This window comes from Embleya sp. NPDC127516, from assembly GCF_044765325.1.
Taxonomy (GTDB): Bacteria; Actinomycetota; Actinomycetes; order Streptomycetales; family Streptomycetaceae; genus Embleya.
Genome location: NZ_JBIWJT010000016.1, coordinates 181,702 through 238,352 on the forward strand (window position 1 = coordinate 181,702; position 56,651 = coordinate 238,352).

At 70.5% G+C, this 56,651-nt stretch carries 55 protein-coding genes (1 of these 55 running past the window's edge); 33 read left to right on the forward strand and 22 right to left on the reverse strand.

All coding sequences use genetic code 11. From position 1 onward, the window contains the following. Positions 1-148: 148 nt before the first annotated feature. Entirely contained in the window at positions 149-1,117 is a 969-nt protein-coding gene (gene galE / locus ACIRL2_RS29625; RefSeq protein WP_402236025.1) for a UDP-glucose 4-epimerase GalE, read from the reverse strand. A 205-nt stretch (positions 1,118-1,322) separates the two neighbouring features. Between galE and ACIRL2_RS29630 the strand changes: the two genes are divergently transcribed. Continuing rightward, entirely contained in the window at positions 1,323-2,606 is a 1,284-nt protein-coding gene (locus ACIRL2_RS29630; protein WP_402236028.1) for an acyltransferase family protein, read from the forward strand. Positions 2,607-2,639: 33 nt separating this feature from the next. On the opposite strand, the gene ACIRL2_RS29635 is transcribed toward ACIRL2_RS29630, so the two are convergent. The 3 genes from ACIRL2_RS29635 to rfbA all read right to left on the reverse strand — a co-directional run bounded on the left by ACIRL2_RS29635 (position 2,640) and on the right by rfbA (position 6,010). Then, the gene (locus ACIRL2_RS29635) at positions 2,640-4,229 is read right to left on the reverse strand and encodes a hypothetical protein (protein ID WP_395864457.1); all 1,590 of its coding nucleotides are present in this window, start codon (positions 4,227-4,229) and stop codon (positions 2,640-2,642) included. Between the two features lie 265 nt (positions 4,230-4,494). Beyond that, a complete protein-coding gene (locus ACIRL2_RS29640) occupies positions 4,495-5,100 on the reverse strand; it encodes a dTDP-4-dehydrorhamnose 3,5-epimerase family protein (RefSeq protein WP_395864455.1) in 606 nt (201 codons plus the stop codon). 13 nt (positions 5,101-5,113) lie between these two features. Further along, positions 5,114-6,010 carry a glucose-1-phosphate thymidylyltransferase RfbA gene (gene rfbA, locus ACIRL2_RS29645; RefSeq protein ID WP_395864453.1) on the reverse strand — a complete coding sequence of 299 codons (897 nt, stop codon included), beginning with the start codon at positions 6,008-6,010 and terminating at the stop codon, positions 5,114-5,116. Positions 6,011-6,128: 118 nt separating this feature from the next. Between rfbA and rfbB the strand changes: the two genes are divergently transcribed. The 3 genes from rfbB to ACIRL2_RS29660 all read left to right on the forward strand — a co-directional run bounded on the left by rfbB (position 6,129) and on the right by ACIRL2_RS29660 (position 9,076). Beyond that, positions 6,129-7,106, forward strand: a complete 978-nt coding sequence (rfbB, locus tag ACIRL2_RS29650; protein ID WP_395864451.1) for a dTDP-glucose 4,6-dehydratase — start codon at positions 6,129-6,131, stop codon at positions 7,104-7,106. A gap of 65 nt (positions 7,107-7,171) precedes the next feature. After that, positions 7,172-8,074 (forward strand): glycosyltransferase family 2 protein, encoded by a 903-nt coding sequence (locus ACIRL2_RS29655; RefSeq protein WP_395864449.1) that lies wholly within the window; start codon positions 7,172-7,174, stop codon positions 8,072-8,074. Positions 8,075-8,113: 39 nt separating this feature from the next. Beyond that, positions 8,114-9,076 carry an NAD-dependent epimerase/dehydratase family protein gene (locus ACIRL2_RS29660; protein WP_395864447.1) on the forward strand — a complete coding sequence of 321 codons (963 nt, stop codon included), beginning with the start codon at positions 8,114-8,116 and terminating at the stop codon, positions 9,074-9,076. A gap of 118 nt (positions 9,077-9,194) precedes the next feature. Here the strand turns inward: ACIRL2_RS29660 and ACIRL2_RS29665 are convergent, their stop codons facing one another. Together ACIRL2_RS29665 and ACIRL2_RS29670 are read right to left on the reverse strand one after the other, a co-directional pair. Next, positions 9,195-10,100: a glycosyltransferase family 2 protein gene (locus tag ACIRL2_RS29665; RefSeq protein ID WP_402236033.1), complete on the reverse strand. Its 906-nt coding sequence runs from the start codon at positions 10,098-10,100 to the stop codon at positions 9,195-9,197. 33 nt (positions 10,101-10,133) lie between these two features. After that, positions 10,134-11,465, reverse strand: coding sequence for a lipopolysaccharide biosynthesis protein (locus ACIRL2_RS29670; RefSeq protein ID WP_395864443.1), 1,332 nt, complete (start codon positions 11,463-11,465; stop codon positions 10,134-10,136). Between the two features lie 328 nt (positions 11,466-11,793). Between ACIRL2_RS29670 and ACIRL2_RS29675 the strand changes: the two genes are divergently transcribed. The 5 genes from ACIRL2_RS29675 to ACIRL2_RS29695 all read left to right on the forward strand — a co-directional run bounded on the left by ACIRL2_RS29675 (position 11,794) and on the right by ACIRL2_RS29695 (position 18,168). Next, positions 11,794-12,480, forward strand: a complete 687-nt coding sequence (locus tag ACIRL2_RS29675; protein WP_395864442.1) for a glycosyltransferase family 2 protein — start codon at positions 11,794-11,796, stop codon at positions 12,478-12,480. Between the two features lie 4 nt (positions 12,481-12,484). After that, complete coding sequence (locus ACIRL2_RS29680) at positions 12,485-12,916, forward strand: DUF2304 domain-containing protein (RefSeq protein ID WP_395864440.1); 432 nt, start codon at positions 12,485-12,487, stop codon at positions 12,914-12,916. 226 nt (positions 12,917-13,142) lie between these two features. Continuing rightward, positions 13,143-14,366, forward strand: coding sequence for a hypothetical protein (locus ACIRL2_RS29685; protein WP_395864438.1), 1,224 nt, complete (start codon positions 13,143-13,145; stop codon positions 14,364-14,366). A 168-nt stretch (positions 14,367-14,534) separates the two neighbouring features. After that, positions 14,535-16,565 (forward strand): hypothetical protein, encoded by a 2,031-nt coding sequence (locus tag ACIRL2_RS29690; RefSeq protein ID WP_395864436.1) that lies wholly within the window; start codon positions 14,535-14,537, stop codon positions 16,563-16,565. A gap of 1 nt (position 16,566) precedes the next feature. After that, positions 16,567-18,168, forward strand: coding sequence for a glycosyltransferase family 2 protein (locus tag ACIRL2_RS29695; RefSeq protein WP_402236038.1), 1,602 nt, complete (start codon positions 16,567-16,569; stop codon positions 18,166-18,168). 46 nt (positions 18,169-18,214) lie between these two features. Here ACIRL2_RS29695 and ACIRL2_RS29700 read toward each other — a convergent pair whose 3' ends face one another. Then, complete coding sequence (locus ACIRL2_RS29700) at positions 18,215-19,381, reverse strand: glycosyltransferase (protein ID WP_402236041.1); 1,167 nt, start codon at positions 19,379-19,381, stop codon at positions 18,215-18,217. An 11-nt stretch (positions 19,382-19,392) separates the two neighbouring features. Beyond that, entirely contained in the window at positions 19,393-22,236 is a 2,844-nt protein-coding gene (locus ACIRL2_RS29705) for a CDP-glycerol glycerophosphotransferase family protein (RefSeq protein ID WP_402236044.1), read from the reverse strand. A 473-nt stretch (positions 22,237-22,709) separates the two neighbouring features. On the opposite strand from ACIRL2_RS29705, the gene ACIRL2_RS29710 reads away from it, so the two are divergent. From ACIRL2_RS29710 to ACIRL2_RS29755, 10 genes are all read left to right on the forward strand, one after another. Further along, the gene (locus ACIRL2_RS29710; RefSeq protein WP_395864429.1) at positions 22,710-24,485 is read left to right on the forward strand and encodes a DUF5941 domain-containing protein; all 1,776 of its coding nucleotides are present in this window, start codon (positions 22,710-22,712) and stop codon (positions 24,483-24,485) included. Continuing rightward, entirely contained in the window at positions 24,482-25,261 is a 780-nt protein-coding gene (locus tag ACIRL2_RS29715; protein WP_395864427.1) for an NTP transferase domain-containing protein, read from the forward strand. Before ACIRL2_RS29710 ends, ACIRL2_RS29715 begins: the two co-directional genes overlap by 4 nt. Continuing rightward, positions 25,249-26,319 carry an iron-containing alcohol dehydrogenase family protein gene (locus tag ACIRL2_RS29720; protein ID WP_395864425.1) on the forward strand — a complete coding sequence of 357 codons (1,071 nt, stop codon included), beginning with the start codon at positions 25,249-25,251 and terminating at the stop codon, positions 26,317-26,319. The genes ACIRL2_RS29715 and ACIRL2_RS29720 overlap by 13 nt, the downstream gene beginning before the upstream one ends. Next, the gene (locus tag ACIRL2_RS29725; RefSeq protein WP_395864423.1) at positions 26,297-27,079 is read left to right on the forward strand and encodes a CDP-alcohol phosphatidyltransferase family protein; all 783 of its coding nucleotides are present in this window, start codon (positions 26,297-26,299) and stop codon (positions 27,077-27,079) included. Before ACIRL2_RS29720 ends, ACIRL2_RS29725 begins: the two co-directional genes overlap by 23 nt. A gap of 77 nt (positions 27,080-27,156) precedes the next feature. Further along, on the forward strand, positions 27,157-27,993 hold the full coding sequence (locus tag ACIRL2_RS29730) for a glycosyltransferase family 2 protein (RefSeq protein ID WP_395864723.1): 837 nt from the start codon (positions 27,157-27,159) through the stop codon (positions 27,991-27,993). A 57-nt stretch (positions 27,994-28,050) separates the two neighbouring features. Then, the gene (locus ACIRL2_RS29735; protein ID WP_395864422.1) at positions 28,051-28,971 is read left to right on the forward strand and encodes an ABC transporter permease; all 921 of its coding nucleotides are present in this window, start codon (positions 28,051-28,053) and stop codon (positions 28,969-28,971) included. Positions 28,972-28,984: 13 nt separating this feature from the next. Beyond that, the gene (locus tag ACIRL2_RS29740) at positions 28,985-29,821 is read left to right on the forward strand and encodes an ABC transporter ATP-binding protein (RefSeq protein ID WP_395864721.1); all 837 of its coding nucleotides are present in this window, start codon (positions 28,985-28,987) and stop codon (positions 29,819-29,821) included. 90 nt (positions 29,822-29,911) lie between these two features. Then, positions 29,912-30,547, forward strand: coding sequence for a phosphatase PAP2 family protein (locus tag ACIRL2_RS29745; RefSeq protein WP_395864420.1), 636 nt, complete (start codon positions 29,912-29,914; stop codon positions 30,545-30,547). A 31-nt stretch (positions 30,548-30,578) separates the two neighbouring features. Further along, on the forward strand, positions 30,579-31,310 hold the full coding sequence (locus tag ACIRL2_RS29750; RefSeq protein ID WP_402236049.1) for a GntR family transcriptional regulator: 732 nt from the start codon (positions 30,579-30,581) through the stop codon (positions 31,308-31,310). Positions 31,311-31,398: 88 nt separating this feature from the next. Further along, positions 31,399-32,274, forward strand: a complete 876-nt coding sequence (locus tag ACIRL2_RS29755; RefSeq protein ID WP_395864416.1) for a hypothetical protein — start codon at positions 31,399-31,401, stop codon at positions 32,272-32,274. 320 nt (positions 32,275-32,594) lie between these two features. Here the strand turns inward: ACIRL2_RS29755 and ACIRL2_RS29760 are convergent, their stop codons facing one another. Next, positions 32,595-32,975: a metal-sensitive transcriptional regulator gene (locus ACIRL2_RS29760; RefSeq protein ID WP_395864414.1), complete on the reverse strand. Its 381-nt coding sequence runs from the start codon at positions 32,973-32,975 to the stop codon at positions 32,595-32,597. Positions 32,976-33,370: 395 nt separating this feature from the next. On the opposite strand from ACIRL2_RS29760, the gene ACIRL2_RS29765 reads away from it, so the two are divergent. Together ACIRL2_RS29765 and ACIRL2_RS29770 are read left to right on the forward strand one after the other, a co-directional pair. Then, positions 33,371-33,991, forward strand: a complete 621-nt coding sequence (locus ACIRL2_RS29765; protein ID WP_020552276.1) for a DUF47 domain-containing protein — start codon at positions 33,371-33,373, stop codon at positions 33,989-33,991. 4 nt (positions 33,992-33,995) lie between these two features. Continuing rightward, complete coding sequence (locus ACIRL2_RS29770; protein WP_402236053.1) at positions 33,996-34,991, forward strand: anion permease; 996 nt, start codon at positions 33,996-33,998, stop codon at positions 34,989-34,991. A 143-nt stretch (positions 34,992-35,134) separates the two neighbouring features. Here ACIRL2_RS29770 and pstB read toward each other — a convergent pair whose 3' ends face one another. The 10 genes from pstB to ACIRL2_RS29820 all read right to left on the reverse strand — a co-directional run bounded on the left by pstB (position 35,135) and on the right by ACIRL2_RS29820 (position 46,466). Next, a complete protein-coding gene (gene pstB / locus ACIRL2_RS29775; protein ID WP_395864719.1) occupies positions 35,135-35,911 on the reverse strand; it encodes a phosphate ABC transporter ATP-binding protein PstB in 777 nt (258 codons plus the stop codon). A gap of 62 nt (positions 35,912-35,973) precedes the next feature. After that, positions 35,974-37,080, reverse strand: a complete 1,107-nt coding sequence (pstA, locus tag ACIRL2_RS29780) for a phosphate ABC transporter permease PstA (RefSeq protein ID WP_402236055.1) — start codon at positions 37,078-37,080, stop codon at positions 35,974-35,976. Next, positions 37,077-38,072 (reverse strand): phosphate ABC transporter permease subunit PstC, encoded by a 996-nt coding sequence (pstC, locus tag ACIRL2_RS29785; protein WP_395864409.1) that lies wholly within the window; start codon positions 38,070-38,072, stop codon positions 37,077-37,079. The genes pstA and pstC overlap by 4 nt, the downstream gene beginning before the upstream one ends. 37 nt (positions 38,073-38,109) lie before the next feature. Then, positions 38,110-39,255 carry a phosphate ABC transporter substrate-binding protein PstS gene (pstS, locus tag ACIRL2_RS29790; protein WP_395864407.1) on the reverse strand — a complete coding sequence of 382 codons (1,146 nt, stop codon included), beginning with the start codon at positions 39,253-39,255 and terminating at the stop codon, positions 38,110-38,112. Positions 39,256-39,543: 288 nt separating this feature from the next. Next, positions 39,544-40,356 carry an NUDIX hydrolase gene (locus ACIRL2_RS29795; protein ID WP_395864405.1) on the reverse strand — a complete coding sequence of 271 codons (813 nt, stop codon included), beginning with the start codon at positions 40,354-40,356 and terminating at the stop codon, positions 39,544-39,546. Then, positions 40,349-41,332, reverse strand: coding sequence for a CHAD domain-containing protein (locus tag ACIRL2_RS29800; RefSeq protein WP_395864403.1), 984 nt, complete (start codon positions 41,330-41,332; stop codon positions 40,349-40,351). The genes ACIRL2_RS29795 and ACIRL2_RS29800 overlap by 8 nt, the downstream gene beginning before the upstream one ends. Continuing rightward, positions 41,319-43,496, reverse strand: coding sequence for an RNA degradosome polyphosphate kinase (locus ACIRL2_RS29805; RefSeq protein WP_402236059.1), 2,178 nt, complete (start codon positions 43,494-43,496; stop codon positions 41,319-41,321). Before ACIRL2_RS29805 ends, ACIRL2_RS29800 begins: the two co-directional genes overlap by 14 nt. 84 nt (positions 43,497-43,580) lie before the next feature. Further along, on the reverse strand, positions 43,581-44,522 hold the full coding sequence (gene mshD / locus ACIRL2_RS29810; protein ID WP_395864399.1) for a mycothiol synthase: 942 nt from the start codon (positions 44,520-44,522) through the stop codon (positions 43,581-43,583). Between the two features lie 44 nt (positions 44,523-44,566). Next, on the reverse strand, positions 44,567-45,586 hold the full coding sequence (locus tag ACIRL2_RS29815) for a LacI family DNA-binding transcriptional regulator (RefSeq protein ID WP_395864397.1): 1,020 nt from the start codon (positions 45,584-45,586) through the stop codon (positions 44,567-44,569). Between the two features lie 166 nt (positions 45,587-45,752). Beyond that, positions 45,753-46,466 carry a winged helix-turn-helix domain-containing protein gene (locus ACIRL2_RS29820; protein WP_395864396.1) on the reverse strand — a complete coding sequence of 238 codons (714 nt, stop codon included), beginning with the start codon at positions 46,464-46,466 and terminating at the stop codon, positions 45,753-45,755. A 244-nt stretch (positions 46,467-46,710) separates the two neighbouring features. Between ACIRL2_RS29820 and ACIRL2_RS29825 the strand changes: the two genes are divergently transcribed. From ACIRL2_RS29825 to ACIRL2_RS29865, 9 genes are all read left to right on the forward strand, one after another. Then, complete coding sequence (locus tag ACIRL2_RS29825; protein WP_395864394.1) at positions 46,711-47,469, forward strand: alpha/beta hydrolase; 759 nt, start codon at positions 46,711-46,713, stop codon at positions 47,467-47,469. A 119-nt stretch (positions 47,470-47,588) separates the two neighbouring features. Next, positions 47,589-47,849 (forward strand): MoaD/ThiS family protein, encoded by a 261-nt coding sequence (locus tag ACIRL2_RS29830; RefSeq protein ID WP_395864393.1) that lies wholly within the window; start codon positions 47,589-47,591, stop codon positions 47,847-47,849. Next, the gene (locus tag ACIRL2_RS29835) at positions 47,846-49,474 is read left to right on the forward strand and encodes a hypothetical protein (RefSeq protein ID WP_402236065.1); all 1,629 of its coding nucleotides are present in this window, start codon (positions 47,846-47,848) and stop codon (positions 49,472-49,474) included. The genes ACIRL2_RS29830 and ACIRL2_RS29835 overlap by 4 nt, the downstream gene beginning before the upstream one ends. Before the next feature lie 116 nt (positions 49,475-49,590). Further along, positions 49,591-50,241 (forward strand): sigma-70 family RNA polymerase sigma factor, encoded by a 651-nt coding sequence (locus ACIRL2_RS29840; RefSeq protein ID WP_395864389.1) that lies wholly within the window; start codon positions 49,591-49,593, stop codon positions 50,239-50,241. Continuing rightward, positions 50,238-51,083: an anti-sigma factor family protein gene (locus ACIRL2_RS29845; protein ID WP_402236068.1), complete on the forward strand. Its 846-nt coding sequence runs from the start codon at positions 50,238-50,240 to the stop codon at positions 51,081-51,083. Before ACIRL2_RS29840 ends, ACIRL2_RS29845 begins: the two co-directional genes overlap by 4 nt. A gap of 104 nt (positions 51,084-51,187) precedes the next feature. Next, positions 51,188-51,271, forward strand: coding sequence for a putative leader peptide (locus ACIRL2_RS29850; protein WP_360319360.1), 84 nt, complete (start codon positions 51,188-51,190; stop codon positions 51,269-51,271). 228 nt (positions 51,272-51,499) lie between these two features. Continuing rightward, entirely contained in the window at positions 51,500-52,339 is an 840-nt protein-coding gene (locus tag ACIRL2_RS29855) for a sulfurtransferase (RefSeq protein ID WP_395864386.1), read from the forward strand. 42 nt (positions 52,340-52,381) lie between these two features. Continuing rightward, entirely contained in the window at positions 52,382-52,675 is a 294-nt protein-coding gene (locus ACIRL2_RS29860; protein WP_020552259.1) for a DUF1416 domain-containing protein, read from the forward strand. 230 nt (positions 52,676-52,905) lie between these two features. Further along, on the forward strand, positions 52,906-53,229 hold the full coding sequence (locus ACIRL2_RS29865) for a DMT family transporter (protein ID WP_395864384.1): 324 nt from the start codon (positions 52,906-52,908) through the stop codon (positions 53,227-53,229). Positions 53,230-53,253: 24 nt separating this feature from the next. On the opposite strand, the gene ACIRL2_RS29870 is transcribed toward ACIRL2_RS29865, so the two are convergent. Continuing rightward, positions 53,254-53,616, reverse strand: coding sequence for a DsrE family protein (locus tag ACIRL2_RS29870; protein ID WP_360319300.1), 363 nt, complete (start codon positions 53,614-53,616; stop codon positions 53,254-53,256). 241 nt (positions 53,617-53,857) lie between these two features. Here ACIRL2_RS29870 and ACIRL2_RS29875 point away from each other — a divergent pair, with 241 nt between their 5' ends. The 3 genes from ACIRL2_RS29875 to ACIRL2_RS29885 all read left to right on the forward strand — a co-directional run bounded on the left by ACIRL2_RS29875 (position 53,858) and on the right by ACIRL2_RS29885 (position 55,871). Then, complete coding sequence (locus ACIRL2_RS29875) at positions 53,858-54,373, forward strand: FABP family protein (RefSeq protein ID WP_402236073.1); 516 nt, start codon at positions 53,858-53,860, stop codon at positions 54,371-54,373. Between the two features lie 75 nt (positions 54,374-54,448). Further along, positions 54,449-54,874, forward strand: coding sequence for a Fur family transcriptional regulator (locus ACIRL2_RS29880; RefSeq protein WP_395864380.1), 426 nt, complete (start codon positions 54,449-54,451; stop codon positions 54,872-54,874). 46 nt (positions 54,875-54,920) lie between these two features. Further along, the gene (locus tag ACIRL2_RS29885; RefSeq protein WP_395864378.1) at positions 54,921-55,871 is read left to right on the forward strand and encodes a YgfZ/GcvT domain-containing protein; all 951 of its coding nucleotides are present in this window, start codon (positions 54,921-54,923) and stop codon (positions 55,869-55,871) included. 28 nt (positions 55,872-55,899) lie between these two features. Here ACIRL2_RS29885 and ACIRL2_RS29890 read toward each other — a convergent pair whose 3' ends face one another. Both ACIRL2_RS29890 and dtd read right to left on the reverse strand, forming a co-directional pair. Next, positions 55,900-56,088 carry a hypothetical protein gene (locus tag ACIRL2_RS29890; RefSeq protein ID WP_395864376.1) on the reverse strand — a complete coding sequence of 63 codons (189 nt, stop codon included), beginning with the start codon at positions 56,086-56,088 and terminating at the stop codon, positions 55,900-55,902. 145 nt (positions 56,089-56,233) lie between these two features. Continuing rightward, on the reverse strand, positions 56,234-56,651 hold the 3' portion of the coding sequence (dtd, locus tag ACIRL2_RS29895) for a D-aminoacyl-tRNA deacylase (RefSeq protein ID WP_395864374.1). The gene runs 8 nt beyond the window's last position; 418 of the gene's 426 nt are visible here — the last part of the coding sequence; its start codon lies off the right edge, out of view; the stop codon is at positions 56,234-56,236.

Consider the following 56,651-nt stretch of genomic DNA (forward strand, 5'->3'; position numbering starts at 1 on the left):
CCGTGATCGACGTGATTCGGCCCACAGACGAAGCACGTCATGTCCGATTTGCCCCAGGAGACTTCACCCTGCGTCGTCACGGGATCGCGACGCGACACCGCCCGCGGCGCCGGCTGATGCGCGGCGCCGCGGGCGGTGTGTGCGGGACTCAGCCGCGCTGCGCGCGCCAGCCGGCCCACGCGCTCTCCACCATGTCCGCCGTGTCGTGCCGGGCCTTCCAGCCCAGTTCGGTGGTGATGCGATCGGCGCTCGCGACCACCCGGGCCGGGTCGCCCGCGCGCCGGGGTCGCAGCTCCGGCGCGATGTCGCGCAAACCGGTGACCTCGCGGATGAGTTCCACCATCTCGCGCACCGACGTGCCCTCACCGCGACCGACGTTGAGCACCAGACGCGCGTCCGGGTCGGTGCCGAGCCGACGGGTGGCCGCCACGTGTGCCTCGGCCAGGTCCACCACATGGATGAAGTCGCGCACGCAGGTGCCGTCCGGGGTGTCGTAGTCGTCCCCGAAGATCACCGGCGCCTGATCGGCCGTCAGCTTCTCCAGCACCATCGGCACGAGGTTGAACACGCCCTCGTCCGCGAGTTCCGGCGCGCCCGCGCCCGCGACGTTGAAGTAGCGCAGCGCGGCGTACGAGATGCCGTGCGCGCGCGCCGTGGCCTTGATCATCCACTCGCCGACGAGCTTGCTCTCGCCGTACGGGTTGATCGGCAGGCACGGGGTCTCCTCGTCGACGAGGTCGACGTCGGGCATGCCGTAGACGGCGGCGCTGGAGGAGAACACGACGCGCGTGACGTCGGCCGCGACCATGGCCGCGAGCAGGACGCGCAGACCCTCGACGTTCTCCTCGTAGTAGTAGAGGGGGCGCGCGACCGATTCGGGCACCTGCTTCTTCGCCGCGATGTGCACCACGCCGTCCACGGCGTGCGCCCGGAACGTCTCGTCCAGCAGCGCCCGGTCCAGCACCGAGCCGACCACCAGCGGCACATTTTCGGGAACCCGTTCGCGCGCGCCCGTGGAGAAGTCGTCGAGGACGACCACATCCTCGCCGGCCGCGAGCAACGCCCGCACGACATGCGTCCCGATGTACCCGGCACCGCCGGTGACAAGCCACTTCATGAGGCGACCCTACCCGGCATCCCGGGTTCGCGGAGGGTGCGCGAATCGCGCGTGGCGACCCCCGCGGCGCCCGCCCTCCAGGGTGCCTGACCCGGGGTCGGGTCGACCGTTACCATGCACAGGATCTCGTGGGCAGGGCGCATATTCGCCCAGGGGGGATCCTGCGTCGCTTCCGGGCGGCCACATCGGGAAGGGCGTAAAGCGCGTGCGACGCGACTTCGGAGTGGGTCGGCAAGGAACGCTGGCCGAACGATTCTCCGGCCGGGACAACAGCATCGGATTGATCCGGCTCCTGCTGGCGACAGCGGTCGTGGTGGCGCACGCGCACATCCTGGGCGGCTTCGGCAAGCACGAGCCGGGCAACGGCTTCACCGGCATGCAGGTCGGCCTCGGCCGGATGTCCGTGTACGGCTTCTTCGTGCTGTCCGGCTTCCTGATCACCCGCAGCGGCATGCGCACCACGACCGGGCGCTACCTGTGGCACCGGATGTTGCGCATCCTGCCCGGTCTGTGGGTCTGCGTGCTGTTCACCGCGCTGGTGGCCGCGCCGATCATGTTCCGTCACCAGCAGGGTTCGCTGGACGGTTTCTGGCGCCATGGCGAAGGCCCGTTCGACTACATCCGCGCGAACTGGTGGACCGGTCTGCGGCAGTTGGACATCTCCAACATCCTGGCCACCGGGAAGAAGGAGGGGCACGCCTTCGACCCCGGCTTCGACGGCGCGCTGTGGTCGCTGAGCTACGAGATGACCTGCTACGTGGTCGTCGCGGCGATGGCCTGGTCCGGCGTGCTGCGCGGATCCCGCCGGTTCGTGCTGCTGGTGACCACCCTGCTGTACGGCTGGATCGTGATGGACCTGGTGAACGCCCCCGGCTGGCGCGGTCCGCAGAACACCAACGGCACCGACATCCACGTGCCGATCCTGAGCGAGTTCATCGGCCCGCTGCACAGCCAGTACCTGATCTACCTGAGCTTCCTGTTCTGCGTCGGCATGCTCTTCCAGCTCTACCAGGAGCGCATCCCGGTCAACGACGTGCTCGGCGTGGTCTCGATCGTCGCGTTGTTCGCGAGCATGCGCTTCGGCGGCTTCTTCGTGATCGGCTTCCCGGCCTTCGCGTACGCGCTGATGTGGCTCGCGGTGCGCCTGCCCAAGCCCTTCCGGGTGGTCGGCCGCAAGCGCGACCTGTCGTACGGCATCTATATCTACGGCTTCGTCGTCGAGCAGTTCCTGGTCGTGCTCGGGTACAACCGACACGGCTTCATGGCCTACCTCGGCCTGTCGCTGGTCGGCACCTTCGTTCTGGCCGCCGCCTCGTGGTACCTGGTGGAGAAGCCCGCGATGCGGTTGAAGGACTGGACCCCGGGCCTGTTCCGGTCCCGGTTGCCGGAGCCCAAGCCCGCCCAAGCCGACACGGCCACCCCGGACACGACGAAGGCGGCGCCGGGTTCCTCGACCTCGACGCCGCCCTCCGTATCGGTGAACCGCTAGGACCGCCCGGCCCTTGGGTCCCGCGGTCCCCGCTCAGCCGTTGTTCGCCCCCGGGGTGTTGCGGACCGGGAGCTTCCACGGCGGGGTGCCCAACCGCTGGCACTTTTGCTTGTTCGCGTAGCGCGGGCACTCGCCGCCGGCCTTCTGCAACTGGTGCGAGCGGTAGGTCAGCGAACCGATGCTCGAGTCGTCCACCGGCATGATGTCGTCGGCGACCGACGAGGCCGCGGTGCCGAACAGCAGGACCATCGCGGCCAGCGCGCCGATCGTGCTCGCCATCCCGGGAGTCGTGCGCCAGCGCGCGCCGACGTGCTTGGGCTCGGCGTCCGTGGCCGGGTCCGCGCGGTGCACGACGAACCGGTTCCACAGCGACTTCAGCCGTTGCGCGGACAGGTGGATCGCCACGCCCACCAGGAGCAGCATCACGTAGGCGAGCTCGATCGAGGTGCGCGGGTAGAGCTGCACCGCCTGGTCCTGGAACATGTGCGACGCGAACCAGAATCGCATCAGCCACGAGCTGGCCAGGCAGGCCACGAGTGCCAGCACCAGCGAGCGCCGCATGCCGAGCGCGAGCGCGACCGCGAGACCCAGCAGCAGGATCAACATGAACACGCCGACGCCGCCGAGCTCGCCGGGCGGCGGCCACATGCCCACCTCGCCGGGCGAGTCGCCGCGCCACATCAGGAAGTACGCGGGGTCGACCTTGGTGTCGAAGTAGAAGTAGTCGTCCTTCTCGCCGCCGCCCTTGAGCAGCAGGTCCTTGATGTACAGGCCGCCGATGATCAGGAACGGGATGATCGTCGCGACCACGAAGACCATCGCCGCCTTGAAGCCGCGTTTCCACGGCAACACCAGCAGACAGGTCACCAGCACACCGGCCGCGGACCAGACGAACCAGCCCGAGTAGGCGATCACCATCACGCCCAGCATCACGCCGAAGGCCACACCGGTGGTCACCCGATCGCGTGTCGTCATCTGCGGTGATCGGCGCAGGACCTGGATGAACTTCGCGATGATCGGCACGAACACGACCAGCACGATCGTGGTGTAGGGCTTGACCGGCTCGTACAGCGGGATCGAGCTGGTCACGCCGATGGCCAGGGCCCACAGCGGCTGGAACCACAGGCGCCAGGCGAGGTAGGCGGCCGGTCCGATCAGCGCCATGATCAGGATCTGCAGGTCCTGGAGGGCGTACGAGGTGTTCCCGTGCCGGAACACCTTCGCCCACAGCGCGAGCAGTTCCGGGAACAGCGGCGGGTACACGCCCGAGGGAATCGACTCGCCCCGGTTGATCGCCCCCGCCCAGTTCGCGAGGGTGCCCACGTCACCGCCGACGCCGTTGATCGGCCACGGCGTGCCGCGCAGGCCGATCGTGGTGCCGCCCGCGACGAAGCCGGTGGCGAGTCCGGCCACGACGGCGCACGAGAGGCGCACGAACAGCGCCTGCAGGTCCGGACCGAACCGCCGGTAGGCGATCACCAGCGCCGCGATGACCAGCAGCGCGATCAGCGTCATCCGCAGTTGCAGCATGGCCAGACCGCTGACCTGGCCGATCCGGTTGATCGGGTTGACCCGGATGTTGCGAGCCCACACGGCGAACACCACCGCGGTGAGTACCGCCACAGCGCCTTCCGCACAGACCAACAGCGGGCGCCGCCACCAGGGCGCCGGCGACGAGGCCGCCGTCGTCGGCAGGGTCTTCGGTGGTGAGGACGTGGGAAGGTCGGGCGACGGGGCGCACTCCACCTGGTATCTCCTTCAATGGGGCCGGGCAAGGGCCTGCCGGTCGACCCGCGGGCGATCACGCGCGGATGGACCGGCAGGACAGGAATCGAGACGTTCACAACCCCGTCGCGGGTTGCGCGTACGGGGCGTCGACCGCGCCGGATCAGGCGCCGACGGAACCGAGCGAGTCGGTGAAGTCCTTGCAGATCGAGTACTGCGGGAGCAGCCCCGAGGAGGTCGCGTCGTCGAACGAAGGGGCCTCGGCGTCCCGGGCGGAGAGCACAGGCGCGTCGGTCTGCCAGTCGATCGCCAACCGGGGATCGAGCGGATGCACGGTGTGTTCCCGCTCGGGGGCGTAGGTGGCCGAGCACAGGTAGACCAGCGTCGCGTCCTCGGACTGCGCGCAGAATCCGTGCCCGATGCCCTCGGAGACGTAGAGCGCCTTGCGCTCGACATCGTCCAGCAACACGCTCTCCCAGCGACCGAACGTCGGGGACCCGACCCGCAGATCGACCACGACGTCGAGCAGGGCGCCGCGCACGCAGGTCAGGTATTTCGCCTGCCCGGGCGGGACGTCGGCGAAGTGCACGCCGCGGACCACGCCGCGAGCCGACACCGACATGTTGGCCTGAGCGAGATCCAGCGGGTGACCCACGACCTTCGCCAGGTGGTCGAACCGGTACCACTCCGTGAACATGCCACGCGGGTCGCCGTGCAGGCGCGGCGTGATCTCCCAGACCCCGTCGATGCTGAGCGGGCGGATATCCATGCGAGCTTCCTCGTCAACGCTTGTCGGGATTGGGGGACAGGCCCTCACCGTAGTCGAGCAGATCGAGCAGGTATTTGCCGTAGCCGCTCTTGAGCAGGGGGGTCGCGATCGCCCGTACCGCGTCCTCGTCGATGAAGCCCGCCCGCCAGGCGGCCTCCTCGATACAGCCGATCTTGAGCCCCTGGCGCTGCTCGATGACCCGGACGAACTCGGACGCCTGGACCATCGAGTCGAAGGTCCCGGTGTCCAGCCACGCCGTGCCGCGATCGAGCAGCGTCACGCTCAGTTCGTCCGCGCGCAGGTAGGCGTCGATGATCTCGGTGATCTCCAACTCGCCGCGTGCGCTGGGCTTGAGGTCGCGAGCGAACTCCACGACCCGGTTGTCGAAGAAATACAGCCCCGGGACCGCGTAACGGGACTTGGGCCGAGTGGGCTTCTCCTCGATGGACAGCGCCCGACCCTCGGCGTCGAACTCCACCACGCCGTAGGCACTCGGGTTCGCGACCGGGCAGGCGAAGACGCGTGCGCCCGTCAGATTCGTGTGGCCGCGCAACTGCCGTCCCAGACCGACACCGTGGAAGATGTTGTCGCCCAGGACGAGGGAGGCCGGTTCGTCGCCGATGAAGTCCGCGCCGAGTACGAAAGCCTGCGCGATTCCCTCGGGCCGCTCCTGCACGGCGTATTCGAGCCGCAGGCCCAGTCGCGACCCGTCCCCGAGCAGACGTCGGAACTGCGGCTGGTCGTGCGGGGTGGTGACGACCAGGATCTCGCGGATGCCGGACATGATCAAAGTGGACAGCGGATAGTAGATCATCGGCTTGTCGAAGACTGGCATGAGTTGCTTCGAGACAGCCTGGGTCAAAGGCCACAGACGGGAGCCGGTGCCACCCGCGAGAAGAATGCCGCGCATGGCGCACACCCTACGTGGTGCGGGTGAACACCAGGTTCGGTCGGATCACGAGTGGGTCCCGAACGACTCGCGGGGTCACCGGAAAGGCTTGGGGGGCTGCGTGTAGAATCCCCTCTCTATGCAGATCTTGGTTACAGGTGGGGCCGGCTTCATCGGCTCGGAGTTCGTTCGGGGTTTGTTGTCCCGTTCGAGCGTGTCCGACACGGTCACCGTTTTGGACAAGCTTTCCTACTCGGGCAACATCGCCAATCTGGCCGACGTCGCGGGACACCCGGGATACACCTTCGTCCAGGGCGACATTCGCGATGCGGACGTGGTCGATCAGATCGTGCCCGGTCACGACGTCGTGGTGCACTTCGCGGCCGAATCCCACGTCGACAGGTCGATCTCCGGTGCGATGGAGTTCGTGACCACCAACGTCGTGGGCACCCAGGTCCTCCTCGACGCCGCGCGCAAGCACCGGGTGAATCGCTTCGTCCACGTGTCCACCGACGAGGTGTACGGCTCGATCGCCGAGGGCTCGTGGACCGAGGGCTGGCCGCTGGCCCCCAACTCGCCGTACTCGGCGAGCAAGGCGGGCTCCGACCTGCTGGCCCTCGCGGCCTTCCGCACGCACGGCATGGACGTCGTGCTCACCCGCTGCTCCAACAACTACGGGCCGTACCAGTTCCCGGAGAAGATGATCCCGCTGTTCCTGACCAACCTGTTCGACGGACACTCGGTGCCGTTGTACGGGGACGGCGCGAACGTGCGGGACTGGCTGCACGTGTCGGACCACTGCGCGGGCATCGAGAAGGTCATGCGCCTCGGGCGTGCCGGCGAGACGTACCACATCGGCGGTGGCGTCGAGTTGACCAACAAGGAACTGACCGGCCTGCTTCTGGAAGCGTGCGGGGCGGACTGGGGGATGGTTCGCCGGGTCGAGGACCGCAAGGGGCACGACCTGCGCTACTCGTTGTCCATCCAAAAGATCCAGGACGAACTCGGTTACGCTCCGGCCATACCCTTCGACCGAGGTCTCGCGGACACCGTAGCCTGGTATAGGGCCAATCGACCCTGGTGGGAACCGTTGAAGGCCCGGGCATCCGGGGCCTGATCCGGCTCGATGGTGGACGCACCACCGCTCGCTCCGTCGCCCGATCACTTAGGTGTATGAATCCCATGACCACGTTCGACATCATGTTGCCGTACTACGGCCCCGTTTCGCTGATGCAGGCCGCCGTGCGGAGCGTCATGACGCAGTCCGATCGGGACTGGCGGCTCACCGTGGTCGACGACGGCCGCGAGGAGGGCGTCGCGGAGTGGTTCGAGGCGCTGGGCGACAAGCGCGTGCGGTACCAGCGCAACGAACGCAACCTCGGCGTCTCCGGCAACTACCGCAAGTGCATCGGTCTGGTCGAGTTCGACCGGGTGGTCCTGATGGGGACCGACGACATCATGCTGCCGAACTACCTCGAGTGCATGCGCGCGTCGCTCGCGGTGGCTCCGGACGTCGCGATGATCCAGCCGGGTGTCGAGGTCATCGACGGCCTCGGCCAGCCGCTGCGGACCCTGGTGGACGGGACCAAGCGGCGGATCTACGCACCCAAGGTGGACGGCCATCGGCTGATGGGCGGCCAGGAGTTGGCCACCGGGCTGGTGCGGGGCAACTGGTTGTACTTCCCGTCGATGTGCTGGCGTGCCGACGCGCTCAAGGCGGTGTCGTTCCGCGAGGATCTGCGGGTCACCCAGGACCTCGCGCTGGTCATGGAACTGCTGCTTCGCGGCGAGGAGTTGCTCGTCTCGAGCACGACCTGCTTCCAGTACCGCAGGCACGCGGCCAGCATCTCCTCGACCACGGCCGGCACCGGTGCCCGGTTCGCCGAGGAGCGCCGCTACTTCCTGGAACTGGCCAAAGTCGCCCAGGAGCACGGTTGGTCCCGCACGGCCAAGGCGGCCCGCTTCCACGTCGCGTCGCGGCTGCACGCGTTGACGCTGCTGCCGGGCGCCGTGCGTACGGGGCGCAAGGAGAGCGTGTCGAACATCGTCGCGCACGCGTTCGGTTCGGTGCGCCAGGCGCGATAACCCGCGTCTCGGCGGCCTCGACGGAAAGAGAATCGCACCATGGCTGAACCGACCGGCGCCGCCCCGCAGGCCGTGCCTGCGCGGGTCGCCGTCCTCGGCGGTAGCGGATTCATCGGTCGCCCCCTGTGCGCCGCCCTGACCGAACGCGGCCACGAGGTCGTCGCGATCGGTCGGCGCGAGCCGGCGACACCGCTCGCCGCGACCTTCGTGGCGTTGGACGTCCAGGAGGCCCGACCGCAGGTCGTCGCCGAGGTGTTGGGCGAGCATCGGATCACCCACGTGATCAACGCGGCGGGCGGCATGTGGGGGCTGAACGACGAGGAACTCGTCGGCGCGAACCTGACCCTGGTGGAGAACCTGATCGAGGCGATCGCGCTGCTGACCCCGGCCCCGCGGCTGGTGCAGTTCGGCACGGTGCACGAATACGGTCTGGTCCCGGTCGGCACGGTGCTCCGCGAGGACTCCCCGGCGCGGCCCGCGATGGCCTACGGCGAGCTGAAGTTGCGCTGCACCGAGCGGATCGGCGCGGCGGTCGAATCGCGCGGCCTGGACGCGATCGTGCTGCGGGTGGGCAACGTGGTGGGCGCCGGCCAACCCGGGCACAGCCTGCTCGGCGGTGTGGCCGCGAAGTTGTCGGCGGGCGCCGGGCTCGACGAGCCGGTGCGGCTGACCTTCGCCTCGCTGGGCGCGCGCCGGGACTTCGTCGACCTCGACGATGTCGTGGCCGCCACGGTCGCCGCCGCGGAGTCGAGCGCGCGCGGAGTGGTCAACGTCGGCGGTGGCGCCGGCGTGCCCGCCCGCGAGTTGGTCCGCCTGCTGATCGAGGCCAGTGGCGTGCCGGCCGAACTGGTCGAGGAATCGCCCGACCCCGGCCCGGACGAGCAGTGGCAGTGCATGTCCCTGGAGCACGCGAGCGAACTGCTGGGATGGCGGCCGCGACACTCGCTCGGCCACGCGATGGAACGCCTGTGGGCCCACCACGCCGGCGAGCGGGTGTCCTGACCCGCCGCCGCGACGCGGACCCCGCCGCCCGGCACGGACCGCGCCGGCGTCCGCACAGCACGAGCGCCGACAGCACGAGCCCCCGACGACGCGACCGCGTCGTCGGGGGCTCGTGCCGTCAGTGCGCGCGGGGGTTGCCGAACGCGTGCCGGGTCAGGTTGCGCACCCCGCCCTTGTCCCCGCGGCGAACCGCCTTGGGCACCAGGGTGAGCGCGTGCAGCCGCGAGCCGATGTGGTTGCGCGCGGCGGCTGCCGCGCGGTGCCAGCCCAGCGCCTCGAAGCGCTCGATCATGCCGGTGAAGTAGGTCCGCTCGGTGACGAACCGGCGGCCACTGGTGGCCGCGGCGGAGGAGTGACTGACCGCGTGCCGCCGGTAGCGGAAGCAGACCGTGTCGTCGACCACCATGGTCGCGTGCAGGCACAGCGCGTCGATCACCATGGCGAGGTCGTGCACCTCGTCCAGGTCGTCCGGGAAGCCGACCTTCTTGGCGATGTCGCTGCGCCAGGCCAGCGAGGGGAAGTACAGCCAGTTGCCCCGGATCAGTCCGACCGCGAGGTCCTCACCGCCGTAGAGCCGGCGGCCCTGCGCCTTGGGCGCGAACAGATGCCGCTTGACCTGGTCGACGAACGGCATCGCCGGGTTGCCGGCGGTGTCGATGACCTGCACGCCGGGCTGCACGATCTTCGCGTCCGGGAACTCCCGCAGGCAGTCCCGCACGGTGGCCAGGTAGTGCGGGAGCATCACGTCGTCCCCGCCCATGAAGACCAACAGCGGGTTCTCGACCAGCGAGAGGACCTTCTGGTAGTTCTTCGTCACACCCAACCGGTGGTCGTTGCGCCGATAGTCGATACGACTGTCCTCGAGGCTCGCGAACCACTCGGGTACACCGGGTTCGGAGCCGTCGTCGGTGACGATCAGGCGCCAGTTCTGGTCGGTCTGGGCGATGACGCTTCGGACGGCTTGCTGCATCATGCCCACGTCGCCGTAGTAGGGCATCGCGACGTCGATCGTTTCCAACACCATCTCCGGATCCGAGTTGAGTGAACGAGGTGCTTGTCAGGCCTGCACGACTGTGTCGGACGGCGTACCCCGCAACGCGTCGTCCCGTCGGGCATCGCTCACATGGTGCCCCACATCGCGCTTTCCCAGACTCCACAGCAGGAACGCCATCATCAGCGTGGTGACCAGAGAGCCGGTCAGGTAGGCCGCCTCGACCCGGAGCTGGATCGAACCCGGCGAGGCGGTCACCGCCACGAGCGCGGCGACGCCGACCACCCAGGACCACATCTGCTGCCGGTGGGCGCCCTGGGCCATCAGGGCCTGTCCCAGCACGAGTGCGAGCATGTAGCACAGGGTGCCCATGGAGAACCACGCGAAGTCCGCGGTGCCCAGGACCCTGGGCGCGCCGAACAGCGTCGGTACCAGCCACGGGCCTGCGACCGTGGCCACGAGCCCGCCACCCAGCCCCAGGACCGCGACGATTCCGCAACTGCGCAGCACCAGTTGGCGGAACGCGGCCCGATTCCCGGCCGCGTGCGCGCCGGCCAGCCCCGGGAGCAGCGAGGTCTGCAGCGAGCTGAAGACGAAGAGCGGCACTCGGGCCAGCACGATCGCCGACAGCAACGCGCTGACCAGCTCGACCTCGCCGGGTTCGAGCAGCTTGACGTTGATGACCGCGATGTTCACCACGATCTGGGACAACATCATCGAGACGATCAACAGGGCCAGGCCCTGGTACATCGCCTTCCACGGCACGGTGGTCCCCGGCAGCGCGTGCCGCAGCACCGGTCGCAGGGTGACCAGGACCGACAGGAGCGGGGCCGCGGTCAGGATCAGGCTGAACATCAGCGCCGACTGCACGTCGGCGACCCCGAGGGCGACGGCGAAGGCGATCCGCAGGCCGCCGTCGATCGCGAGCTGCGCGCCGTACTCGCGGAACAGGCCGAGTCCGGCGAGGATTCCGCGGGTGACCGCGGTCGCGGCGAGCCCGAGGAACGCGCCCGCCAGCGCGACGAGCATGCTGCGCTGTCCGGCGAACAGGCGATCGGAGATCGGCACGGCCCCGGCGGCGACCACCACGAGCACGGCCAGCAGGATTGCGCCGGCGAGGATCATTCCCCGCCGCAGCACGGGCGCGGCCCCTTCGCCCCCTATTTTCCGGGCGGCGACGATTCGGGTGATCTCCTGCTCGACAGGGGTATAAAATCCATATCCCACCGAGAATGCGATCGTCCACAAAACCGATACATTTGCCATGCCGTCGGAGGACAGCGTGTGGCCGGCGAGTGCGAGATGCACATATGAGGCGGCGCCCAGGACGACGACGCCGATGCCGACTCGGAGCGTGCCCGGGGGCAGGGCCCGGACGGCGCGTACTACGAGATTCACGGTGACCCGGCCGATGCGAAGTTGGGATGGATGGGGCGGCATGGGGGATCGGACCCACCCGCGTCGCCGCTCGACGGACCGCTCGGGCCCTCAGGACATGACCGTACAGGCGATCAAGGGCGACCTACCAGGCAGCCGATCGGTTAGGATCCTCTGAGGTGATGGGCCCATAGCTTCGCGAGTCTACTGGACATACGAGGCGACAGGTTCGACCGATGATCGACCGGAGGCCGCGCGGGCCGGGCCGAGTGCGCGTCGGTTCGTCCCTTCGGATTGTTGCTCGGAATAATCAGACGCGGTAGCGAAAACTCATCTCTTGGAGTGTCTGGTGCGGGACTACAGCGACGTATGGTTGGTGATTCCTGTCTTCAATGAAGATCAGGTCATCGCCCAAGTCGTCACGGATGCATCTCTAGTATTCCCGAACATTGTTTGCGTGGACGACGGCAGTTCGGACAACTCCGCCCGGGAGATCTTCGGAACCGTCGCCCATCTGGTGAAGCACCCGGTCAATCTCGGCCAGGGCGCCTCTTTGCAGACCGGAATGACCTACGCGCTCGCCCAACCCGGTGCCCGGTATTTCGTTACCTTCGACGCGGACGGGCAACACCGTGTCGAGGATGCCCAGGCCATGATCGAACGCCTGCGGGTGGGTGATGTCGACGTCGTGCTCGGATCCAGATTCCTGGAATCCACCACGGAGATCCCCAAGATAAAGCGAATCGTTCTGCGCACCGTCGCGGCGTTGAGTCTCACGTCGCGCAAACTCCGCTTGACGGACGCGCACAACGGACTGCGCGTCTTCAATCGAGAGGCTGCGGCGCGATTGCGCATCAGCATGAACGGAATGGCGCACGCGTCGGAGATCGTCGGTTTCCTGGCGCGCTCGGGTCTGCGGATCACGGAGATGCCCGTCTCCGTGATCTACACCGAGTACTCGAAAGCCAAGGGGCAATCGCTCATCAATGGCGTGAACATCCTCTTTGACATGTCGGTTCGGCAGCGGGGTAAATGATCGTATGTTGATCCAGGGAATTCTCCTCCTCGGTGCCGCGGGCCTGCTGGCCCTGTTCGTCATCCAGTGGGACCAGGTGCGTACCCGGGCCTGGAAGCGCATCGCGTTCCTGTTGTTCGTCGGTGTGAACGCCTACGCGGTGATTCGTCCCTCCGACACCACGTGGCTCGCACACAAGGTGGGCGTCGGTCGTGGAACCGACTTGATCCTCTACGGCCTCGTAGTGGGTGTCGCCTTCATGGCGATGAACACCTTCATGCGGTTCCGGTCCCTGGAGAAGAAGATCACCGACCTGGCGCGCAGCGTGGCCATCCGCGAGGCGCAGTTGCTCAACGCGAACCGGCCGCCGGCGCCGGCTCGGGTCGAGCTCACGGAGGGTGCCGAGCCGCCGGAGGTCGCCGAGGTTCCGGCCTCCGAGCACATCTCGACCAGCTGATTCGATTCTCGGGCGGACGACCGGGCCGCGCCGCACGCACACGGAAGTGGACCCGAGTCCGAAGATGGTCGTATCGCGCAGGAATGTGTTTGTCGGTGGTTGCGCTCTCGCGCTCGGTGGCGCGGGTGCGATCGGGGCGGTCGAGTTGCTCGACCGGGGCGGGACCGCGAAGCCGCGGCCCGTCCGCCCGGCGCCCGCGGGCTCCGGCGCATCGAGGGTGCTCAACGTGGTCGCGCACCACGACGACGATCTGCTGTTCCTCAGTCCGGAGTTGCTGGACAACCTGGCGGCGGGCGCCGCGCTGCGCACGGTGTACTTCAACGCCTCGGACTACGCGGACTATCCGAAGTACATGAAGGATCGCGAGGCGGGTCTGCGCGACGCCTACGCGCAGACCGTGGGCGCCAAGCCCGGCGAGTGGAAGGCGCAGCCCTACGACATGGGCGGCGTGCGCGCGACGTTGTGGACGCTGGGGGATCGGGTGTCCATACTCGAGACCCGGATTCCGGACGGCTTCATGCGCACTCCGCTCGGCGCGAAACGCATGTGGGGTCTGTACGCCGACAACACCCGGATCGCCACCCGCCCCGGGGACGCCTTCCCGGCCCAGGAGTTCGACCGCGACGGCCTGGCCGCCTTTCTGCGCGGGGTGCGGGACGAGTTCAAGCCGGATCGGGTCAACACGCTGGATCCGACCTCCGACCTCCAGGGCGACCCGGATCCGGTGGGCGGATTCCACCAGGATCACGTGGCCGTGGCCCGCATGGTGATGTACGCCCTGGAGCAGGACGTTCCGGCGTCGCCCGTCGTATATCACCGCGACTACACGATCCAGCAGGAACCGCCGAATCTGAGCCCCGAACAGGCGGCGAAGAAAAAGCAGGCATTCGCCATCTACACCGAATACGACGCGGACGCCAAGCGCAGCAAGGTATACGGTCCGTGGCTGCACAAGTCCTATCTCGCGAACGCCGCGTGGCGCCGTGATCTCGTGCTCCCGATGCCGGTTCCCGATCGGGCCGCCCCGATCGCCGGGCATCCCTATCTGGGGCCGCGATATCGCATCCGCAATCGCGGCAACGGGCTGGAGTTGACCGTACGCCCGGAACCCGACGCCCCGTTGACCGCCGCGGCGGCCAAGGGCCACGAGGGCACCGTGTTCCGGCTGGCCGGTATCCGGTACGGCTGGGGGCTGCTCCCGGTCGCCGGCGACCGGATCGTGGCGATCCCCGGCGCCGCCACGACCGCCGATTGTGTGCCCCGGTTGGCCGCGCGGGCCCTGGACCCGGCGCAGGCGCTGCGCGTGCGCGGCGATGTCGCCGGCGGATTCGGCCTGCTGTTCGCGCATTCCGGTATGGCGCTCACCGGAGCCCGCGCACCGGGCGGAGATGTATTTCAGGCACCGCCCGGCGGCGGGGACGCCCAAAAATGGGACTTCATCAAGGTCTGAATTCGGCTCGTTTATGCCATGCGATATCCTTGCCCGGCCCAGGACGTGTGTTTCACCCGGACCGAACGAGGATTCGTGACCGTCTCAGACAGCGCGCGGACGACCGCTCCACCGATGGGTTCGGTCGCCTCGCCGGGCCCGCCTCGACCCCGTGGATCCGGAAGGCTGGTGCGAGGAGTGCTGATCCTGCTCGCCGCCCTGGCGCTGTCCTGGCTGGTGCCGATCGCGGCCTACGCGGCCCACGTCGCGGTCGTGTTGCCGGTGCTCTTCGTCGGCCTCGTGGCGTCGCTGCTGCGCTCGGGGCGGACCGTGACGGACCGGCTGGTCATCGCGTTCGCCCTGGTCACAGGCGCGACCTGCCTGGCCGGGCTGGTGTTCTCGGTGTGGCCGTGGGGCCTGCACCCGGTGCCGGTGGCCGGAGTCGGCTTCAGTGCCGTGTCGATCGTGGCGGTGGTCGCCGGCCGCCGTCCGGCGCTGCCGCGGATCCTGGCCCCGGGCGATGTGGTGACCGCGGCGCTGACCGCGGTGGTCACCTTCGGGACCCTTTATCCCTACCTCGGTCGCGGCCTGGTCGGCCGGTTGTCCCTGGTCGCGGTGGCCGAGGACCTCGGCCGGCATTTCGCGCTCTACGACACGATCAGGACCGCCGGTGGTTACACGTTCCTGAATCGCTCGGAAACGCGAACCGGACTGACGAATGAACTTTTCGGTTATCCGCAGGGCAGCCACTTCGGGATGAGTCTGTTCGACAACTTCCTGCGTTCGAGCACCACCGCGGGTTCCGGCACGACCGCGTTGAACCATTTCGTCTACTTCTACGCGGCCACATTCGTCTTCCTCGTCTTCGCGGTTTTGTGGTCGATGCGCTGGATCGCCGGACCCGCGTTGTCGACGTGGCGCTATGTCGTGGTCGGCGGCGCCGCCGCCGCGTACCTGTACTTCGGCGACGGCATGTCGATGTTCCTGCGCGGGTTCCCGAGCGAGTTCGTCGGGCTCGGCCTGCTCGCGCTGATGGTCGCGGTCACCACCCGACCGCTTCCCCGGCTGCGCGAGCAGATGTGCGTGCTGGCCGCGCTGACCACCGGATTGTCCTTTACCTACTACCTGTTCCTGCCGCTGGCCGGCGTGCTGCTCCTGGTCTGGGTGGTGGGCAACCGCAAGCGACTGTGGGTGCAGCCGCTGTGGACCGTCGGCGCGGTCGTGGTCACCGCGGTCGGCGCGCTGTACCTGCCGATCCTCAACAGCGAGTCGGTGAAGTCGGATTCGTTGAACGCGGGCGGCGGGATCAGCCCCACCATCCGGCACCTGATCGTGGTCCTGGTCTTCGTGACCGCGCTGGGTCTGGCCTCCCGGTCCGCGTGGCGCCACCCGGTCCGGCGGATGGCGATCCTGTGGCTGGGCGGCGCGACCGGGATCGTCGCGCTGATGTACCTCTACCAGAGCCGCATCCTGGGCGAGACCTCCTACTACTACGAGAAGTTGCTGCACCAGTTGATCGTGGTCGGCCTGGTCTGCCTGGGTGGTACCTGGTTCGTGGCGCCGAGATGGCGGCCCGGCCACTTCGCCGCCCGCTCGCGGGTCGCCGAGCCGTTCACCCGTCCGCTGACCGCGAGCGCGCTGGCGCTGTGCGTGGTGGTTTCCATCGGCTACAACGCGAACCCCGACCGCGAGGTCTGGCGCAAGCCGCCGAAGGATCTCAGCTGGGGTGTGGGCTACTTCGAGAAGAAGATGGACCAGCCCAGGCTTGCCCAGTTGATCCTGGCCGTGATGAAGGCCCAGCCCAAGCCCCAGGGCCACGCGACGATAGTGCAGATGAAGAACGACTGGCAGGCCAACTACTACGGGACGCTGTGGGTCGACGTGCTCTCGCGCAACCTCGGCACCGCGTGGCAGACCAAGCCCACCTACGGCAACCAGGAGACCCCGGAGCAACTCACCCAGCGCATCGCGGTCAAGTTCCCCAAGCTGCCGATGCGAGTGGTCACCGACGACCCGGTGACCCTGGCGACCCTGCAGACGTTGCGGCGGGACCGCCCCGACCTGCGGCTGGAAGTACTGTTCAGCAACCCCACCCGGTGCACCTACGACTTCAAGGCCCAGCCGATGCTCAAGCCCGGCGAGCGTCTCGCGTCGGTGCCGCGGATCCCGTTCCCCGCCAACGGCTGCAAGAGCCCGCAAGACGCGCCCGACAGGAAGTGACATGAGCGAGCCCCTCGACCTCCGGGTCTGCGTCGTCGTCATCGTGTACAACGACGCGGACCGACTCGCCGAAGCGGTGCGCTCGGCCCTGACGCAGGGCGAGGTGGTGGGTGAGCTGGTGATCGTGGACGACGCCTCGACCGACGCCACGCCCGAGGTGTGCGCGCGGCTCGCGGCCGAGGATCCGCGGGTGCGGATCGTGCGCCGGGCGGACAACAGCGGTGGATGCGGCTCCCCGCGCAACGACGGGGTGCGCGCCGCGCGCGCCGCCCGGATCGTGTTCCTGGACAGCGACGACGTGCTGCCGCCCGGCGCGGTGGCGGTGCTCTCGGCCGCCGCGGACGCGCACGACGCCGAGGTCGTGGCCGGGCTGTGCGTACGCCGGGAACTGCCCAGGGTGCGCGATGTGCCCTGGCAGCCGCAGTTGTTCACGACCGCGGCCGTGCACGCCGACCCGGAGCTGCGACCCGAGACGGTGTGGGACACCCTCTCGGTCAACAAGCTCTACGACCGGGCGTTCCTGCTCGAGCACGACATCCGCTTTCCCGACGGCGCCGCGCACTACGAGGACTTCGTGTTCACGGCGCGCGTGTACGCGGCCGGGCCCCGCCTGGCGGTGGTGCCGGACCACGTGTACACGTGGCACGTGCGCCGCGACGGCGGCGACCCCTCGATCTCGCTGCGCCGGGACCGGGTGGCCAACTGGCTCGACCGGCTCGACGCGCACCGACAGGTCGTGGACATCTTCACCGAGGCCGGCCGCACCGCGCTGCGGGCGGCGGCGCTGACCAAGTTCCTCGAGCACGACCTGCGGCTGTACCTGCGGGACCTGGGCGCGCGCACCGCCGAGTACCGGGAGGAGTGGTGGCGCGCCTGCCGGGCACACCTCGCCTCCTTCGAACCCGAGGCGTTCGCGCGGGCGTTCCCCACCGCTCGGTGGGCCGCGGCCGTGATCGCCGCACACGAGACGCCCGCGGGCGTCGCGCGGCTCGCCGAACTGGCGGCCGAGCCGCCGCGCCTGATCGGTCCGTACCCGGAGCACGCGGGCACGCCGGTGTGGGACGAGACCGGACCGAAGGTGGTCCTGGACGGGCTCGCGGAGATCGCGCCCGCCGACCTGCCCGCGGTCGTGGAGGCGAACGTGCGCGGCACGGTCGGCAACACGCTGGACGTCACGGTGCACGACCTGTACGGCCGGCTCGCGGCGGCCGGCCCGGTCCGGCTCGACCTGGAACTGCGCGATCGACACGGCATCGAGGTCCGGGCCGTGGGCGTGCGCGAGGGGCTGCTGCGCGGTCTCGCGGACGCGTCCGGCTGGTCCACGACCGTCACCGTCGAGGGAACCGTGCTGGCCGGCGCGGAGCCCTTCACGGTGTGGGACGTGTGGGCCCGGGTGCACCTGGCCGAGGGCCCGCCGCTGGTCACCAAGGTTCGGGCCGGGACGGGACTGGGCCGCCGGTTGCGCCCGGACCTGCGGCACGGAGTCGCGTTCGTGCAGTTCTACCGGACCGCGAGCCGCTCGCTGGCGATTCGCCACGCGGGCGGTGGGGTCGGTGTGCGCGAGGTGTTGGGCGCCCGGCTCCGCCGCCGCCGGGCGTCATGACCCGACCGACCCGATCCGCCCGGCGGGGTCGACCCGCCGGGCGGGCTCACCGGTAGACGTAGTCGAAGATCTGCTCCCAGCGTTCCAGCACCGCCTCCGGCGCGAACCGGGTGACGTCCTCGAGCCCCCGCTTGCCGAGCCGGTCGCGCAGGTCGCGGTCGCGGATCAGGCGCTCCAGCGCGGCGGTGAACTCGTGGGTGTTGCCCCGCGGCACCAGGAGACCGTTGCGCTCGTGGGTGAGGATCTCGCGCACGCCCGGCGCGCAGTCGAACGCGACGCTGGGCACGCCCATCGCCATCGCCTCCATCAGCGAGATCGGGAAGCCCTCGGCGCGCGAGGGGGCGACGAACACCGAGCCCTCGCGCAGCGCGCCCTCGACATCGGCGGTCTGCCCGGCGAACTCGACGGTGCCGGTCAGGCCGAGCGCCGCCGCCTGGGCGCGCAGCCGGCCCTCCTCGGGACCCGACCCGTACAGCCGCAGCCGCCACTCGGGATTGCGCCGGGCCACCTCGACCCACGCCTCCAGGAGCAGGTCGTAGCCCTTCTCGAAGGAGAGCCGACCCAGCCCCACCACCAGCGGATCGGCCCGCTCGGAGAACGTCTGCGGCCTGATCGGCAGCGGGTTCGGCAGCACGTCGACGTTGTTGAGCCCGTCCCGGCTCCACGCGTCCGCGTCCTCGACGGTGAGCAGCAGCAACCGGTCCACGTCGGCGAACCAGCGGCGCACCCGGCGCGCGCGCGAGGAGTTGGCGGACGCCTCGAACGACTCGTGGCTCATCCCGATCACCCGCAGCCCGGAGGTGTCCGCGAGAGCGACCCACTCCATCGCCCAGACCTGCGGCGCGATCACGATCGCGCCCGGCCGGGCCGCGCGGAACAACGCGGTCAGCCGGTCGGCGGCCTGCCGCATCGACGCCTTGCGCAACATCTCGCGGCGTTGCGCGCCGACGTTGAGCCGATCCCGCACGGTGCGCGGACCCCAGGCCGACGGCGGGTGCACGCGGTGCAGCACGCTGGTGCGATACGGCAGATCACGGCCGTAGTCGTGCACGGTCTCCGGGTGCACCACGCCGATCAGGTGCACGGTGTGCCCGCTCGCCTGGAGCATCCCCGCCGTGTGGTGCGCCCAGCGCTGGAGCCCGCCGAGTTCCTCGATGTTGTTGCAGACGATGAAGATGTCGCGCGGTGTGCGCGTCACGATTGCCTCGCTCACTGCTGCCTCGCTCACTGCGCGCCCCCGGTCGGGAAGAAGCGGGCGACGATCTCCTTGGCGGCGGTGCCCCGGTCGTATTCGCCGTAGGACTTCACGAACGCCCGGCGCCGGTCCGCGTAGCGTTCGCGCATGCCCTCCACCTCGCGTATCGCCGCGAACAGCGCGTCCTGGTCGCCGGCGAGCGGCCCGGGCGCCTGCTCGGCGAGTTCGAAGTAGGCACCGCGCGACTGCCGGGTGTAGGCGTCGTAGTCGTAGGTGTAGAACACCATCGGCCGATCCAGCAGCGCGTAGTCGAACATCAGCGACGAGTAGTCGGTGATCAGCACGTCGGCCAGCCGCAACAGCGGCGTGACGTCGTGCGTGGTGGACGCGTCGCGCACGTCCGCCGCCAGCGACGGCGGCAGTTCCACCTCGTCCAGGTAGTGCGTACGCACCAGCAGCACGAACTCCTCGCCCAGCTCCGCGACCCAGCGCTCGAGATCGAACGGCATCTCGAAGTCCTCGTCCTCGCCGCGCGGCCGGAACGTCGGCGCGTACAGCACGATCCGGCGCGGATCGTCGACCAGGCCCAACTCGGCCCGCAGCGCCTCGACATCGGCGGTCCCGGCGTCCTTGTCGGCCAGCGCGTCGTTGCGCGGGTAGCCCACGCGCAGCGGCTCGGCGCGCAGCCGGTAGGCGGCCATCAGCGTGTCGACGTCGTGCTCGGAGCGGACCACGAAGTAGTCGAAGCGGTCCACGCCCTTTTGCAACCGGGCCTGGGCCGCGGCGTCGGACTGCTTGACCGAGGGCATGTCGAAGCCCATGCGCTTGAGCGCGGAGCCGTGCCAGGTCTGGATGTACGTGGTGCCGGGATTCTTCACCGCGTCACCCAGCACGCCCTGGTTGTCGATCCAGAACTCGGCCTGGGCGAGCGCCTTGTAGTGCGCCCACGAGCCGCGCTTGACCAGCGTGGCGTCCTTGGGGAAGCCCGCCCGGCTCTCCGCGTAGACCCACACCGCCTCGAACCTGGCACCGGAGCGCCGCAGTTCCTCGTGGATGTAGCGCGGGTTGTCGCTGTACTGCAGGCCGAGGTGGCTCTCGAAGACGACCAGACCCTTGCGCACCGGCAGCTTGGCCAGCGCGGTCCGGGCCAGTCGGAACGCCTCCCGCTTGCGCGCCCCGGTCCGGGTGATCTGCTTGCGGGCGGTGGCGACCAGCTTGTGACCGAACGGGCTGTCTGCGGTACGCAGCACCAACTCGCGGCCCTTGCGCGCGATCGCGCCCTCGTGCGTGATGGTGAAGGACAGGTGCCCCTTGTCCGTGATGAACGGGACCACGTGGTCGCCGACGGCCTTGCTCAGCCGGGGCCGGATCGGGATCCGCCGCGCGTCCTCGGGCAGCGAGGTGGCGAAGATACGACTCGTGGTCACCACGCCGTCGACCGTCAGGTCCATCCGCACGTCCCACACCGGGTCCAGCACCCCGACCGGGTGCAGTGTGCGGGTGAGGTCGACGGTGGTCTCCCACACCAGTCCCTCGGGCGTGTGCCGGATCGAGTCCACCGGGACGTGCACCGTGGTCATCGCGAGCTTCTTGCGCCGGGAGCGGAACTCCAGACGGGCGGAGAGCTTCGCGGTCGGCGCGATCCGGTCCAGCGGATTGACGATCAGCCCGGCGAGGCGGAGCGAGCCGCCGGAGGAGGAGTAGTGCGTCAGGTCGTTGCCCAGCCAGACCAGGTTCAGCGGCTTGGACCAGGTCACCAGGTCGGTGACGTCCAGGACCGCGCGACCGAGCTCGTCGTCCAGGTGCTCCGCGCACCAGTAGACCCGGCCGTCTTGCCGGTGCAGCGGCGCGCACACCTTGGTGCGGTTGAGCACCATGTCGATCGCGGTGAGCAGGTTCGGCCAGTCGTCGCGCAGCACCAGATACGCGGCCAGCGCCGGGATGTGCTTGGCCTGGCGGAACGCGCGCGGGTCCAGCGTGGCCAGGTACTCCTGGGCCATCGGGATGAACTCGCGACGGAATTCCTCGGTCTGGAACGGCAGGCCCCACAGGTAGAGCACCAGGTCGTGCTGGAGGAACTTGATGTCCTTCCGCAGCTTCAGCGCCCGGTGTTCCTCGCCGTGCAACTCCTCGTCGATCCGGCGGTGGATGGTCAGCCGGTCGGCGAAGTTACGCAGCTCGCCGCGGCGGTTGGAGATCGAACGCACCTTCGCGTCCTCGACCACCCGCCACTGGTAGACGGTGTTGGGGATCAGCGTGATCCGGTTCGCCGCCAGGTAGGCACGGGCCGAGAACAGCAGGTCCTCGTAGTGCAGGCCCTCGGGGAAGCGCAGTTCGTGCTCGTCCAGGAAGGCACGCCGGTAGCACTTGTTGGTGGACAGCGTGTCGTAGAGCAACTCCGGGCGCTCGTCCAGCGACTCGAGCACCGCGCGTTCCGCGTACAGCTCCGGGTACCACGGGGTCTGCTTGCCCTTGCGGCTCTCGTGCACGCGCACGCACAGCCCGGAGATCAGGTCCGACCCGGTCTCCTCGGCGGCCACCAGCATGTTCTTGCACGCGTGCCGGTCCAGCGTGTCGTCGCTGTCCAGGAACATCACGAAGGTGCCCCGGGCCTGGTCGATGCCCTCGTTGCGGGGTCGGCTGCATCCGCCGCTGTTGTGCGGCAGCCGGATCGCTCGCACCTTGTCCGGGTGCTCGGCCGCGAACCGCTCCGCCACCGCGAAACTGTCGTCCGAACTGGCGTCGTCGACGATCAGGATCTCGAGGTTGTCCAGCGTCTGACGCAGCACCGAGTCCACCGCGCGCGGCAGTCGGGCCGCGTCGTTGTAGACGATCACGATCACGCTCACGTCGGGTGCGCGAGACACACTCATGCGGCCACCTCCGCGGGCGGGGTTCGGGAACGGTGCTTCGAGCTTAGTCAGGCTGCGGAGGGCCGGGCCAATCCCGGTCGCGGGACGCCACACGCCGGGCGGCGGCACATCCGCCGGGCATCGACGGGACGGACACGGGACGGACACCGCACGGACAATGGAGACGCGAACGCGGTGCGCGCGGTTCGGCCCGGCGGCCTCGCGAGGGCGGCCGGAAATCGGTTCTCGCTCGCGGGTGGCGGACGACGGCGGATGATCCGTTAACCTGTCTCGTTGTTTCGGGGAACTCCCCACACCCTCCGCTCGATCGGCGTTGCTGCGGCGATTGCTCAAAGGAGTGATGGCGCCTGTCCACTGCCCTGGTCGTCACAGAGCCCACCTCCACCGGTTCGACGGCTCGGACGGATCGGCCGGATCCCGCCCCGCTGCTCGCCGAGCTGTCCGCGATCGACCGCCGGGTCCCCGAGATCGAGGTGGTCGCGGCGGACGCCCTCGCGAGCGCCCTGGCCGGCGGCGACTGTCGGGTGACCCTCGTCGACGCGCGCTTCGTCGGCCACCGGCATGCGCTGCGCCTGGTGATCGCCGACACCCGTTTCCCGGTCGCGCACGTGCCCGGCGTGCTCGCGCTCGAGGGCGAGGCGCGCGCCGAGGCGGCCCGGATCCTGGCCGCGCTCGACCGGCAGCCGGCGAACGTGTGCGTCCCCGACCTGCTGGCCGAACGATTGACCGAGGCCGGCATCGCGCCGCGCGAGGTCCCGCTGGGCGACCTGGTCGCCGAGGTCGCCCACGACGAGGCCGCGCGCACCCGGGCGCTGGCCGCGGTGGCGGCCGTGGACGACGAGCGGATCCGGCTGAACTCGGCGGTCAAGGCCCGGGACGGCTTCTTCACCACGTTCGCGGTGAGCACGTGGTCGCGCTACCTCGCGCGCTGGTGCGCCCGCCGGGGGCTGACCCCCAACCAGGTCACCGTCGCGTCGCTGTTCGTCGCACTGATGGCGGCGGCCGGGGCCGCGACCGGCACCCGCGCGGGATACATCGCCGCGGCGCTGGGCCTGTACTTCTCCTTCGTGCTGGACTGCACCGACGGCCAGCTCGCGCGCTACGCGGTGAGCTACTCGCGGATCGGCTCGTGGCTGGACGCCACCTTCGACCGGGCCAAGGAGTACGCGGTCTACGCGGGCCTCGCGCTCGGCGCGGCCCGGCACGACGACGACGTGTGGACCCTCGCGCTGGTCGCGATGGTGGTGATGACCACCCGGCACATCGTCGACTTCGCCTTCAACGAGACCCGACGCGGCATCGGCGGCGGAGACGACGACAGCGCCGACGGCGGTGCGGGCGCCAAGCTCTCCGGCAAGCTGAACTCGGTCGGCTGGACCGTGTGGGCCCGGCGGATGATCATCCTGCCGATCGGCGAGCGCTGGGCGCTGATCGCCGTGCTCACCGCCACCACCACGCCGCGGATCACCTTCGTCGTGCTGATCGTCGGCTGCGTGCTCGCCGCCTGCTACACCTCGCTGGGCCGGATCCTGCGCTCGCTGCCGCGCCGCGCCGCGTTCGTCCCGCAGGTGGGCGAACACCTCGCCGCACTCGCCGACAGCGGTCCGCTCGCCGAACTGGTGGGCCGGCTGCGGTTGCGCGTCCCGGCCCCCGCCGCCGCCCTGCTCGGCACCGCCGCACTGGTCGCGGTGCTGCTCGCGGGCGGCGCGGGCGAGTGGTGGGGCCTGGCCGGTGCCGGCGCCTACGCGCTGTGTGCCGGGATCGCGATCGGCCGGCCACTGGTGCGCCGGCTCGACTGGGTGGTGCCGCCGATCTTCCGGGCCGCCGAGTACGCCGCGATCACCATCCTCGCGGCCCGGGTGGTGCCCACCGCGGTGGCCGCCGCGTTCGGCTTGGTCGCGGCCACGGCCTACCATCACTACGACACGGTGTACCGCCTGCGCGGTGGCTACGGCGCCCCGCCCCGGGCGCTGGTGTGGCTGGTGCTCGGTCACGAGGGGCGGGTGCTCCTGGTGACCTTGCTGGCCGCACTGGGCTCGGGCACCCTGCGCACCGGCCTGATCGCGACGGCCGTCGTGCTCGCGGCGATCGTGCTCACCGAGAGTGTCGTGTTCTGGGTGCGCGGCGCGCGCCCCGACATCGACGACGTGACCCCGGTGGGACCGGCTCCCTCGGCCTCGACGCCGCCGTACCGCCCCCTGGAGGCCGCCGCCGCGGCGGCCTCCGATCGAACTGGAGACCTCTCATGATCGGCCTCGTTCTCGCCGCCGGCGCCGGCCGCCGGCTGCGCCCGCACACCGACACGCTGCCCAAGGCCCTGGTGCCGGTGGGCGCGCCCGGTGCGCCGGACAGCGAACGGTCGATCCTGGAGGTCACCCTCTCCCACTACGCCGCGGTCGGCCTGACCGAGGCCGCGATCGTGGTCGGCTACTGCGGCGACGCGATCCGCGACCGGCAGGGCCTGCTGGAGCGCCGCTACGGTCTGAAGCTGCACATGGTCGACAACGACAAGGCCGAGGAGTGGAACAACGCCTACTCCCTGTGGTGCGCGCGCGACCATCTCGCGGACGGCGTGCTGCTGGCCAACGGCGACACGCTGCACCCGGTCTCGGTCCAGGAGACGATGCTGGCCGCGCGCGATACCTCCGGGGCCGACGCCAAGGGCATCATCCTGGCCCTGGACACCGCCAAGCCGCTCGCCGACGAGGAAATGAAGGTCACCCTCGGCGAGGACGGCCGGATGCGCCGGATCACCAAGCTGATGGACCCGGCCGAGGCGGCCGGCGAGTACATCGGCGTCACGCTGATCGAGGGCCACGCGGCGCCCGCGTTGATCGACGCGCTGCGCGCGACCTTCGAGCGCGACCCACAGCTCTACTACGAGGACGGCTACCAGGAACTGGTGAACCGGGGCGGTCGGGTCGACGTGCAGCCGATCAGCGCGTCGGACACCCGGGTGCCGTGGACCGAGATCGACACCACCGAGGACCTCATGGTCGCGCGGGAGATCGCGTGCCGGTACTGACCCGTCTGGTCCCCACCCCGCTCACCGTCGACATCCGCGCGGGTGCGGTCGACGACCTCGCGGGCATCCTGGCCGACCGCCGGGTCTCCACGTCGGGTCGGATAGCGGTCGTGGTCAGCGAGGGCTCCGGGGCCCGGCTGCGCGAGCGGTTCGCGCCGCACCTGCCCGGCGCCGAGTGGTACACCGTCGCCGGCGGCACACTGACCGCCGCCGTAGACCTCGCCGACCGCATGCGCGGCGGCGCCTACGACGCCGTGGTCGGTCTGGGCGGCGGCCGGGTCCTGGACGCGACCAAGTACGCCGCCGCGCGGGTGGGCCTGCCCATGGTCGCGGTCGCCACCAATCTCGCCCACGACGGCATCGCGTCGCCGGTGAGCATCCTGGACAACGACGCGGGGCGCGGCTCCTACGGCGTGCCCACACCGATCGCCCTGGTGGTGGACCTGGACCTGGTCCGCGCGGCGCCGCAGCGCTTCGTCCGCTCCGGCATCGGCGAATCCCTGTCCAATCTGTGCGCGGTGGCCGACTGGGAGCTGTCCCAGCGCGAGACCGGCGAGCCGGTGGACGGCCTCGCGGTCGCGCTGGCCCGCACCTCCGGCGACTCGATCCTGCACCGCCCCGGCGGCATCGAGGACGACGACTTCCTCGTGGCCCTGGCCGAGGGCCTCGTACTCTCCGGCATCGCGATGTCCGTCGCCGGCACCACCCGCCCCTGCAGCGGAGCCTGTCACGAGATCTCGCACGCCATCGACCTGCTCTACGGCGAGCGCGACGGCCACGACGGGCTGCATGGCGAACAGGTCGGCCTGGGCGCCGCGTTCGCCACCCACCTGCGTGGCGACACCGCACTGACGAAGCTCTTGACGAGCGCCCTTGATCGGCACAGGCTGCCGGTCGTGCCGGAGCATCTCGGCCTGACCATCGACGAATTCGTGGCGGCGGTGAGTCACGCGCCCCAGACCCGTCCGGGACGCTTCACCATCCTCGAACATCTCGACCTCGACAATGACGCCATCCGGGATTCGGTGACCGAATATGTCCACACCTACGGCGGCTGAGCTTCGCTCGGTCGTACACCCCGAGGGCCTGCTCGATCGGCGCAGTGGCGAACACTGGGCCGGACGCATCTACATGCGGCAGATCTCCCTCCAGGTCACCCGACGCATCGTCGGGACCCGGGTGACGCCCAACGGCCTCACCTACATGATGATCCTCGCGGGCATCGCCGCCGGCGCCGCGCTGATCCTGCCCGGGATCGCGGGGCCGCTCGCGGCGCTGCTCCTGGTGCAGCTCTACCTGCTGCTCGACTGCGTCGACGGCGAGGTGGCGCGCTGGCGGCGGCAGACCTCGGTCACCGGCGTCTACCTCGACCGGGTCGGCCACTACCTCTCCGAGGCCGCGCTGCTCTCCGGCGCGGGCCTGCATGCCGCGGGTGTCCTGGACGGCGGCGGCTTCAACGGCTACGCGACGCTGGGCGTGGTCGCCGCGCTGGGCGCGATCCTGATCAAGTCGGAGACCGACCTGGTCGACGGCGCGCGGGCGAAGAGCGGCCTGCCGCCGGTCCAGGACGCCGCCGCCGTGCCGCGTTCCTCGGGCGCCGCGTCGGCGCGCAAGATCGTCGCCTCGCTCAAGTTCCACCGCCTGGTCGGCGCCGTCGAGGCGTCGATCTTCCTGCTCCTGGCGGGTGTACTCGACCTGGTGGCCGACGACGGCGGCCTGCTGTACAGCAGGATCGCGGTGAGCGCGCTCGCCGCCATCGCGCTCCTGCAGACCGTGCTGCACCTGGTCAGCGTGCTGATGTCGAGCAGGCTCCGGTGACCGCCGAGGCTGCCGAGGGGCAGCGCGCGGGCGAGGCGAAGGCACAGGCGATCGCGCTCGGCGCGGTGGTGCTGACCATGGGCGACCGCCCGGACGAGCTGAACCGGCTGCTGCGTTCGGTGGCCGATCAGCACGGCGAGCCGATGACGGTGGTCGTGGTGGCCAACGGCGGCCCGCTGCCGGAGCTGCCCGAGGGCGTGGTGGGCATCACCCTGCCGGAGAACGTGGGCATCCCGGCCGGCCGCAACGTGGGTACCGCCGGCCTGCCCGACGACGTCGACGTGGTGCTCTTCCTCGACGACGACGGCCGACTCGCCGGCACCGACGCCGGCCGACTGCTGCGCGAGGCGTTCGCGGCGAACCCGCGCCTGGGCATCGTCAGCTTCCGGATCGTGGATCCGGAGAGCGGCGAGACCCAGCGCCGGCACGTGCCCCGGATCCGGGTCGGCGACCCGCTGCGCTCGGGCCCGGTGACCACCTTCCTCGGCGGCGCCAGCGCGGTGCGCGCGGCGGTGCTGCGCGAGGTCGGCGGGCTGCCCGACGACTTCTTCTACGCGCACGAGGAGACCGACCTGGCCTGGCGCGCGCTCGACGCCGGCTGGGAGATCGACTACCGCGCGGACATCGTGCTGGAACACCCCAAGACCAGCCCGGCCCGGCACGCGGCGTTCTTCCGGATGAACGCGCGCAACCGCGTCTACCTGGCCCGGCGCAACCTGCCGTGGCCGATCGTGCCCGCCTATCTGGGCACGTGGGTCGTCCTGACCGCCGCCCGCCGGCCGTCCAAGGAGAACGCCCAAGCCTGGCTGGCCGGCTTCCGCGAGGGGTGGAAGACCCCGAGTGGCCCGCGCAAGCCGATGTCCTGGCGCACGGTCTGGCGGATGACCAGGCTCGGCCGTCCGCCGGTCATCTGACAGGCTGGAATCCCCGTACCGTTTCGATTTCGACCCGACGCAGACGAAAGTGTCAACGTGGCCAACAGCGCGCAGGCCGACACCCTGAGCCCACAGGGGACGTCGGCGCCCCCCGGTTCCACCGAACCCCTGGCGGACCTCGCCGCCCGCTACAAGCTGACGGTCAGCGGGGCCCGTCCCGGACTGCTCTCCTACACCAGGCAGCTCTGGGCCCGACGCCACTTCATCGTGGCCTTCGCCAACGCCAAGACCCGGGCGACGTACAGCACCGCCAAGCTCGGCCAGGTCTGGCAGGTACTCACACCGCTGATGAACGCGGCCGTGTACTACCTGATCTTCGGCTACCTGGTGCAGACCAAGGACGGCATCGACAACTACGTCGCCTTCCTGGTCACCGGCGTCTTCGTGTTCACCTTCACGCAGAGCGCCGTGCTCGCGGGCAGTCGGGCGATCAGCGATCAGCTCAACCTGATCCGCGCGCTGCACTTCCCACGGGCGTGCCTGCCGATCTCCTTCACGATCGTGCAGCTCCAGCAACTGATGTTCTCGATGGTCGTGCTGTGCGCGATCGTGCTGGGCACCGGTGAGCCGCTCACCCTGAAGTGGCTGCTCGTGCTGCCCGCGCTGGTGCTGCAGTTCGTCTTCAACGTCGGCCTGAGCCTGGTCCTGGCCCGGATCGGCGCGGTGCTGGTGGACATCAAGCAGCTTCTGCCGTTCCTGCTGCGCACCTGGCTGTACCTCAGCGGCGTCTTCTACAGCCTGGACTCCTACACCGACAAGGCGCCCGCCTGGGTGGCCCGCGTGCTGGAGGCGAACCCGGGAGCGGTCTACATCGAGGTGATCCGCGACTCGCTCATCGAAAGCCACCAGACGCTCCCGCTGCACGTGTGGGGCTACGCGGTGGGCTGGGCGCTGGTGATGGGCATCGGTGGTTACGTGTACTTCTGGAAGGCGGAAGAGAGGTACGGCCGTGGCTGAGCAGCCCGCGATCATGAGTTGGGCCGAGGCCGGCGCGAATTCCGAGGTCGAGGTGCCCGAGCAGAACGCCCCGCAGCCCGCGCAGCCGCAGGAGGAGATCCCGCCGACCGTCGTGGTCGACGACGTGCACCTGATCTACCGCGTGCACGGCGCCTCCTCGGGCAAGGGCAGTGCCACGTCCGCGCTGTCCCGGCTCGCGCTGCGCAAGAAGGCGGCGGGCATCACCGAGGTACACGCCGTACGAGGCGTCAGCTTCGTCGCCTACAAGGGCCAGGCGATCGGCCTGATCGGGCGCAACGGTTCGGGCAAGAGCACGCTGCTGAGGTGCATCGCCGGCCTGCTGCCGCCCACCACTGGCAAGATCTACAGCGACGGCCAGCCGTCCCTGCTGGGCGTCAACGCCGCGATGATGAACGACCTCACCGGCGAGCGGAACATCATCCTGGGCTGCCTGGCGATGGGCATGACCCAGCGCGAGGCCGAGGCCAACTACGACCAGATCGCCTCGTTCTCCGGGCTGAACAACTACAACGGCAAGGACTTCACCAAGCTGCCGATGCGGACCTACTCGTCCGGCATGGCGGCCCGCCTGCGCTTTTCCATCGCGGCCGCACGCACACACGACGTGCTGATGATCGACGAGGCGCTGGCCACCGGCGACCGCGAGTTCCAGCTCAAGAGCGAGGCCCGGATCCGCGAGCTGCGCAAGGAGGCCGGCACGGTCTTCCTGGTCAGCCACAGCATGAAGTCGATCCGGGACACCTGCGACCGGGCGATCTGGCTCGACCAGGGCGTGATCAAGATGGATGGTCCGATGGAGGAAGTCGTCAACGCGTACGAGGGCAAGTAGCGGCGACACCACTCCGACGGTTCCGTCCGCTGCTGCGACGGCACCGACGGCACCAACAGCACCAACAGCACCACGCGAAGGGGTTCACCGGTGTCCTTGCAGGTCCTGGCGGAGAGTACGGACGACAACCTCGACATCGAGGTCCTGCGGGACGTCAACGGACTCACCGAGCACACCTCATGGGCGCACGGGGGCATGGAGTTCATGGGCGAGTACGGCATGTTCGCCGTACTCGCCGTACTGGGCCTGCTCGCGTGGTGGCGGGCCCGCGCCCGCCCCGACCACATAGCGGCCGTGGCCGGCCTGGTGTGGGCCCCGCTGGCGGCCCTGGTCGCGGAACTGGCCAACGCGCCGCTGCGCGACTGGGTCGATCGACCGCGTCCGTTCCTCAGCCACGAGGGGCTGCACGTGCTGGTCGAGGGCAAGACCGACCCGTCCTTCGCCTCCGACCACGCGCTGACCACGATGGCGCTGGCGGTCGGGATCCTGCTGGTGGACCGGCGACTGGGGATCCTGGCGGTGCTCGCGGCGGTGTTCACCGGCTTCTCCCGGCTGTACGTGGGCGTGCACTACCCGACGGACGTGCTCGCCGGGTTCGCGCTCGGCGCGCTGGTCGCACTGGTCGGGTCGATGGTCGTGGGACGGGTCCTGGAACCGGTGGTGCGGCAGGTGGAACGCGGCCCGCTGCGGGTGCTGGTGACGGACCGAGCACGCCCGGCCGGCTGACGGCGACGCGGCCGAGGGGGGCGGACACACGATGGGAACGGATACCGAGGGTGGCCGCGACGCGGGACGCCTGGGCGAGCGGCTGAGCCTGCGTGAACAGGTCGCGCGCGCGGTCCGGGCGGCGCTGGTGGCGGGCCGGATGCAGCCGGGGGTGGTCTACTCCGCGCCGGCCCTGGCCACCCGCTTCGGGGTGTCCGCGACCCCGGTCCGCGAGGCGCTGCTCGACCTGGCCAAGGACGGCCTGGTCGAGCCGGTCCGCAACAAGGGCTTCCGGGTTCGCGCCGTGTCCGCGGCCGACCTGCGGGACATCCACGACCTGCGCGAACTCCTGGAGATACCCACGATCGGGCGGCTCGCCCGGGACGGCATCGCGGACGCGCTGCCGGCCCTGCGCGCACTGGTGGACGAACTCGCCGACGCGATCGACCGCGCCGACGTGCTCGACTACGTGGACGCCGACGACCGCTTCCACGCCCACCTGCTCGGCCTGGCCGGCAACGCGCGCCTGGTCCGGATGGTCGGCGAATTGCGGGCCCAGGCCCGGCTGTACGGTCCGCGTCCGCTGACCGAGCCGGCCGACCGGAGCCTGATCGCGGCCGAACACCACCGGCTGCTCGACCTGATCGAGGCACGCGATCCGGCCGGCGCCGAGGAACTGACCCGCCGGCACCTGGAGTGGTCGCGCACACCGAACCCGGCCCCGGTCCCGGACCCGGTCCCGGACCCGGCGCTCGTGGACCCGAGGTCCCCCGAACGGCCGTAACCCGGCGCCGCCTCGCTCGTTGTCCCGTCGAGCCGCCGCCGCGTGGCCGGCCGTCACGCGAGGATTCAGAGCATCCGGGAGAACCCACATGTTGGTCCGCACCGTGCTCACGAGTGCCTGCTGCGCCCTCGTCCTGGCCGGGGTCACCGGCTGTCAGGGTGACGACGTGCAGCCCCAGGGAGCGCGGGTCGAGGGCGGCGGCGGGGCCGCGAGCGGCCCGTCCGAGGCGGTGCTGGCCGTCCGCAAGGCGGCGGACGTCACCACCGGCGCGAAGAGTTCGCGCACCCGAACCACGATGACCATGCAGAACAACGACCGGGTGGTCAAGCTCACCGGTCAGGGCATGTTCGACTATGTCCGGCACATCGGCACCCTCACCGTGGACGCGCCCAAGGACTCCGGCATCGCCGGTCCGCTCCAGGAGATCCTCACCCCCGAGGCGCTCTACATGAAGAACGGGTCGCCGGGCATCCCGAAGGACAAGTGGGTGCGACTGGCGATCGACGGGCTGGCCGACGGCAACCTGGTCAGCGGCGGCGCGACCGACCCCGGGACGTCCTTCGAGATACTGCGCGGGGTCAACGACGACGTCGTGCTCGTGGGCACCGAGAAGATGGGCGCGGACACCGTGCGGCACTATCGGGGCACGCTGGACATCCGCAAGGCGCACGACCTGACCGCGCCGGAGGTGCGCGGGCCGCTGGCCGCGGCGCTGAAGACCTTCGACGGCGCGCCGATCCCGTTCGACGCCTACCTCGACGACGCGGGCCGGTTGCGCCGGGTCGACGAGTCGTTCGCGTTCGTGATGGGCCCGGAGGAGGGCAAGGCGGCACCGCCGACCGCGAAGGTGCACTCCTCGGCCGAGTTGTACGACTTCGGGGTCGTGGTCGACGTCAAGCCGCCCGAGGCCAAGGACCTGTACGTCGCGCCGACCCCGCCGGGAACACCCGCCAAGCGCGGCTGAGTCACTCCCGCGGAGTCGTTCCGGGCGGTCCCCATATGACCCAGGCGTGCCATGTCCGCGCCGCGGACCCGCCCCTACGCTGGATGGGCCGAGGCCCGTCCGGGGTGCGCACGAGGAGGTGATGTGGGTGTCACGGTTCTCCGATCGCGGTGTGCACGACCACGTCGTCCTCGACGAGATCGAACTCTACGGCGACCTGATGATCGCGGCGTCGGCGAGCGAGGGTCCGCTGACGCAGGCTCAGATCGACGCCGTGCTCGGGCTGGTCGGCGGCTGGGGGACGGCGACCCACACCCGGGCCGGCCCCCGTCGCCGCGGCCTCAGGAGCGCACCAGGCGTGCGATCGCCTGGGACGCCTCCTTGACCTTTTCGTCCGCTTCCGGTCCGCCCTTTTCCACCGCGTTCGCGACGCAGTGGCCCAGATGCTCCTCCAGCAGACTCAGCGCGAACGACTGGAGTGCCTTGGTCGCCGCCGAGACCTGCGTCAGGATGTCGATGCAGTACTCGTCCTCGGAGACCATCCGCTGCAACCCGCGGATCTGTCCCTCGACCCGGCGCAGTCGCTTGAGGTGCTCGTCCTTGCGCCCGCTGTAGCCGTGCCCGTGCCCCGATGCGCCGTGCGTCGCCGCCATCTCCGGTGCCTGCGGATCCTGTTCCACCGTCGTCTCCCGTATCTCTGTGGCCGTTCCCCACGTGTCCATGGCCCGATCGGGTGACCGTCCACGTTCCAAATTTACCCCCGGGGGGTATATCCGGCAAGCATTCGATCACGCACCGACGGCGCCGCCCGCACCCGTCGACCCGATCCGCCGGCGGTCATGCCGAATCGCCGATTCCGGTTCGTGTGATGTGGGCGACATGGATCGAGCGTAGGCCGCTCTGTCCTTCGAGGGGTGCCCGGACCCATACTCTGGCCGTGTGACGGGCGCCATGGGCGGCGGAACGGGCGGTTCCGCATGCCCGTTCGTCGCTCTGCGCGCGCGTCGCATTACCGCCGGGTACGGTCGGGGTCCGCGTCGGCTCCCCGGTTTGTGTGCGGCACTGCCGGAGCGCCTAGCATCGACGCCGACCACTTTCATTATCCCGGAGACCTCCAGTGCGATTGCGTCTGACCCCCAGGGAGACGAGCTTCTACGACATGTTCGCCGCAGCGGCGAGCAACCTGGTCACCGCATCCAAGCTCCTCACGGAGTTGCTCGGCGCAGAGGTCTCCGCTCGTCCGGAGATCGCCGAACGGATGCGCGCGGCCGAGCATGCCGGTGACGACACCACGCATGCGATCATGCGCCAGCTCAACGCCTCCTTCATCACGCCGTTCGACCGCGAGGACATCTACGCCCTCGCGTCGCAACTCGACGACGTCATGGACTACATGGAAGAGGCCGTCGACCTGGTCGTGCTGTACCAGCTCGACGAACTCCCCCCGCAGGTCGCGGACCAGATCGAGGTGCTGGTGCGGGCCTCGGAGCTGACCGCCGAGGCGATGCCCCGGCTGCGCACGATGAAGGACCTGACCGAGTACTGGATCGAGATCAACCGGCTCGAGAACCAGGCCGACCAGATCCACCGCAAGCTCTTGGCGCACCTGTTCAGCGGTGCGTACGACGCGCTGACGGTGCTCAAGCTCAAGGGCATCGTCGACGTGCTCGAAGAGGCCGCGGACGGGTTCGAGCACGTGGCGAACACGGTCGAGACGATCGCCGTCAAGGAGTCCTGACCCAGTGGAACTCACTGGTCTGATCATCGTCATCGGCGTCGCGCTCTTCTTCACCTACACCAACGGCTTCCACGACTCGGCCAACGCCATCGCGACCTCGGTGTCCACCCGGGCACTGACTCCGCGCGCGGCACTGGCCATGGCCGCGGTGATGAACCTCGCGGGAGCCTTCCTCGGCGAAGGCGTCGCCAAGACCGTCAGCGAGGGGCTGATCGCCACCCCCGAAGGTGACCAGGGTCTGATCATCCTGTTCGCGGCGCTGGTCGGCGCGATCTTCTGGAATCTGCTGACCTGGTACTTCGGACTGCCCTCGTCCTCGTCGCACGCGTTGTTCGGCGGTCTGGTCGGCGCCGCGCTCGCGGGTTCCAGCACCGTCTACTGGAGCGGGGTGATCGACAAAGTCGTCATCCCGATGTTCCTGTCGCCGGTGGTCGGCCTGGTCGCCGGCTACCTGGTGATGGTCGGGATCATCTGGCTGTTCCGGAAGTCCAACCCGCACAAGGCCAAGCGCGGGTTCCGGCTGGCGCAGACCGTCTCGGCCGCCGGCATGGCGCTCGGGCACGGCATCCAGGACGCCCAGAAGACGATGGGCATCGTGGTGATGGCGCTGGTGATCAGCGGTCATCAACAGGGCGACAGCATCCCGGTGTGGGTCAAGCTCGCCTGCGCCGTCACGCTCTCGCTGGGCACCTACGCGGGCGGGTGGCGGATCATGCGCACGCTCGGCCGCAAGATCATCGAGCTGGACCCGCCGCAGGGCTTCGCGGCCGAGACCACGGCCGCCTCGATCCTGTACACCACGGCGTACGTCTTCAAGGCGCCGATCTCCACCACGCACATCATCACCTCGGCGATCATGGGCGTGGGCGCGACCAGGCGGGTCAAGGCGGTGCGCTGGGGCGTCGCCAAGAACATCCTGATCGGCTGGTTCACCACGATGCCGGCCGCCGGCCTGGTCGCGGCCTGCGTGTACTGGATCACCCACCTGATCGTGGGCTGATCCGCGGACCGTGTGCCGCGTACGCGATGCAGGACGTACGGGGTAACCGGCCCGCGGGCGACATATCGAACGAGAGGGTCCACACCCGTCCCGGTGTGGGCCCTCTCGCATGTCCATCCCGACGTCCGTCGACGCTTCGACCGTCAGCCGAACCGGCCGGCGATGTAGTCCGCCGTGGATTCCTGGGTCGGCGCGGAGAAGATCGTCTCGGTGTCGCCGATCTCCACCAGGCGACCGGGCTGACCCGGGCCGGCGAGGTTGAAGAACGCGGTCTTGTCCGAGACGCGCGCGGCCTGCTGCATGTTGTGGGTCACGATGACGATCGTGTACCGCTCCTTGAGCAGCGCGATCAGGTCCTCGATCGCGAGCGTGGAGATCGGGTCGAGCGCCGAGCACGGCTCGTCCATGAGCAACACCTGTGGCTCGACCGCGATCGCGCGGGCGATGCACAGTCGCTGCTGCTGACCGCCGGACAGGCCCGCGCCGGGCTTGTTCAGCCGGTCCTTGACCTCGGTCCACAGGTTCGCGCCGCGCAGCGAGCGCTCGACGATCGCGTCCAGGTCGCCCTTGCGCTTGATGCCCGCGAGCTTGAGCCCGGCCGCGACGTTGTCGTAGATCGACATGGTCGGGAAGGGGTTGGGCCGCTGGAACACCATGCCGACCGTGCGGCGCACCGCGACCGGGTCGATCTCGCTGCCGTACAGGTCCTGCCCGTCCAGCGCGACCGAGCCGTCCACGGAGGCGCCCGGGATCAGCTCGTGCATGCGGTTGAGGGTGCGAATGAAGGTGGACTTGCCGCAGCCGGAGGGACCGATGAAGGCCGTGACCGAACGCGGCTCCATGGTCATCGAGATGTCCTCGACGGCCTTGTGCGAGCCGTAGTAGGCGTTGAGTCCGGAAACTTCGATGCGCTTGGTCATTCCTGCCTCGGAATCGGTGCGGTTGTCGGTGCCGCGGTCGGCCGGTCGGGTCGTCAGGGACTTCATCGGCTCCCCTTCGGGGCCTTCCAGCGGGCGATCAACCGCGCCGCCAGGTTCAGGATCATGACGATCAGGATCAGCGTCAGCGCGGCGGCCCAGGCCCGCTCCTCGGCGAACTGGTTGCCCGCGTGGTTCTGGTCGAAGACGTACAGCGGCAGCGCCGACTGCCAGCCCGAGAACGGGTCGGTGTTGATCGACTGGGTGAGTCCGACCAGCAGCAGCAGCGGCGCGGTCTCGCCGATGACCCGGGCGATCGAGAGCATGACACCGGTGACGATGCCGCCGAACGCGGTGGGCAGCACGACCTTGAGCACGGTGCGCCACTTCGGGATGCCCAGCGCCAGGCTGGCCTCGCGCAATTCGTTCGGGACCAGCTTGAGCATCTCCTCGGCGGAGCGCACCACCGTCGGCAACATCAGGATCATCAGCGCCAGCGACCCGGCGAAGCCGGACGCCTCGAAGCCCAGCATCATGATCCAGAAGGCGTAGATGAACAGACCCGCGACGATCGAGGGCAGCCCGGTCATCACGTCCACGAAGAACGTCACCGTCTTGGCCAGCCGGCCGCGCCCGTACTCGACCAGGTAGATCGCGGTGAGCAGCCCGATCGGGACCGCGATCAAGGTGGCCAGGCCGACCTGCTCCAGCGTGCCGACGATCGCGTGGTAGACGCCGCCGGTGTCGTCCCGGGCGCCCACGCCGCGCATCGAGTGGGTCAGGAAGTAAGGGGTCAGCTTGTCCCAGCCGCGCTGGATCGTGTAGCCGAGCAGGGAGATCAGGGGCAGTACGGCGAGCACGAACGCGGTGGAGATCAGGCTCGTGGCGAACCGGTCCCGGGCCCGACGGCTGTCCTCGTAGCGCCAGGAGACGGCGGAGAGGGCGACGATGAAGGCCACGCCCGCGAGGAAGACCGCGAGGGCCCAGTTGTCCAGGACCAGCTTCAGCACGACCGTCAGCGCCACGCCGCCGCCCGCGATCGCCCACGGCACCGAGCGCGGGAGGGTCCGGCGGGTCAGCGAGGCCGCGCGCGGATCCGGCAGACCACCGGCCTTCTCCACCGCGTCCGAACCGATGCCCGGGCGCTTGTCGCCCGTGTCGAGGACGGTCATGAGTTCGCTCCAGAGAACGCCTTGCGCCGGTTGATGACGACGCGCGCGGCGCCGTTGACGAGCAGCGTCATGACGAACAGGACCAGGCCCGAGGCGATCAACGCACCGCGACCGATGTCGTTGGACTCACCGAACTGGTTCGCGATGTTCGCCGCGATCGTGTTGTTGCCCGGGTCCAGGATGTGCACCGAGACCACGAAGCTGGGGGAGAGCACCATCGCCACCGCGATGGTCTCGCCGACCGCCCGGCCCAGGCCGAGCATCGAGGCGCTGATGATGCCGGGCTTGCCGTAGGGCAGTACCGCGACCCGGATCATCTCCCAGCGGGTCGCGCCGAGCGCGAGCGCGGCCTCCTCGTGGGCGCGGGGCACCTGGAGGAAGACCTCTCGGGTGACCGCCGCGATGATCGGCAGGATCATGATCGAGAGCACGATGCCGACGGTGAACAGTGTGCGGGCGGTGACGCCCGCCTGCTCCTTGTCGAACAGCGGGATCCAGCCGAGGTAGTCGGACAGCCACGCGTGCAGGCCGAGCAGCTTGGGGGCCAGGAAGATGTAGCCCCACAGGCCGTAGACCACGCTGGGCACGGCGGCCAGCAGGTCGACGATGTAACCGAGTGTCTGGGCGATCCGCCGGGGAGCGTAGTGCGTGATGAACAGCGCCACCCCCACCGCGACCGGCACCGCGATGACCATCGCGATGGTGGCGCTGACAACCGTGCCGAACACGAGGGTGACGACGCCGAAGGCGGGCTTCGCCGCGTTCGGGTCCCAACCCTGGTCGGTCAGGAAGCTGCCCTGGTTCTTCGACAGCGCGTCCGTCGCCTTGACCACGAGGAATATCGCGATCGCGGCCATGATGGCGAGCAGGCTGATGCCGGCGCCGCGGGCGGCACCGGAGAAGATCCGGTCGCCCGGCCGAACCTTGGTGCGCTTGGCCGCAGGGGCCTTGCGCTCGGGTTCCGCCGGTGCGGTGGGGGTGGTGGTGGACATCTCTCTCCGTACGAGTCGGTCGCTCAGCGGGCTCGGACTAGGACAGACCGGCCACGGCGGCGCGGACCTTGTCCGCGATCGTCGTCGGGAGCGGCGCGTAGCCGATGCCCGCGAGGACCTTCTGGCCTTCGGCGCTGGAGGTGTAGGTGAGGAAGGACTTGAGCAGCGGCAGCTTGTCCGCCGGGGTGCCCTTCTCGCAGACGATCTCGTAGGTGACCAGGATGATCGGGTAGGCGCCCTCGGCCTTGGTCGCGTAGTCCACGGTCAGCTTCAGGTCGTTGCCCTGACCGGCGATCTTCGCGGCCTCGACGGCCTTGCCCGCGGCCTCGGGGGTGAGCTTGACCGGAGCCGACGCGCCCGTGTTGATCTGCGCGATGCCCAGGCCGGAGTTCTCCGCGAAGGACTGCTCCATGTAGCTGATGCCGCCCTGCGTCTGCTTGACGATCGACGCGACACCCTCGCTGCCCTTGGCGCCCTGGCCGCCCGGGGCCTTCCAGTCCTGCGCGGCGTCGAAGGTCCAGTCGGCGGGGGCCGCGGCCTTGAGGTACTTGGTGAAGTTCTCGGTGGTGCCGGACGCCTCGGACCGGTGCACGGTCTGGATCGGGGTCGACGGCAGCTGCGCGTTCGGGTTCAGCGCCTTGATCTCGGCGGCGTCCCACTTGGTGATCTTGCCGTTGAAGATGCCCGCGATCGTCTTCGCGTCCAGGACCAGGTCCTTGACGCCGGAGACGTTGTACGCCACCGCGATCGGGCCGGTCACCATCGGCAGGTTGATCGCCTGGCCGGGAGCGCACGCGGCGCCGGCCTTGGCGACCTCTTCCGGCTTGAGCGCCGAGTCGGAGCCGGCGAAGGTGACCTGCTTGTCGAAGAACGACTGGCGGCCGGCGCCCGAGCCCGAGCCCGCGTAGTCGATCGAGGCGCCCGAGCACTTGGCCTGGTAGGCCTTGATCCACTCGTCCAGCGCGTTCTTCTGGGCGCTGGAGCCGGCGCCGGCGAGCTTGCCCGTGCCGCAGTCACCCTTGGGCGCCTCTGCGCCGGGAGCCGAGGCCGCCTTCGTCGACGACTTGTTGTCGTCCCCCGAGCTGTTGTCGTCGGAGCCGCACGCGGCCAGCGTGAGCGCGCCGGCGAGTGCCAGGCCGGTGAAGCCGATACCGCGACGGACACTGCGGGGCCGAATGGTCACGGCGCTCCCTTTCGATCGAACTCGACTCGTGGTGCGACGACCCGAACGGTCGCCGTCATCCATGAAGTTAGGCCGTGAGAATGAAGCGATCCGCCGCGCAAAGTGAACCGAGGGTGAACTCGAACGGTCGAGTCAGATAAGCCGACCGCTGGATGAATTGTCCGCTCATGTAGCCATTTACCGCCCGTGAACTGGCCCTTTGTCGCGCACGCCGAATCACGTTCACCCACTGTTCAGATGCACGCCGGGTGACGTTCCGTGAACCGTGATCACGACTTGACCGAGTGCTCAGCTCCCCGTCGGGTAGGGGGCGTACCGGCCCATGGCCACCACGCGGCCCGCCCACGCGTGCAACACGGCGAATTCCCCGGGCAGCAGGGGCTCGGCGGCCAGCCGCGCGGCGGTCATCCCGGGAGCGCCGCCGGGCAGGTCCGGAACCGGCGCGCACAGCAGCGTGGGCCGGCCGCCGCGCAGCGCGTCGGCCACCGAGCACGCGGTAGAGCGCATCCGAGCGCCCACCGCCGCGACATACGGCGCCACCGTCGCCACCGCGGCCGGCGTCGTGGCGCCGTGCACCTCGACCGGACCGAACGCGGCGAGCATCGGCACCAGGTCCCGCGCGTACGCCGGACCCGCGCGCAGCACCAGCACCGGGACCGTCGCGGGCGGCGGTCCGGTGCGAAACGCGTCGGTCAGCGACGCGGTGTAGTCCGGGGTCCCGGTCAACGTCGCGGCCTCCTCCGGCGGGCCCCACCACATCCGGTCCACCTCCGGATTGGGGGCGAACTCGCCGGCGACCGCCTCGGCGACCCAGTAGCGGTTGATCTTGAGGCGATCGCGCGAGTGCATCGGGTAGCTGAGCACGCCCAACTCCCGTCCCAGGATCGCCCGGTAACCGGTCTCCTCGGCGATCTCGCGCACGGCGGCCACCACCGCGGGCTCGCCGGACTCCAGCTTGCCCTTCGGGAAGGACCAGTCGTCGTAGCGCGGTCGATGCACCAGCCCGACCTCCACGCCGTCCCCGGACCGGCGCCACAACACCCCGCCCGCGGCGAGTACCGGGTCGCGCCCGGTGTGCGCGACCCGAGCGGGGTCATCCATCGAGCCACGCCCGCACGTCCGGCGTGCAGGCCCTGGGCCACACGCGCGTGAACGCGTACCGCCGAGCGGTGGCGACCTGCCGCTCGTGCGCGTACAACTCGCCCAACACGAAGGCGGCCGGCCCGCCGACCCGGGGCCCGGCGGCGAGCTCGGCGATCGCGTCGGCGGCGATGGTCGCGTCTTGGTGCACGCCGAGCACCTCGGTCACCGCCTTGAGCCGCCGGGCCAGTCGGGCTGCCGGCGGCCCGAACGCGGGTACGCACATGTCGGCCGCGTAGCGGGCCCGCTTGGCCAGGATCCGCACCCGGTGCCAGGCCTCGTCGTCGGTGCCCGCGTACGGGGTGAACCCGGCGTGGTCCGGCGGATAGGGCACCCCGGCCGCCTCCAGCGGCAGTGCCCCGGCGGCGCGGTCGAGCCGGCGCAGCGTGCGGGCGACCAGTTTGGGTACGACCTCGGCGCCCGGGGCCGCGGCCCGCTCGGTGAAGGTCAGGCCCAGGGCCGGTTCGACCAGGTCCGCGGACAGCGTGGTGAACACCCCCGAGCCGAGCGCGTCCAGCGCGCGGGCCCGGCCGGCGCCCTGATCGCCGCGCAGCCGGCGGGTGAGGATCGCCCGGGCCCTGGCCGTGCCGGGCCGCTCGGGCAGCGCGTCCAGGTCGGCCGACAGGCGTTCGAGGAGCACCTCCGCGTCGCGCTCGCCCGCCAGCGCGTCCGCGGCGTCGCGCAGCCGGGTGCGCAGCAGCGCGGCCGGCTCCGGCGCCAGGAGCGGTCCGCACGTGGCCAGCGCGCTGCGGATGCGCCGGGCGGCCACCCGCGCGTTGTGTGCGGCCTCCTCCTCGCCCGCGCTCAACCGGGGCAACTCGTCGATGAACGCCCCGGCCTCCCCGACCAGATGCGCGAGCAGGATCGCGCCGGCCGAGGTGTCCTCGGCCGCCGCGCGCTGCCGAGGGATGGTCGTCGCCTGCTTACTCCGGGCCACGTCTGCGCCTCCGGGTCTCGATGAGGTGCTCCTGCACGTCACGAAGCCGGGTCCCGTCGGCGGCGGTCGCGTGCCGGGTCCAGACGCCGTCCCGGTCCAGATGCCAGGACGCGGTCTCCGGGCTCATCCCCAGGTCCATGAAGGACGTCATCTCGTCGCGGTGTCGATCGCCGCGCAGCCGCACCGCGGCCTCGACCCTGCGGTCCAGGTTGCGGTGCATCAGGTCGGCACTGCCGATCCACACCTCCGGTTCGCCGCCGCCGGCGAACACCCATACCCTCGAGTGTTCCAAAAATCGCCCGAGAATACTGCGCACCCGGATGGTCTCGGACAGTCCGGGAACACCCGGGCGCAGCGCGCAGATGCCGCGGATCCACAGATCGACCGGGACCCCGGCCTGCGAGGCGCGGTACAGCGCGTCGATCACCAGTTCGTCGACCAGCGAGTTCGACTTGAGCCGCACGTACGCCGGCAGCCCCTGCTCGTGGTTGTCCACCTCGCGCTCGATCCGCTCGACCAGCCCGTTGCGCAGCGAGTGCGGGGCGACCAGCAACCGCCGAAACGATTGCGCGCGCGAGTAGCCGGAGAGCCGGTTGAACAGGTTCGACATGTCCTCGCCGACCTGCGGGTCGGCGGTCAGCAGGCCCAGGTCCTCGTAGAGCCGGGCCGTCTTGGGGTTGTAGTTGCCGGTTCCGATGTGGCAGTAGCGGCGCAGCGTGTCGCCCTCCTGGCGGACCACCAGGCTCAGCTTGGAGTGCGTCTTGAGCCCCACCACGCCGTGCACGACATGGCAGCCGGCCTGCTCCAGCTTGCGCGCCCAGGTGATGTTGGCGTGCTCGTCGAAGCGGGCCTTGAGCTCGACCAGGACCAGTACCTGCTTGCCGGACTCGGCGGCGTCCACCAGCGCGTCCACGATCGGCGAGTCGCCGGAGGTGCGGTACAACGTCTGCTTGATCGCGAGCACGTGCGGGTCGGAGGCGGCCTGCTCGAGGAAGGCCTGCACCGAGGTCGCGAACGAGTCGTAGGGGTGGTGCACCAGGACGTCGCGCTTGCGCATCGCGGCGAACACGTCGGCGGCCTGCGCGGTCTCCACCTCGGCCAGGTCGCGGTGGGTGCCGGCGACGTACCGGCCGAACTTGAGCTCGGGCCGGTCCAGGTCGGCGATCGCGTGCAGCCCGGTCAGGTCGAGCGGACCGGGCAGCGGGTAGACCTCCTTCTCACCCACGCCCAGCTCGCGTACCAGCAGGTCGAGTACGTGCGGGTCGATGTTCTCCTCGACCTCGAGTCGGACCGGCGGCCCGAACCGACGGCGCATCAACTCCCGCTCGAGCGCCTGGAGCAGGTTCTCCGCGTCGTCCTCCTCGACCTCCAGGTCCTCGTTGCGGGTGACCCGGAACGCGTGGTGGCCCAGCACGTCCATGCCCGGGAACAGGTCGCCGAGGAATTCGGCGATCACCTCCTCGAGCGGCACGAAGCGGGCCGGCGAGGTCTCCACGAAGCGCGGCAGCAGCGGCGGCACCTTGACCCGGGCGAAGTGCTCGTTGCCCGAGCGCGGATTGCGCACGATCACGGCCAGGTTCAGCGACAGGCCGGAGATGTACGGGAACGGGTGCGCCGGGTCCACCGCCAAGGGGGTCAGGACCGGGAAGACCCGCTCGCGAAAGAGCGCGTACAACGACTGCCGCTCGCCGTCGGTCAGGTCGTCGAAGTGCAGCAACTGGATGTCGGCCTCGCCGAGCGCGGGCAGCACGTCGTGGTGGAAGCACGTGGAGTGCCGGGCCATCAGCGCACGGCTGCGCGACCAGATGTTCTCCAGCACCTCGCGCGGCTGGAGCCCGCTGGCCGCGCGCACCGCCAGGCCGGTGGCGATCCGGCGCTTGAGGCCGGCCACCCGGACCATGAAGAACTCGTCGAGGTTGGAGGCGAAGATGGCCAGAAACCGCGCCCGCTCCAGCAGCGGCGTGCTCGGGTCCTCGGCCAGTTCGAGGACCCGCTCGTTGAACGCCAGCCAACTGCCCTCGCGGTCCAGGAACCGGTCCGGCGGCAGGTCGGCCTCCACCCGCGGCGCCGCCGCGGTGACCGTGGCCGTGGCGCCTGCCTTCGCCGGGGGCACGGCCACGGCCAGGTGTCGGGAGGATCGCGCGGCGGGAGTTTCGGCGTTCATCAGACCATTGTCTTTTCGCGACGGTCTATGTGCACCTGTGCGACCCCGACCCGAAACAGATGTTCGCCAGGTTTCACACGGTGTTCAGCGTCGGTACATCACATCGACGGTATGCACGCGAAAGCCCAAACGGGTGTACACCTTGACCGCCGCCTCGTTGTCCGCGTCCACATAAAGCAGTATTTCGGCAAGCGGACGACCGTCGACGGTGTGCTGGGCCAGGTGCCGCAGACCCACCGAGGTCAGCAGCGCGCCCAGCCCGCGGCCCTGGGCCGCCGGGTCGACACCGACCACGTACACCTCGCCCAGCGGGCCCGAGTCCGCGGTCGCGGGGTGCGTCTTGGTCCAGTGGAAACCGAGCAGTTCGCCGCTGTTCGTGTCCTCGGCGAGGAAGAAGCCGGCCGGGTCGAACCACGGCTCGGCGAACCGCCGGCGCAGGTCGTCCGCGGTCCACGCGCCCTGCTCGGGGTGGTGTGCGAAGGCCTTGGCGTTGAGCGCCAGCCAGGCCCGGTCGTCGGTGCCGGGGGTAAAGGCGCGCAGCCGCACGTCGGCGGGCACGTCCAGGTCGGGCACCGCGGTACCGGCCGCGCGACGCATCTGCCACAGCTCACGGAACGCGGTGAAGCCGAGTGCCGCGGCCAGCCGCTCGGCCGCGGGCAGCTTGCCGTGCGCCCACACCCGCAGCCTGCCGTCCCCGTCGATGTGGGCGGCCTCGGTCACCAGCGCTTCCAGCAGCGCCCGGCCCAGGCCCCCGCCGCGCGCGTGCGGTGCGACGAACAACTCGGCGGACGGACCGTCCACGGGGTCCGAGCCGTCCAGGTGCGCGAAGCCGACGATCGTGTCGCCGTGGTGGGCGAGCACCTCGCGCGCCGCCGGCGCGCCGTGCCGCAACTCCAGCCGGGACTGTTCGGACAGCGGCGAGGCACCGTCGACGCCGGCCGCCGTCTCCGCCAGGGCCAGTACGGCTTCGGCGTCCTGCGCCGAGGCCCGATTCACCGTCTCGATCGACACATCCGCGAGGTCCATGGCCTTTACGGTACTGAGCGCCGCCTCGGGTCGTCGCGCCGCCGTCAGCCGCAGCCGCAGCTTCGCCGGACCACCAGCGTGGACGGGAAGGTACGCACCCTGGGGTCGCCGGCCGCGGCCGGTTCGCGCTCCAGGGCCAGCTCGACCGCCGCGCGGGCCATGCCCGGCCGGTCCGAGGTCACCGTGGTCAGCGGCGGATCGGCGATCGCCGCCTCGGCGATGTCGTCGAAGCCGACCACGGCGAGGTCGTCCGGTACCCGCAGGCCCGCCTCGCGCGCCGCGTGCAGGACACCCATCGCCTGGTCGTCGGTCGAGCAGAACAGCGCCCGGGGCCGATCCGGGCCGGTCAGCAGCGACAGCGCGACCTGGTAGGCGCCGAACCGGCCGAACGGCGCCTCGTGCAGCAGACCGTCGGTGGGCAGCCCGCGTTCGGCCATCGCCCGCCGCCAACCGGTGACGTGGTCGGTGACCGGGTCGCCCGAGTCCGGTGTGCTGGGCGGGCCGCCCAGGCAGTCCACCCGGGTGAAGCCGTGGGTGTCGAGCAGGTGGCGGACCGCCGTGTAGGCGCCCTCCACGTCGTCCACGATGACCGCGTCGCCGCCCAGCGCGTCGGGCTGACGGTGCATCAGCACCACCCGGACGTCCCGGGTGGCGATCTCGCGCGCGGCGCGCTCGGAGGGGCCCTGGCTGACCAGCACGAGTCCGGACACCTGCATGCCCAGGAACGCGCGCACGTAGTGCAGCTCGCGGTCGTCCTCGTAGTCGGAGTTGCCGATCAGCACCAACCGGCCCTGTTCGAACGCGGCCTGCTCGACGGTGTGCGCGAGTTCGGCGAAGAACGGCTGTCGGGCGTCGGGGATCACCAGGCCGATCAGGTTGGTCCGGCGGCTGGCCATCGCCTGGGCCACACTGTCGGGCCGGTAACCCAGCTTGTCTATCGCCGCGAGCACACGCTCGCGCGTGGCCGGCGCGACCGGGCGCGGGCCGTTGTTGACGACGTAGGAGACCACCGCGGTGGAGGTCCCCGCGAGGCGGGCGACGTCGTCGCGGGTCACTTTGGGCACCCGGTCATTGTAGGGACGGCGACCGGCGCGACTCACGGGAGTTCACAACCTGGACGCGGGACGGGATGGTCCTCCGTGTTGCTCCGGATAAGTCTGCTTTGTGCGTGTGGGCAAGGGATGTGACGCCCCGTCGGGTCGATCGACGGGCCCGGCGCCGAGGGGTGGATCACGTGCGGTCGGCAAGCGCGGGCTCGCCCACGCCCCGATCGGGCACCACGAACCGGTAGCCGACGTTGCGCACCGTGCCGATCAACGACTCGTGCTCGGGCCCGAGTTTCGCGCGCAGTCGGCGTACGTGCACGTCGACCGTGCGGGTGCCGCCGAAGTAGTCGTATCCCCACACCTCCTGCAACAACTGGGCCCGGGTGAACACCCGGCCCGGGTGCTGCGCGAGGTACTTGATCAGCTCGAACTCCTTGAACGTCAGATCGAGCACCCGGCCGCGCAGCTTCGCGCTGTAGGTGGCCTCGTCGATGCTCAGGTCGCCGTTGCGGATCTCGGTGGGCTCGTCCTCCGCGCCCTGCGCCGCCTGGAGCCGGCCGATCGCCAGCCGCAACCGGGCCTCGACCTCGGCGGGCCCGGCGGTGTCCAGCAGGACGTCGTCGACCCCCCAGTCCGCGGTCAGCGCGGCCAGGCCGCCTTCGGTGGCCACCAGCACCAGCGGGGCACCGACCCCGGTGGTGCGCAAGACCCTGCACAGGCTGCGCACCTGGGGGAGGTCACGCCGGCCGTCGACCAGGATGACGTCCGCGGCGGGCGCGTCGACCAGCGCGGAGGCCTCCGCCGGGGCCACGCGTACCTGGTGCAGCAGCAGACCGAGCGCGGGCAGCACCTCGGCCGACGGCTGGAGCGCGTTCGTGAGCAGCAGCAGTGCACTCAACGGGACACCTCCCAAAACAGGCACAGAAACACGAAAGGACCCGGGGCATCGTCGCCCGGATCCTTCATTGGTCGCCGGCTCGTCCGATTCCGTAACCGTTCGGGAACCACTTCTGGGGTCCGTGGGGTGTGCCCGTCATCGGAGGTGAGCCTGCGGGGTCAGGATAGCGAACATGTCTCGAGGAACCGACCTACCCGGGGATCTTCCCGCACTGCGGACACCTTCGGGTCCGTCTTTCACCGGAATGCCTGCACCCGAGCAGGCCGTCCTGATCACCGACGACGACGTGCGGATCAGCGCCGTCCACCGACCCGGAGCCGATGTCGGCACCCGCGATCGGGTCTTCGTGGTCGCCCACGGGTTCACCGGTTCGTGGCGTCGGCCGGCCGTCGGCGCGGTGCTGGACGGGCTGCGCGCGCACGGCGGGGTGATCGGTTTCGACTTCCGCGGCCACGGCGCGTCCACGGGGCTGAGCACGGTGGGCGATCGCGAGGTGCGCGACCTGGAGGCGGCGGTCGGATGGGCCCGCAGGCTCGGCTACCGACGGGTGGTCACGGTCGGCTTCTCGATGGGCGGCAGCGTCGTGCTGCGGCACGCGGCGCTGTACGACGGCGTCGCGGCGGTGGTCGCGGTGAGCGCGCCGGCCCGCTGGTACTACCGGGACACCCCGCCGATGCGCCGGGTGCACTTCGCGATCGAGCGCCGGACCGGGCGGGCGGTGGCCCGCTTCGTGCTGCGCACCCGGATCTCCGCCCGAACGTGGGATCCGGTGCCGCTCGCCCCGTTCGAGGCCGCCGCGGCGATCGCGCCCACGCCGCTGCTCGTGGTGCACGGCGACAGCGACCCGTATTTCCCGTTGGACCACCCCCGACAGATCCACGACGCGGCCGGAGCCCCGAAGGACCTGTGGATCGAGCCCGGCCTCGGCCACGCCGAGAACGCGGTCGGCGCCGACCTGGTGGACCGGATCGCGCGGTGGGCCCGGGCGCACGCCGAGGGGTGATCCGGGTGCCGGGGGACCGAACGGCCCGTCGGGAGGCGTCATCATGGATGCTGCACACTTCGGCGCCGTTCGGGCACACCAGCCGCGGACGCACACACGGACACACGGGAGGGCGCGCGATGGCGGTCGGCACCATGCGGTACTGGGCCGCGGCGAAGGAAGCCGCGGGCACGCCCGAGGAGCCGTACGACGCGGTCACCCTCGCCGACGCGCTGCGGCGGGCCCGAGAGCGGCACGGCGACTCGACCCGCTTCGGCGCGGTCGTCGCGAACTGCTCCTTCGTCGTGGACGGCGATCCGGTGGGACTGCGCGACCACTCGGCGATCACCCTGACCGAGGGCGGCACCGTCGAGGTCCTGCCCCCCTTCGCCGGCGGATGAGCGGGCGACGCGGACGCCCGACGGGCGACCGATACGAGGAGCCGGGCGGGTACGACCCGGCGGCGATGTACCAGGGCGACCCGCAGGCCGACCCGGGCGCGTCGGGACCCGGCTACGGCGAACCGGCCTTCGCACCGGCCGGGGAGCACTACGGCGAGCCGTACGGCGCCCCGGCCGGCGAGGCGTACGGGGGGCCACACCAGGGCGGCGGCCACGCCGAGCCCGGGCCGTACGCGCAGCCCGTCGAGCACGGCGGCCACGGCTACCCGCAACAGTCCTACGCCGGGCCGGACGGGTCGCACGGGAGTTACGCCGCGCAGGGCTACGAGCCGGAGTCCTACGCGCCGGAGCCTTATGCACAGGAGCCCTACCCCCAGCAGGGGTCCTATCCGCAGGAGTCCCCTCCGCAGGCGTACGCCGAGCCGGTCCCGAGCGGGCCCGGCGGGGGGTACGGCTACCCGGACGCGACGGAGATGTCGCCCGCGCTCGCCGAATCCGGCCGGGACGACGCGTACGGCTCGGGATACCCGGACCAGGACGGCGCGACGAGCGTGCTGCCGGCGATCGTCGAGCCGCTTCCCGAGGCCGGGACGGACCACTCCGGCGGGTACGGGGCCGAGGTCGACCTCTACGACGAGGGGCGCGCCGACTACGCCGGGACCGATTACTCCGGGACCGACTACTCCGGGACCGATTACTCCGGGACCGACTACCCGGGGACCGACTACGACGCGGACCACGCCCTCGACGCGGCCGGGGCCACCGCCCTCGAGCCCGCCCTCGAGCCCGCCGTCGGCACCGGTCGTCGGGTCGCGCGGGTGCCCGCCCAGCGCACGGGCGAGCCGTCCACGCGGGCCGCGCGGACGCCCCGGACGCCGATCTGGGATCCGCCGGGCATGTTGCCGGCGCTGTGCACGGTCGGCCTGGCCGCGGTCCTGGCGGTGACCGCGATCGCCGGCAAGCCGGCCCTCGTGCTCGGCGTCGCGTTCCTGCAAGTGCTCACCGCCGCCGGGTGGTTCCGGCTCAACGGCATGTGGCCCGCGCGCCAGGGCATCGCGCTGGTCGTGCTCGCCGCCTTCGCCACCGACATCGCGGTGTACGCCAAGGGCGAGCAGGGGCTCGCGAGCGTGCCGGCCGTGCTCGCCTGCACGCTGCTGGTGGTGCTCGCGCTCCAGGCCCGGAGCGGAGCCCGACCGGGCGAGTTGTTGCCCGCGCTCACCGTGACCACGTCCGCCGCGCTGATCGCCGCGTTCGACGTCGCCTACCTGGTCGCAGGCGACCTCGAGGGCGGGCCGATCGACGCGGGCGCGGCCGTGGTCGCCGCGGTGTTCGCGGCCGGTGTCGCGACGCTGGTCCGGGCGGTGCCGCTGCCGCCGGCCGTGGCACCGATCCCGTCCTGGCTGCTGGGCGCCGCGGCCGGCGCGGGCGCGGGCATCGCGCTCGGCGGCGAGGCGCCGTACGCCGCGCTGCTCGGCGCCGGCGCCGCGGCGCTCGGGCTGCTCGGCCGGCGGATCGCCGGCTACGACCATCCGTCCAGGTTCGTGCACTTCACCGCCGGTGTGTCCCTGCCGCTCGCGCTCGCCGCGCCGGCCGCGTACCTGCTGGGACGGGTCATGATCGGCTGATTGACCGTACGGCGGCGGCTCCGCCACGGGAGGATGCGGCCATGCCGTGGATATACCGCCGGTCCCGCCCCGGGAGCCGGGATGAACCGCCGGACCCGCCCGCCCGTATGGCGGGTGTGACGCATCGTTCGGAACTGCTCGGCGCCGAGGCGCAGGCGGACCCGGCGGCGGCTCGGGCCTTCCTGGCCCGTCCCGCTCGCGGGGACGACCGTCCCGCCGCCGACCCGCTGCACTCGGCGTCCCGAATATCCACCGCCGACGAGGCGGTCATCCGCACGCTCTACCTCGAACACGGCGGCCCGCTGCTGGGTTTCGCGCTGCGGCTGACCGGCGGCGATCGGGCCTGGGCCGAGGACGTGGTCCAGGAGACGCTGCTGCGCGCGTGGCGCCACCCCGAGGCGCTGGACCCCACCCGAGGCTCGGTCCGGGGCTGGCTGTGCACGGTGGCCCGCAACGTGGTGATCGACGTCGGGCGGGCCCGCAAGGCCCGCCCGCCCGAGACCGGCGACGCGGCGCTGGCGACGGTGGCGGACGAGGGCGCCGAGGCCGAGTTCGACCGGGCCGTGCTCGCGTGGGACGTCGCCGACGCGATGGCCGCGCTGAGCCCCGAGCACCGCGCGGTGTTGTTGGAGACCTACTACCGGGGCAGTTCGGTGGCCGACGCGGCCAAGGCCCTGGGAGTACCCGAGGGCACGGTCAAATCACGGACGTACTACGCGCTGCGAGCGCTGCGCGTGGCCTTGGAGGAAAGGGGGTTGGTCCCGTGACGGACACCGGGGACGAGAACGCGGCGGCGAGCGGCGCCGCTCCCGACGCGCATCCGCCGAAGCCGGCGGGCCCACCCGCCCGGCTGGGCTGCGCGGTGGCCCGCCTGGACCTCGGCGCGTTCGTGGTCGGCGCCCTCGACGAGAACGAGGCCGCCCGGGTCCGTCAACACGTGGCCACGTGCCCGCGCTGCCGGGCCGAGTACGAAGAACTCGCGGGCCTGCCCACCCTGCTCGCCCGGCTGACCGCGGCCGAGGCGCAGGCAAGCGGCGCGGCCGCGAACGGCGTCGTGCCCGCACGCGTGTTGTCCGCCGCGGCCCGACAGGCGGATCGGCGCCGCCGGTCGCGCCATGCGGTGGCCGCCGCGGCGGCCGTGTTGATGGTCCTCGCGGGGCTCACCGGTTGGGCCCTCGGCGACTCCTCGGACACCGGCGACGCGGCCGGCGCACCGTCGACGACCGCGCCCCCGGGGCGCCCGACCGCGACGGCCGGTCCGGCCGGGACCGCGGCGCCGCCCGGATTGCCGGGCCTTCGGATCGCCCGCGGCGGCGACCCGCGCTCGGGCATGGGCGCCGAATTGCGCTACGCCGCCACCGCGTGGGGCAGCAGCGTGGACCTGTCGCTGTCCGGCATCCGGCCGGGCACCCGTTGTCAGCTCGACGTCTACGGCACCCGGGGGCGGGTGGAGACGGCGTCCTCGTGGGTGGTCCCGAACGGCGACTACGGCCCCGGCGACCCGATCCGGGGCGCGACCAGCATCCCGGTCGGGGAGATCACCCGATTCGCCGTCAAAACCGTCGGCGACGGCGCGGAACTGCTGGAGATCCCGCCCGCCCAACCATGACAAAGCGGTGCCAATTGTCCGCCCATCTCAATGGGCGGACAATTTTGTCTCACATCTTGGGCCGTGCATGACACGAGTGGCCCACCCTCCCTACGATCGATGGTGTGAAGCGACAGGCGGACGACCTCACCAAGCGGCGCGCAGTGGACCTGTGCCGCACGCAGACCTGCCTGTGTTGCGCTGACTGACTTGCCGACAGTCGTCGATCGGCGATGCGCCCGAGGCGGATCGCGACCGACCGTCGGACCCGGGACCCGAACCGTGTGACGACGCGGTGGAACGGGCACCCGGCCCCCGCGTAGCAACCACGGACACACCCACACCCCCGCCTGCCGCGGCGCCGCGGCACGCCCGGGTGTACCCCGAGACCGCACATCCGCGGCAATCCCGCGCACTTCTGCACCGGAGGTATCCCCATGAGCCGCTCCGACGTTCTGGTAGACGCCGACTGGGTCCAGGCCCGCCTGGACGACCCGAAGGTCGTCCTCGTCGAGGTCGACGAGGACACCAGCGCCTACGTCAAGAACCACATCCGCGGTGCGGTGCGCATCGACTGGCGCGACGACCTCCAGGACCCGGTCAAGCGCGACTTCGTCGACGAGGCCGGCTTCTCCGCGCTGCTGTCGGCCAAGGGCATCTCCAACGACGACACCGTCGTGCTCTACGGCGGCAACAACAACTGGTTCGCGTCCTACGCCTACTGGTACTTCAAGCTCTACGGCCACGGCGACGTCAAGCTGCTCGACGGCGGTCGCAAGAAGTGGGAGCTCGACTCGCGTGAGCTGGTCGTCGAGGTGCCCGAGCGCGCCGCGACCACCTACGTGGCCAAGGAGCAGGACAAGTCGATCCGCGCCTGGCGCGACGACGTGCTCGCCGCGATCGGCACGCTGAACCTGGTCGACGTGCGTTCGCCCGACGAGTTCTCCGGCAAGCTGCTCGCCCCGGCGCACCTGCCGCAGGAGCAGTCGCAGAAGGCCGGCCACGTGCCGACCGCGAAGAACATCCCGTGGTCGAAGGCCGCCAACGACGACGGCACCTTCAAGACCAACGAGGAGCTCACCGCGCTGTACGAGGGCGAGGGCGTGGACCTGGCGAAGGACACCATCGCCTACTGCCGGATCGGCGAGCGCTCGGCGCACACGTGGTTCGTCCTGCACGAGCTGCTGGAGCAGGGCAACGTCCGCAACTACGACGGTTCGTGGACCGAGTACGGCGCGCTGGTCGGCGTGCCGATCGAGCTCGGCGACGGCAAGTGACCGACGGCTACCCGACCAACCCGACTTCAGGGAGCAGGAACGATGTGCGGTGCGAAGGCCGGCGGCCCGGATCTGGCAGGAGTTGACGTGGCGAAGGAAACCATCATTCAGGGGGCGGTGACCAAGGGCGGGCAGCCGATCAACGGTTACGTGCGCCTGCTCGACGCGGGTGGCGACTTCACCGCCGAGGTGCCCACTTCCGCGACCGGCCAGTTCCGGTTCTTCGCGGCCCCGGGCAACTGGACCGTGCGGGCACTCGTGCCCGGCGCGACCGTGGACCGCAGCGTCGTGGTGTCCGAGAAGGGCACCGTCGCCGAGGTCGAGATCGCGGTCTGATCCCCGACGGGTCGGGTCTCCTTCGGACGTACACCCTCGGAACCCGCTACCCGATCGGTGGCAAGAACGGCTCCGCCCCTCCCCACGTGCTCGGGGGAGGGGCGGGGTCGTTTTTGGTGTGTGCCCCGGGTCGTCGGGGCAGAAAGGTTTCCGTATCTTCGGGGGATCCGCCTCGGGCGGATCTTTCGGGGCGGGGCACCGGAAGCAGGGCGCGACGCCGGGAGGCACACGTGGCATGGGTGATCGTGATCATCGCGGGAGTCCTGGAGACCGGATTCGCCATCATGCTCAAGCAGAGCCACGGATTCACCCGGTTGTGGCCCACCGTCGGCTTCGCCGCGTGCGCGCTGGGCAGTTTCGGGCTGCTCACCTACGCGCTCAAATCCCTGGAGGTGGGCCCCGCGTACGCGGTGTGGACCGGGATCGGCGCGGCGGGCACCGCGCTCGTGGGCATCTGGCTCCTGAACGAGGGCGCGTCGCCGCTCAAACTGATCTCGATCGGCCTGGTCCTGCTCGGCGTGATCGGCCTGAACATCTCCGGAATCAGCCACTGACCGCGAAGCCGCGCGGCCGATCGGTCAGTACACCAACGCCTGGGCGCCGTCGGCGAGCGCCTCCTGAACGAACACCTGCGCGCCCGCGATCCGGATCCCCGGCAACACGTCGTCGCCGGTGATCTCGCGGCGCGCCGCGCACTGCGTGCACAGCGTCACCCGACCGCCCGCGATCAGCGCGTCGAGCAGATCCGGCAGCGGCGCGGCGTGCGGGAGTTCGAACTCGGCGGCGCGCCCGGGCAGGGCGAACCAGGACGACTCGCCGGTGAGCCACAGCGACACGTCCACTCCCGACGCGAGCGCCACGGATGCCACCGTGAACGCCTGGGAGCAGCGCTCCGGCGCGTCCTGACCTGCGGTGACCTTGACCACGAGAGATCGCTTCACGGCCCGCAGCCTATACACTGAGGCCGTTTGGCACCCGGCCAGGTCGACCTGGCCCACCCGTACAGAGCACGAGGAGCACCCGGGCGATGCACATCTTCTTCATTGCGCTGCTGGCCGTGGTCGGCGTCCTCGTCGCGTGGTTCGCCGCCCTGACCGTGTCCAAGCTGTACAAGGGCCAGAACTGAGCGCGGGACCGATAGGCTGACCCGCCGTACCCGACCCCGGAAGCGGCCGCCCCACCATGATCGAAATCCCGGACGACCTGCACTTCGACGCCGTCCCGCTCGCGTTCCTGCTCGGCACCTGGGAAGGCGCCGGTGTCGGCGACTACCCGACCATCGAGGCGTTCCGCTTCGGTCAGCAGGTCACCTTCGGCTACATCGCGAACAAGCCGTTCCTCACCTACACCTCGCGCACCTGGCTGCTCGACGACGAGGGTGAGCGGGTGCGCCCGCTGGCGACCGAGACCGGCTTCTGGCGTTCGAAGCTGGACGGTTCGGTCGACGTGACCCTCGCGCACCCCACCGGGATCGTGGAGATCTGGCTGGGCAAGGTGGACGGCCCGCGCCTGGAGATGCGCACCGACGTGGTCGCGCGCACCGAGGACGCGAAGGACTACACCGCGGGCCACCGGCTGTACGGTCTGGTCAAGAGCGAGTTGATGTACGCGTACGATATGGCCGCCATGGGGCATCCGCTCCAGGCCCACGTCTCCGCCCAGCTCAAGCGGGTCGACGCCGACCTCGCGGCCGAATAGCGCCGGACGGCGCCGAACCGGACGCGACCGCGCCGAGGAGCCCGGGGACCGGCCCGCACTCGTAAACTTCCCTGCGTGAGCACTGACTGGAAGCACGAACTTCGGGAGAAGGGCTACCGGCTCACGCCGCAACGCCAACTCGTCCTCGAAGCGGTGAACACCCTGGGTCACGCGACGCCGGACGAGATCCTGGCCGAGGTGCACAAGACGGCCGGCGGGATCAACATCTCGACCGTCTACCGCACCCTGGAACTGCTCGAACAACTCGACCTGGTCACCCACACCCACCTCGGGCACGGCGCGCCGACCTACCACCCGGCCGACGTCGGGGGCCATCTGCACCTGGTCTGCCGGGACTGCCGTCGGGTGATCGAGGTGGGCACCGAAGTGGCCGCGGCGATGGGCGAGCAACTGCGCGCCGAGCACGGATTCGACATCGATCTCGCGCACTTCGCGATCTTCGGCCGCTGCGCAGAGTGCACCGCGGCCCGGGTTCCCTGAACCGGGGCAACGGCACTGGGCCGCACCGGTCTCGTACTGTGGGGACATGCCCACGAGCCCCTTGTTGTCCCTGCCCGGCGCGGTCGCGGCGGAAGCCCCCGACGCCGGCGTCGCCGCGCACTACGGCGATCCCCTGCGCGAACAACGTCGGCTGGAGGCGGGCGAGGGCTTCGTCGACCTCTCCCACCACGACGTGATCAAGGTGAGCGGTCCGGATCGGCTGAGCTGGCTGCACTCGCTGACCACGCAACACCTGACCGACCTGAAGCCGCACGAGGCGACGCTGACCCTCGTGCTGAGCCCGCACGGGCACATCGAGCACGCGCTGTACGGGGTGGACGACGGCGAGGCGTTCTGGGCCCACCTGGAGCCCGGCGAGGCGCCCGCGCTGGTCGAGTTCCTGGACCGGATGCGCTTCATGTTGCGGGTCGAGGTCGCGGACGTGTCCGCCGACTTCGCGATCGTGCACGAGGCGGGCGACCCCGGCGACACGCCCGAGGAGGTGCTGGTGCGCGCCACGGATCACGGCCGCGAACTGTTCCTGCCGCGCGAGCGCCTGGAGCGGTACGGCCGCGAGCACGCGCACCCGGCCGGCATGTGGGCGTACGAGGCGCTGCGGATCGCCGCGTACCGGCCCCGGCTGGGCCAGGAGACCGATCACCGCACGATCGTGCACGAGCTGGGTCTGATCGACACCGCCGTGCACCTGGACAAGGGCTGCTACCGGGGCCAGGAGACCGTCGCGCGCGTGCACAACCTGGGCCGCCCGCCGCGCCGGCTGGTCTTCCTGCACCTGGACGGCACGCCGGAGGCGCTGCCCGCGCACGGCGCGCCGGTCGAACTCGCGGGCCGGCAGGTCGGCTTCGTCACCAGCGCGGTGCGCCACCACGAACTCGGCCCGATCGCGCTGGCGCTGATCAAGCGCAACACCGCGGTGGACGCGGAACTCCTGGCCGGCGGCGTGCCGGCCACCCAGGAGATCGTGGTCCCCGCGTAGTCCTCGTCGGCCCGGGCGGGCCCTTCGGCTAGCGGATCTCGCGGCGGCGGATGCGGTGCAGGCGCCGCCGCTGCGAGCGGTCCAGGGTGAAGTAGGCGACGACCGGCAGGCCGATCGCGACCGCCACGACGGTCCAGGCGATCCACGACGGCAACACGATCAGCGCGATGATGGCGACGACGATCCCGGCCGCGATGTACGGCCCGCGGTGCGACATGGTCCAACCCCTTTCGGTCGGTGTACCCGACGCCCATTCTGCTTCCCCGCGGGGCCCGCGAACATGGGGAGAACCCCCGGGAACGAGAATCGCCGGGGCGCGCGTCCGGCTCACCGGCGGGGGTCGTGGGGGTTGCGTGCGCCGGTCACATGTCCACGACGAGGGTCATCGGGCCGTCGTTGACGAGCGCGACCTTCATGTCGGCGCCGAACACGCCGGTGGCCACCTGCGCGCCCAGCGCGCGCAGTGCCGCGACGACCTCGGCCACCAGGGGTTCGGCGACCGGGCCCGGCGCGGCCTCGTTCCAGGTCGGTCGACGACCCTTGCGGGCATCGCCGTACAGGGTGAACTGGCTGATCACCAGCAGCGGCGCGGACAGGTCCGAGCAGGACTTCTCGCCGTCCAGGACGCGCAGGCTCCACAACTTCGCGGCCAGTCGGCGGGCGATCTCGGGAGTGTCGGTGTGCGTCACGCCGACCAGGACGCACAGTCCGGGGCCCACGATCGAGCCGACGACCTCCCCTTCGACGGTCACGGATGCTTCGGTCACGACCTGCAGGACG

What these genes read in the sequence shown, in the direction of transcription:
- galE (WP_402236025.1), bottom strand. Translation starts at nt 1,117, where the DNA reads ATGAAGTGGCTTGTCACCGGCGGTGCCGGGTACATCGGGACGCATGTC.
- ACIRL2_RS29640 (WP_395864455.1), bottom strand. Translation starts at nt 5,100, where the DNA reads ATGGATATCCGCCCGCTCAGCATCGACGGGGTCTGGGAGATCACGCCG.
- rfbA (WP_395864453.1), bottom strand. Translation starts at nt 6,010, where the DNA reads ATGCGCGGCATTCTTCTCGCGGGTGGCACCGGCTCCCGTCTGTGGCCT.
- rfbB (WP_395864451.1), top strand. Translation starts at nt 6,129, where the DNA reads ATGCAGATCTTGGTTACAGGTGGGGCCGGCTTCATCGGCTCGGAGTTC.
- ACIRL2_RS29655 (WP_395864449.1), top strand. Translation starts at nt 7,172, where the DNA reads ATGACCACGTTCGACATCATGTTGCCGTACTACGGCCCCGTTTCGCTG.
- ACIRL2_RS29660 (WP_395864447.1), top strand. Translation starts at nt 8,114, where the DNA reads ATGGCTGAACCGACCGGCGCCGCCCCGCAGGCCGTGCCTGCGCGGGTC.
- ACIRL2_RS29665 (WP_402236033.1), bottom strand. Translation starts at nt 10,100, where the DNA reads ATGGTGTTGGAAACGATCGACGTCGCGATGCCCTACTACGGCGACGTG.
- ACIRL2_RS29680 (WP_395864440.1), top strand. Translation starts at nt 12,485, where the DNA reads ATGTTGATCCAGGGAATTCTCCTCCTCGGTGCCGCGGGCCTGCTGGCC.
- ACIRL2_RS29695 (WP_402236038.1), top strand. Translation starts at nt 16,567, where the DNA reads ATGAGCGAGCCCCTCGACCTCCGGGTCTGCGTCGTCGTCATCGTGTAC.
- ACIRL2_RS29705 (WP_402236044.1), bottom strand. Translation starts at nt 22,236, where the DNA reads ATGAGTGTGTCTCGCGCACCCGACGTGAGCGTGATCGTGATCGTCTAC.
- ACIRL2_RS29715 (WP_395864427.1), top strand. Translation starts at nt 24,482, where the DNA reads ATGATCGGCCTCGTTCTCGCCGCCGGCGCCGGCCGCCGGCTGCGCCCG.
- ACIRL2_RS29725 (WP_395864423.1), top strand. Translation starts at nt 26,297, where the DNA reads ATGTCCACACCTACGGCGGCTGAGCTTCGCTCGGTCGTACACCCCGAG.
- ACIRL2_RS29730 (WP_395864723.1), top strand. Translation starts at nt 27,157, where the DNA reads ATGGGCGACCGCCCGGACGAGCTGAACCGGCTGCTGCGTTCGGTGGCC.
- ACIRL2_RS29740 (WP_395864721.1), top strand. Translation starts at nt 28,985, where the DNA reads ATGAGTTGGGCCGAGGCCGGCGCGAATTCCGAGGTCGAGGTGCCCGAG.
- ACIRL2_RS29750 (WP_402236049.1), top strand. Translation starts at nt 30,579, where the DNA reads ATGGGAACGGATACCGAGGGTGGCCGCGACGCGGGACGCCTGGGCGAG.
- ACIRL2_RS29755 (WP_395864416.1), top strand. Translation starts at nt 31,399, where the DNA reads ATGTTGGTCCGCACCGTGCTCACGAGTGCCTGCTGCGCCCTCGTCCTG.
- ACIRL2_RS29760 (WP_395864414.1), bottom strand. Translation starts at nt 32,975, where the DNA reads ATGGACACGTGGGGAACGGCCACAGAGATACGGGAGACGACGGTGGAA.
- pstB (WP_395864719.1), bottom strand. Translation starts at nt 35,911, where the DNA reads ATGACCAAGCGCATCGAAGTTTCCGGACTCAACGCCTACTACGGCTCG.
- pstA (WP_402236055.1), bottom strand. Translation starts at nt 37,080, where the DNA reads ATGACCGTCCTCGACACGGGCGACAAGCGCCCGGGCATCGGTTCGGAC.
- pstC (WP_395864409.1), bottom strand. Translation starts at nt 38,072, where the DNA reads ATGTCCACCACCACCCCCACCGCACCGGCGGAACCCGAGCGCAAGGCC.
- ACIRL2_RS29795 (WP_395864405.1), bottom strand. Translation starts at nt 40,356, where the DNA reads ATGGATGACCCCGCTCGGGTCGCGCACACCGGGCGCGACCCGGTACTC.
- ACIRL2_RS29805 (WP_402236059.1), bottom strand. Translation starts at nt 43,496, where the DNA reads ATGAACGCCGAAACTCCCGCCGCGCGATCCTCCCGACACCTGGCCGTG.
- mshD (WP_395864399.1), bottom strand. Translation starts at nt 44,522, where the DNA reads ATGGACCTCGCGGATGTGTCGATCGAGACGGTGAATCGGGCCTCGGCG.
- ACIRL2_RS29825 (WP_395864394.1), top strand. Translation starts at nt 46,711, where the DNA reads ATGCCTGCACCCGAGCAGGCCGTCCTGATCACCGACGACGACGTGCGG.
- ACIRL2_RS29830 (WP_395864393.1), top strand. Translation starts at nt 47,589, where the DNA reads ATGGCGGTCGGCACCATGCGGTACTGGGCCGCGGCGAAGGAAGCCGCG.
- ACIRL2_RS29835 (WP_402236065.1), top strand. Translation starts at nt 47,846, where the DNA reads ATGAGCGGGCGACGCGGACGCCCGACGGGCGACCGATACGAGGAGCCG.
- ACIRL2_RS29855 (WP_395864386.1), top strand. Translation starts at nt 51,500, where the DNA reads ATGAGCCGCTCCGACGTTCTGGTAGACGCCGACTGGGTCCAGGCCCGC.
- ACIRL2_RS29860 (WP_020552259.1), top strand. Translation starts at nt 52,382, where the DNA reads ATGTGCGGTGCGAAGGCCGGCGGCCCGGATCTGGCAGGAGTTGACGTG.
- ACIRL2_RS29875 (WP_402236073.1), top strand. Translation starts at nt 53,858, where the DNA reads ATGATCGAAATCCCGGACGACCTGCACTTCGACGCCGTCCCGCTCGCG.
- ACIRL2_RS29885 (WP_395864378.1), top strand. Translation starts at nt 54,921, where the DNA reads ATGCCCACGAGCCCCTTGTTGTCCCTGCCCGGCGCGGTCGCGGCGGAA.
- ACIRL2_RS29890 (WP_395864376.1), bottom strand. Translation starts at nt 56,088, where the DNA reads ATGTCGCACCGCGGGCCGTACATCGCGGCCGGGATCGTCGTCGCCATC.